Origin of the sequence: Janibacter endophyticus (assembly GCF_016888335.1) — a bacterium.
In the GTDB taxonomy this organism is placed as follows: Bacteria; Actinomycetota; Actinomycetes; order Actinomycetales; family Dermatophilaceae; genus Marihabitans; species Marihabitans endophyticum.
The window spans coordinates 2,480,707-2,535,333 of the sequence record NZ_JAFEJG010000004.1 but is presented as its reverse complement, the minus strand read 5'-3'; the positions used below and the strand labels follow the sequence as shown (position 1 = coordinate 2,535,333).

The 54,627-nt window shown below is 71.6% G+C and carries 60 protein-coding genes, 4 tRNA genes and 1 other RNA gene (2 of these 65 cut by a window edge); 46 read left to right on the top strand and 19 right to left on the bottom strand.

All coding sequences use genetic code 11. From position 1 onward, the window contains the following. From JNO54_RS12205 to smpB, 13 genes are all read left to right on the top strand, one after another. Positions 1-206, top strand: the end of a protein-coding gene (locus JNO54_RS12205) for a type II secretion system F family protein (RefSeq protein WP_204144136.1). It extends 655 nt beyond the left edge of the window; the window shows 206 of its 861 coding nt (coding positions 656-861); its start codon lies off the left edge, out of view; its stop codon occupies positions 204-206. After that, positions 203-1,156: a type II secretion system F family protein gene (locus tag JNO54_RS12200; protein ID WP_204144135.1), complete on the top strand. Its 954-nt coding sequence runs from the start codon at positions 203-205 to the stop codon at positions 1,154-1,156. Before JNO54_RS12205 ends, JNO54_RS12200 begins: the two co-directional genes overlap by 4 nt. A gap of 85 nt (positions 1,157-1,241) precedes the next feature. Then, positions 1,242-1,424: a hypothetical protein gene (locus JNO54_RS12195; protein ID WP_204144712.1), complete on the top strand. Its 183-nt coding sequence runs from the start codon at positions 1,242-1,244 to the stop codon at positions 1,422-1,424. Further along, positions 1,421-1,807 (top strand): TadE/TadG family type IV pilus assembly protein, encoded by a 387-nt coding sequence (locus JNO54_RS12190; protein WP_204144134.1) that lies wholly within the window; start codon positions 1,421-1,423, stop codon positions 1,805-1,807. The genes JNO54_RS12195 and JNO54_RS12190 overlap by 4 nt, the downstream gene beginning before the upstream one ends. Continuing rightward, complete coding sequence (locus tag JNO54_RS12185; RefSeq protein WP_307818201.1) at positions 1,804-2,286, top strand: TadE/TadG family type IV pilus assembly protein; 483 nt, start codon at positions 1,804-1,806, stop codon at positions 2,284-2,286. The genes JNO54_RS12190 and JNO54_RS12185 overlap by 4 nt, the downstream gene beginning before the upstream one ends. Beyond that, entirely contained in the window at positions 2,283-2,753 is a 471-nt protein-coding gene (locus JNO54_RS12180) for a pilus assembly protein TadG-related protein (RefSeq protein WP_204144133.1), read from the top strand. Before JNO54_RS12185 ends, JNO54_RS12180 begins: the two co-directional genes overlap by 4 nt. A 93-nt stretch (positions 2,754-2,846) precedes the next feature. Next, entirely contained in the window at positions 2,847-4,064 is a 1,218-nt protein-coding gene (locus JNO54_RS12175; RefSeq protein WP_204144132.1) for an AI-2E family transporter, read from the top strand. A 116-nt stretch (positions 4,065-4,180) separates the two neighbouring features. After that, positions 4,181-4,600, top strand: a complete 420-nt coding sequence (locus tag JNO54_RS12170; RefSeq protein WP_204144131.1) for a hypothetical protein — start codon at positions 4,181-4,183, stop codon at positions 4,598-4,600. A 53-nt stretch (positions 4,601-4,653) separates the two neighbouring features. Then, positions 4,654-5,781 (top strand): peptide chain release factor 2, encoded by a 1,128-nt coding sequence (prfB, locus tag JNO54_RS12165; RefSeq protein ID WP_204144130.1) that lies wholly within the window; start codon positions 4,654-4,656, stop codon positions 5,779-5,781. 112 nt (positions 5,782-5,893) lie between these two features. Next, positions 5,894-6,808 carry a cell division ATP-binding protein FtsE gene (gene ftsE, locus JNO54_RS12160; protein WP_204144129.1) on the top strand — a complete coding sequence of 305 codons (915 nt, stop codon included), beginning with the start codon at positions 5,894-5,896 and terminating at the stop codon, positions 6,806-6,808. Next, positions 6,805-7,713, top strand: coding sequence for a permease-like cell division protein FtsX (gene ftsX, locus JNO54_RS12155; RefSeq protein ID WP_204144128.1), 909 nt, complete (start codon positions 6,805-6,807; stop codon positions 7,711-7,713). Before ftsE ends, ftsX begins: the two co-directional genes overlap by 4 nt. A gap of 135 nt (positions 7,714-7,848) precedes the next feature. Further along, positions 7,849-9,135, top strand: coding sequence for a M23 family metallopeptidase (locus JNO54_RS12150; protein ID WP_204144127.1), 1,287 nt, complete (start codon positions 7,849-7,851; stop codon positions 9,133-9,135). An 88-nt stretch (positions 9,136-9,223) separates the two neighbouring features. After that, positions 9,224-9,703, top strand: a complete 480-nt coding sequence (smpB, locus tag JNO54_RS12145; protein WP_204144710.1) for an SsrA-binding protein SmpB — start codon at positions 9,224-9,226, stop codon at positions 9,701-9,703. A 100-nt stretch (positions 9,704-9,803) separates the two neighbouring features. On the opposite strand, the gene JNO54_RS12140 is transcribed toward smpB, so the two are convergent. Beyond that, positions 9,804-9,974: a CsbD family protein gene (locus JNO54_RS12140; protein WP_204144126.1), complete on the bottom strand. Its 171-nt coding sequence runs from the start codon at positions 9,972-9,974 to the stop codon at positions 9,804-9,806. A 172-nt stretch (positions 9,975-10,146) separates the two neighbouring features. On the opposite strand from JNO54_RS12140, the gene ssrA reads away from it, so the two are divergent. Continuing rightward, positions 10,147-10,512, top strand: a transfer-messenger RNA (tmRNA) gene (gene ssrA, locus JNO54_RS12135). A gap of 86 nt (positions 10,513-10,598) precedes the next feature. Here ssrA and trxA read toward each other — a convergent pair. Further along, a complete protein-coding gene (trxA, locus tag JNO54_RS12130) occupies positions 10,599-10,985 on the bottom strand; it encodes a thioredoxin (RefSeq protein WP_204144125.1) in 387 nt (128 codons plus the stop codon). A 43-nt stretch (positions 10,986-11,028) separates the two neighbouring features. Here trxA and JNO54_RS12125 point away from each other — a divergent pair, with 43 nt between their 5' ends. From JNO54_RS12125 to JNO54_RS12105, 5 genes are all read left to right on the top strand, one after another. Beyond that, positions 11,029-11,409, top strand: coding sequence for a VanZ family protein (locus JNO54_RS12125; protein WP_204144124.1), 381 nt, complete (start codon positions 11,029-11,031; stop codon positions 11,407-11,409). A 212-nt stretch (positions 11,410-11,621) separates the two neighbouring features. Beyond that, positions 11,622-13,781, top strand: a complete 2,160-nt coding sequence (locus tag JNO54_RS12120; RefSeq protein WP_204144123.1) for a DEAD/DEAH box helicase — start codon at positions 11,622-11,624, stop codon at positions 13,779-13,781. A gap of 14 nt (positions 13,782-13,795) precedes the next feature. Continuing rightward, complete coding sequence (locus tag JNO54_RS12115; RefSeq protein ID WP_204144122.1) at positions 13,796-14,350, top strand: YqgE/AlgH family protein; 555 nt, start codon at positions 13,796-13,798, stop codon at positions 14,348-14,350. A gap of 23 nt (positions 14,351-14,373) precedes the next feature. Beyond that, complete coding sequence (locus tag JNO54_RS12110; RefSeq protein WP_372430721.1) at positions 14,374-14,703, top strand: DUF3039 domain-containing protein; 330 nt, start codon at positions 14,374-14,376, stop codon at positions 14,701-14,703. A gap of 56 nt (positions 14,704-14,759) precedes the next feature. Continuing rightward, positions 14,760-16,526: a DEAD/DEAH box helicase gene (locus JNO54_RS12105; RefSeq protein ID WP_204144121.1), complete on the top strand. Its 1,767-nt coding sequence runs from the start codon at positions 14,760-14,762 to the stop codon at positions 16,524-16,526. Between the two features lie 662 nt (positions 16,527-17,188). On the opposite strand, the gene JNO54_RS12100 is transcribed toward JNO54_RS12105, so the two are convergent. Beyond that, on the bottom strand, positions 17,189-17,680 hold the full coding sequence (locus JNO54_RS12100; protein ID WP_204144120.1) for an Lrp/AsnC family transcriptional regulator: 492 nt from the start codon (positions 17,678-17,680) through the stop codon (positions 17,189-17,191). A 109-nt stretch (positions 17,681-17,789) separates the two neighbouring features. On the opposite strand from JNO54_RS12100, the gene hppD reads away from it, so the two are divergent. From hppD to mnhG, 7 genes are all read left to right on the top strand, one after another. Further along, positions 17,790-19,025, top strand: coding sequence for a 4-hydroxyphenylpyruvate dioxygenase (hppD, locus tag JNO54_RS12095; protein WP_204144119.1), 1,236 nt, complete (start codon positions 17,790-17,792; stop codon positions 19,023-19,025). Positions 19,026-19,133: 108 nt separating this feature from the next. Next, positions 19,134-22,037 (top strand): Na+/H+ antiporter subunit A, encoded by a 2,904-nt coding sequence (locus JNO54_RS12090; protein WP_307818242.1) that lies wholly within the window; start codon positions 19,134-19,136, stop codon positions 22,035-22,037. Continuing rightward, complete coding sequence (locus JNO54_RS12085) at positions 22,034-22,624, top strand: Na(+)/H(+) antiporter subunit C (RefSeq protein ID WP_204144118.1); 591 nt, start codon at positions 22,034-22,036, stop codon at positions 22,622-22,624. The genes JNO54_RS12090 and JNO54_RS12085 overlap by 4 nt, the downstream gene beginning before the upstream one ends. Beyond that, complete coding sequence (locus JNO54_RS12080) at positions 22,621-24,387, top strand: Na+/H+ antiporter subunit D (RefSeq protein ID WP_204144117.1); 1,767 nt, start codon at positions 22,621-22,623, stop codon at positions 24,385-24,387. The genes JNO54_RS12085 and JNO54_RS12080 overlap by 4 nt, the downstream gene beginning before the upstream one ends. Further along, positions 24,384-24,947: a Na+/H+ antiporter subunit E gene (locus JNO54_RS12075; RefSeq protein WP_204144116.1), complete on the top strand. Its 564-nt coding sequence runs from the start codon at positions 24,384-24,386 to the stop codon at positions 24,945-24,947. The genes JNO54_RS12080 and JNO54_RS12075 overlap by 4 nt, the downstream gene beginning before the upstream one ends. Further along, the gene (locus JNO54_RS12070) at positions 24,944-25,303 is read left to right on the top strand and encodes an MrpF/PhaF family protein (RefSeq protein WP_204144115.1); all 360 of its coding nucleotides are present in this window, start codon (positions 24,944-24,946) and stop codon (positions 25,301-25,303) included. The genes JNO54_RS12075 and JNO54_RS12070 overlap by 4 nt, the downstream gene beginning before the upstream one ends. Beyond that, complete coding sequence (gene mnhG, locus JNO54_RS12065) at positions 25,300-25,662, top strand: monovalent cation/H(+) antiporter subunit G (RefSeq protein ID WP_204144114.1); 363 nt, start codon at positions 25,300-25,302, stop codon at positions 25,660-25,662. Before JNO54_RS12070 ends, mnhG begins: the two co-directional genes overlap by 4 nt. Positions 25,663-25,682: 20 nt before the next feature. On the opposite strand, the gene JNO54_RS12060 is transcribed toward mnhG, so the two are convergent. After that, entirely contained in the window at positions 25,683-26,720 is a 1,038-nt protein-coding gene (locus JNO54_RS12060; RefSeq protein WP_204144113.1) for a saccharopine dehydrogenase, read from the bottom strand. 25 nt (positions 26,721-26,745) lie between these two features. After that, on the bottom strand, positions 26,746-27,990 hold the full coding sequence (locus JNO54_RS12055) for a M24 family metallopeptidase (protein ID WP_307818199.1): 1,245 nt from the start codon (positions 27,988-27,990) through the stop codon (positions 26,746-26,748). A 19-nt stretch (positions 27,991-28,009) separates the two neighbouring features. Here JNO54_RS12055 and JNO54_RS12050 point away from each other — a divergent pair, with 19 nt between their 5' ends. Beyond that, positions 28,010-28,813 (top strand): RDD family protein, encoded by an 804-nt coding sequence (locus JNO54_RS12050; RefSeq protein WP_204144706.1) that lies wholly within the window; start codon positions 28,010-28,012, stop codon positions 28,811-28,813. A gap of 33 nt (positions 28,814-28,846) precedes the next feature. Here the strand turns inward: JNO54_RS12050 and fahA are convergent, their stop codons facing one another. Next, the gene (gene fahA / locus JNO54_RS12045) at positions 28,847-30,070 is read right to left on the bottom strand and encodes a fumarylacetoacetase (RefSeq protein WP_204144112.1); all 1,224 of its coding nucleotides are present in this window, start codon (positions 30,068-30,070) and stop codon (positions 28,847-28,849) included. Then, positions 30,067-30,903, bottom strand: coding sequence for a hypothetical protein (locus JNO54_RS12040; RefSeq protein ID WP_204144111.1), 837 nt, complete (start codon positions 30,901-30,903; stop codon positions 30,067-30,069). The genes fahA and JNO54_RS12040 overlap by 4 nt, the downstream gene beginning before the upstream one ends. A gap of 87 nt (positions 30,904-30,990) precedes the next feature. Here JNO54_RS12040 and JNO54_RS12035 point away from each other — a divergent pair, with 87 nt between their 5' ends. Continuing rightward, positions 30,991-32,229 (top strand): homogentisate 1,2-dioxygenase, encoded by a 1,239-nt coding sequence (locus tag JNO54_RS12035; protein ID WP_204144110.1) that lies wholly within the window; start codon positions 30,991-30,993, stop codon positions 32,227-32,229. 109 nt (positions 32,230-32,338) lie between these two features. On the opposite strand, the gene JNO54_RS12030 is transcribed toward JNO54_RS12035, so the two are convergent. Together JNO54_RS12030 and JNO54_RS12025 are read right to left on the bottom strand one after the other, a co-directional pair. Continuing rightward, a complete protein-coding gene (locus JNO54_RS12030; protein ID WP_204144109.1) occupies positions 32,339-32,911 on the bottom strand; it encodes an isochorismatase family protein in 573 nt (190 codons plus the stop codon). Positions 32,912-32,930: 19 nt separating this feature from the next. Further along, the gene (locus JNO54_RS12025) at positions 32,931-33,290 is read right to left on the bottom strand and encodes an NAD(P)-dependent oxidoreductase (RefSeq protein WP_204144108.1); all 360 of its coding nucleotides are present in this window, start codon (positions 33,288-33,290) and stop codon (positions 32,931-32,933) included. 160 nt (positions 33,291-33,450) lie between these two features. Between JNO54_RS12025 and JNO54_RS12020 the strand changes: the two genes are divergently transcribed. After that, the gene (locus tag JNO54_RS12020; RefSeq protein ID WP_204144107.1) at positions 33,451-33,990 is read left to right on the top strand and encodes an RBBP9/YdeN family alpha/beta hydrolase; all 540 of its coding nucleotides are present in this window, start codon (positions 33,451-33,453) and stop codon (positions 33,988-33,990) included. An 81-nt stretch (positions 33,991-34,071) separates the two neighbouring features. Here the strand turns inward: JNO54_RS12020 and JNO54_RS12015 are convergent, their stop codons facing one another. Further along, positions 34,072-35,403 carry a nicotinate phosphoribosyltransferase gene (locus tag JNO54_RS12015; RefSeq protein ID WP_204144106.1) on the bottom strand — a complete coding sequence of 444 codons (1,332 nt, stop codon included), beginning with the start codon at positions 35,401-35,403 and terminating at the stop codon, positions 34,072-34,074. A gap of 23 nt (positions 35,404-35,426) precedes the next feature. Here JNO54_RS12015 and clpS point away from each other — a divergent pair, with 23 nt between their 5' ends. The 5 genes from clpS to JNO54_RS11990 are packed head-to-tail and all read left to right on the top strand — an operon-like array spanning position 35,427 to position 39,062. Then, entirely contained in the window at positions 35,427-35,717 is a 291-nt protein-coding gene (gene clpS, locus JNO54_RS12010; RefSeq protein WP_307818197.1) for an ATP-dependent Clp protease adapter ClpS, read from the top strand. Continuing rightward, a complete protein-coding gene (locus JNO54_RS12005) occupies positions 35,717-36,358 on the top strand; it encodes a DUF2017 family protein (RefSeq protein ID WP_204144104.1) in 642 nt (213 codons plus the stop codon). Before clpS ends, JNO54_RS12005 begins: the two co-directional genes overlap by 1 nt. 10 nt (positions 36,359-36,368) lie before the next feature. Continuing rightward, positions 36,369-37,172, top strand: coding sequence for a glutamate racemase (gene murI / locus JNO54_RS12000; protein ID WP_204144103.1), 804 nt, complete (start codon positions 36,369-36,371; stop codon positions 37,170-37,172). Continuing rightward, the gene (locus JNO54_RS11995) at positions 37,169-37,945 is read left to right on the top strand and encodes an MBL fold metallo-hydrolase (protein ID WP_204144102.1); all 777 of its coding nucleotides are present in this window, start codon (positions 37,169-37,171) and stop codon (positions 37,943-37,945) included. The genes murI and JNO54_RS11995 overlap by 4 nt, the downstream gene beginning before the upstream one ends. A 28-nt stretch (positions 37,946-37,973) precedes the next feature. Further along, positions 37,974-39,062, top strand: coding sequence for a S66 family peptidase (locus JNO54_RS11990; RefSeq protein WP_204144101.1), 1,089 nt, complete (start codon positions 37,974-37,976; stop codon positions 39,060-39,062). Here JNO54_RS11990 and JNO54_RS11985 read toward each other — a convergent pair. Then, a complete protein-coding gene (locus tag JNO54_RS11985) occupies positions 39,019-39,888 on the bottom strand; it encodes an alpha/beta hydrolase family protein (protein WP_204144100.1) in 870 nt (289 codons plus the stop codon). The two genes, JNO54_RS11990 and JNO54_RS11985, sit on opposite strands and share 44 nt — an antisense overlap. 108 nt (positions 39,889-39,996) lie before the next feature. Between JNO54_RS11985 and rph the strand changes: the two genes are divergently transcribed. Together rph and rdgB are read left to right on the top strand one after the other, a co-directional pair. Then, entirely contained in the window at positions 39,997-40,755 is a 759-nt protein-coding gene (gene rph, locus JNO54_RS11980) for a ribonuclease PH (RefSeq protein WP_204144099.1), read from the top strand. Further along, entirely contained in the window at positions 40,755-41,393 is a 639-nt protein-coding gene (gene rdgB, locus JNO54_RS11975) for an RdgB/HAM1 family non-canonical purine NTP pyrophosphatase (RefSeq protein WP_204144098.1), read from the top strand. The genes rph and rdgB overlap by 1 nt, the downstream gene beginning before the upstream one ends. A 6-nt stretch (positions 41,394-41,399) precedes the next feature. On the opposite strand, the gene JNO54_RS11970 is transcribed toward rdgB, so the two are convergent. Continuing rightward, a tRNA-Leu gene (locus JNO54_RS11970) sits at positions 41,400-41,481 on the bottom strand. A gap of 20 nt (positions 41,482-41,501) precedes the next feature. Between JNO54_RS11970 and JNO54_RS14590 the strand changes: the two genes are divergently transcribed. The 3 genes from JNO54_RS14590 to JNO54_RS11955 are packed head-to-tail and all read left to right on the top strand — an operon-like array spanning position 41,502 to position 42,813. Beyond that, complete coding sequence (locus JNO54_RS14590) at positions 41,502-41,960, top strand: OsmC family protein (protein ID WP_204144097.1); 459 nt, start codon at positions 41,502-41,504, stop codon at positions 41,958-41,960. Between the two features lie 49 nt (positions 41,961-42,009). After that, the gene (gene bcp, locus JNO54_RS11960) at positions 42,010-42,486 is read left to right on the top strand and encodes a thioredoxin-dependent thiol peroxidase (protein ID WP_204144096.1); all 477 of its coding nucleotides are present in this window, start codon (positions 42,010-42,012) and stop codon (positions 42,484-42,486) included. 54 nt (positions 42,487-42,540) lie between these two features. Next, the gene (locus JNO54_RS11955) at positions 42,541-42,813 is read left to right on the top strand and encodes a DUF3618 domain-containing protein (RefSeq protein WP_204144095.1); all 273 of its coding nucleotides are present in this window, start codon (positions 42,541-42,543) and stop codon (positions 42,811-42,813) included. Between the two features lie 94 nt (positions 42,814-42,907). Here the strand turns inward: JNO54_RS11955 and JNO54_RS11950 are convergent. After that, a tRNA-Lys gene (locus JNO54_RS11950) sits at positions 42,908-42,983 on the bottom strand. Positions 42,984-43,050: 67 nt separating this feature from the next. Beyond that, complete coding sequence (locus JNO54_RS11945; RefSeq protein ID WP_204144094.1) at positions 43,051-43,830, bottom strand: copper resistance CopC family protein; 780 nt, start codon at positions 43,828-43,830, stop codon at positions 43,051-43,053. Between the two features lie 127 nt (positions 43,831-43,957). On the opposite strand from JNO54_RS11945, the gene JNO54_RS11940 reads away from it, so the two are divergent. Then, a tRNA-His gene (locus JNO54_RS11940) sits at positions 43,958-44,033 on the top strand. A 58-nt stretch (positions 44,034-44,091) separates the two neighbouring features. Here the strand turns inward: JNO54_RS11940 and orn are convergent. Beyond that, a complete protein-coding gene (gene orn, locus JNO54_RS11935; RefSeq protein ID WP_204144093.1) occupies positions 44,092-44,712 on the bottom strand; it encodes an oligoribonuclease in 621 nt (206 codons plus the stop codon). Positions 44,713-44,782: 70 nt separating this feature from the next. On the opposite strand from orn, the gene JNO54_RS11930 reads away from it, so the two are divergent. After that, the gene (locus JNO54_RS11930; protein ID WP_204144092.1) at positions 44,783-46,048 is read left to right on the top strand and encodes a PrsW family intramembrane metalloprotease; all 1,266 of its coding nucleotides are present in this window, start codon (positions 44,783-44,785) and stop codon (positions 46,046-46,048) included. A gap of 3 nt (positions 46,049-46,051) precedes the next feature. Here JNO54_RS11930 and JNO54_RS11925 read toward each other — a convergent pair whose 3' ends face one another. Then, positions 46,052-46,735 (bottom strand): 4'-phosphopantetheinyl transferase family protein, encoded by a 684-nt coding sequence (locus tag JNO54_RS11925; RefSeq protein ID WP_204144091.1) that lies wholly within the window; start codon positions 46,733-46,735, stop codon positions 46,052-46,054. A 64-nt stretch (positions 46,736-46,799) separates the two neighbouring features. Here JNO54_RS11925 and JNO54_RS11920 point away from each other — a divergent pair. The 5 genes from JNO54_RS11920 to ettA all read left to right on the top strand — a co-directional run bounded on the left by JNO54_RS11920 (position 46,800) and on the right by ettA (position 52,695). After that, positions 46,800-46,873: transfer RNA gene (locus JNO54_RS11920), tRNA-Arg, on the top strand. A 44-nt stretch (positions 46,874-46,917) separates the two neighbouring features. Next, on the top strand, positions 46,918-48,642 hold the full coding sequence (locus JNO54_RS11915; protein WP_204144090.1) for a dynamin family protein: 1,725 nt from the start codon (positions 46,918-46,920) through the stop codon (positions 48,640-48,642). Beyond that, entirely contained in the window at positions 48,639-50,282 is a 1,644-nt protein-coding gene (locus JNO54_RS11910; protein WP_204144089.1) for a GTPase, read from the top strand. The genes JNO54_RS11915 and JNO54_RS11910 overlap by 4 nt, the downstream gene beginning before the upstream one ends. A gap of 137 nt (positions 50,283-50,419) precedes the next feature. Further along, entirely contained in the window at positions 50,420-50,959 is a 540-nt protein-coding gene (locus JNO54_RS11905; protein ID WP_204144088.1) for a single-stranded DNA-binding protein, read from the top strand. Positions 50,960-51,012: 53 nt separating this feature from the next. Next, positions 51,013-52,695, top strand: coding sequence for an energy-dependent translational throttle protein EttA (gene ettA / locus JNO54_RS11900; protein ID WP_204144087.1), 1,683 nt, complete (start codon positions 51,013-51,015; stop codon positions 52,693-52,695). Positions 52,696-52,768: 73 nt separating this feature from the next. On the opposite strand, the gene JNO54_RS11895 is transcribed toward ettA, so the two are convergent. The 3 genes from JNO54_RS11895 to JNO54_RS11885 form a co-directional block, all read right to left on the bottom strand. Then, positions 52,769-53,830, bottom strand: a complete 1,062-nt coding sequence (locus tag JNO54_RS11895) for an SGNH/GDSL hydrolase family protein (RefSeq protein WP_204144086.1) — start codon at positions 53,828-53,830, stop codon at positions 52,769-52,771. A gap of 115 nt (positions 53,831-53,945) precedes the next feature. Further along, positions 53,946-54,440, bottom strand: a complete 495-nt coding sequence (locus JNO54_RS11890) for an SRPBCC domain-containing protein (protein WP_204144085.1) — start codon at positions 54,438-54,440, stop codon at positions 53,946-53,948. Continuing rightward, positions 54,437-54,627: the 3' portion of an ArsR/SmtB family transcription factor gene (locus JNO54_RS11885; RefSeq protein WP_204144084.1), read on the bottom strand. 145 nt of this gene lie beyond the right edge of the window; 191 of the gene's 336 nt are visible here — the last part of the coding sequence; its start codon lies beyond the right edge, outside the window — the gene reads right to left on this strand; the stop codon is at positions 54,437-54,439. The genes JNO54_RS11890 and JNO54_RS11885 overlap by 4 nt, the downstream gene beginning before the upstream one ends.

The window sequence follows — 54,627 nt, the reverse complement described above, 5'->3', positions numbered from 1 at the left end:
CGTGGACGGTCAATGCCGCACGTCTGGCCGTGGCGGCGCCGTGGATCGTGCTGGCCCTGCTCTGCACCCGACCCGAGTCGATCGCTGCCTACGACAGCCGGGCCGGGGCGATGATCCTCGCCTTCGGCGGGGCGATGTCGCTCCTGGCCTATCGGCTGATGATGCGCCTGGGCAGGCTGCCCGAGGAAGCGCGGGTGCTGCGGTGACCGAGCTCGTCCACGGCATCGGCCTGCACCGGGGTGGGGCGCTCCTCGGCGCGGTCCTGGCCCTCGGCCTCCTCCTCGTCTACCAGGGGCTGCCCGCGCGCCGGCGAGCCTCCCTCGACGACCGGCTCGAGCCGTACCTGCGCGACACCCCGCGTCCCTCCCGGCTCCTCTCGGCGACGCGGGTGGATGTCACCGGGGCGCTTCCCGCACTGGTTCGTCCCCTCATCACCGCCGCGGCAGGTCGGGTCGAGCGGGTCCTGGGCGGCAACAGCTCGGTGCGCCGGCGGCTGGTGAGATCCGGTGCCGAGCCGGACACGGACCAGTTCCGGGCCGAGCAGGTGCTGCTTGGGGTGGTCGGTGCGTTCCTCGGTGGCCTCGTCGGTGCGCTGAGCATGGCGACCCGGGGTGCGTCGTGGGTGGTCCTGCTGGCGCTCATCGGCCTGGGCTTCGCCTTCGGCGTCCTGGCGCGCGACACGCTGCTGAGCCGGGCAGCCGAGCGCCGCGAGCAGCTGATGCTCACCGAGTTCCCCACCGTCGCCGAGCTGCTGGCCCTGGCCGTCGGTGCGGGGGAGGGTGCTGTCGGCGCCCTGGAGCGCGTGGTGCGGATGTCCCAGGGTGAGCTCGCCGCCGAGCTGCGTCAGTGCCTCGCTGACGCGCGGGCGGGCGCGAACCTCCCGACCGCCCTCCAGGGTCTCGCCGACCGTACCGGCCTGCCGAGCCTGGCCCGGTTCGTCGACGGGATCATCATCGCGGTCGAGCGAGGCACCCCGTTGGCGGACGTCCTCCGGGCGCAGGCGCAGGACGTCCGGGAGGACGGGCGCCGGCAGATCATGGAGGAAGGCGGCAAGAAGGAGATCGCCATGATGGTCCCGGTCGTCTTCCTCGTCCTGCCGATCACCATCGTCTTCGCCATCTTCCCCGGGATCGAGTTCTTCCAGTTCCAGATGTGATGCCCGCCAGACCAGCAGCCGACGCCGAGGGGGCGTCTGCACAGATGAGGAGAGAGACATGACCACCGCACTGATCAAGGCCCACATGACGCTCCAGCGGATCGTCAGCGGTTCGCGCAGCGAGCGCGGTGACGTCCCGGGCTGGGTGCTCATCACGCTCATGACGGCTGCTCTCGTCGTCGGCCTCTGGGCGATCGCCGGCGAGCGGCTGCAGACGATGTTCGAGGAGGCACTGAGCGGCGTGACGGGTCCTGACGACCCGCGATGAGCCGCCTGCGTGAGGAGAAGGGTGCCGCGGTCGTCGACTTCGCGTTGACGTCCGGGCTGCTCGCGCTCCTCTTCGCCGCCGTGCTCCAGCTCGGCGCTGCCCTGCACATCCGCAACACGTTGGTCTCGTGCGCCTCTGAGGGAGCACGGCACGCGGCACGCGTCGGGTCCTCACCCGAGCAGGGGGTGGCGCGGACCGAAGACCTGATCCGCCGGGCGGTCTCGGACGGGTACGCCGACGACGTCTCGGCCTCGGTCGAGCAGACACCCGATGGCGTCGAGGTGGTCGTGGTCCGGGTCCGAGCCCCCCTGCCGGTGCTGGGTCCGCTGGGACCCGACGGAGCTCTCGACGTGACCGGCCGGGCTTTCCTGGAGGAGCAGTGAGCGTGCTTCCGAGCCGGGTCCGGGCGGTGCGGGCCATGCTGGCCCGCAGGGCCGTGGCGGACGAGGGGTCGGCCGTCGTCGAGTTCGTCATCCTCGCGGTCGTCCTGCTCGTCCCGCTGATCTACCTCGTCCTCATGCTGGCGAGGCTTCAGGCAGGCACCTTCGCCGTGACCCAGGCAGCCCGCGAGTCGGGTCGTGCATTCGTCACCGCGCAGTCCGAGGAGACCGCGCCCGCCCGGGCCGAGACGGCAGCCGGCATCGCGTTCGAGGACCAGGGGTTCGGTGCGCAGGGGCGCCTCGAGGTGAAGTGCACGCAGACCCCCTGCCTCACGCCCGAAGGAGAGATCCGGTCGGTGGCGACGGTCGTGGTGCCGCTGCCTCTCGTCCCCGCCTTCGCCCGCGACGTGGTGCCGCTCGAGGTCCCGGTGAGCGCATCCCAGGTCTCCGTCGTCCCGCGCTACGAGGCGAGGACCCCGTGACCGGCCTGCGCCGCCGGGCCGGGGACGACACCGGCCAGCTCTCCCTGCTCATCCTCGGCTTCACGGTCATCGCACTCACCCTGATCATCGGAGCGACCGCGGTGACCTCCGTGCACATCAGCCGGATGCGGCTCCTCGACGCCGCGGACACCGCAGCGCTCGACGCCGTCGACGAGGACGAGACCGGCCTCTACACCTCCGGGGTGGACCGCACGGTGCCGGTGAGCGACGAGGCCGTCCGCGCCGCCGCCGCCGACGCGCTGGACTCCAGGGCGCTCCCCGCCGGCCTGCTCTCCTGGCAGGTCGCTCCCGGCACGGGAGCTGTCGACGGGGACACCGCCGTCGTCCGGCTCACCGGTGAGGCCGACCTCCCGCTCGTCGGCGGGCTGCTCCAGGGGCTCGGCGGATCCGTCACCGTGACCGTCGAGTCCCGCGCCCAGGCACAGGTCGCCGAGCCCGCCCCCTGAGACCTGCCGCGGGTCCTCCCGCACCCTGTCCGCCCGCTCCGACACAATGACCCCGGCGGACCCCCTTCGCCCCCGACCGACCGTGAGGCACCCGTGAGCAACCCCGACCAGCCCGGCCCCGACGCACAGCCCGAGGTGGCCCACCACGCCGACGGCACCGTCGACCCCGCGCCCGCCCCGGTGACCCCCACCGTCCCCGCCCGCGAGGTGCGCACCGTCGAGCGAGAGCACGAGCACCCCGAGCCGGCCATCCCCGAGATGCGCGCCGTGCTGCCGCCCACCCTCGTCCTGCTCCTCGGCATCGCCGGCGCCGTCATCGCCATCGGCGGGCTGAAGTCCGTCGCCTCGATCATCGCGCCGACCTTCCTCGCGATCACCCTGATCATCGCCGTCTTCCCCATCTACCGGGCGCTCTCCAAGGTGCTGCCCCGGGCCCTCGGCGCGATCGTCATGCTCCTGCTCCTCTACGGCATCCTCGCCCTGCTCGTCGGCTCCCTCGGCCTGGCCGCCGGCAAGCTCGCCACCGAGCTGCCCAAGTACACGGAGACCTTCGACGACCTCGTCGCGAACGGTCAGGACACCCTCGTCGGCTGGGGCATCACCCAGGAGCAGATCGACAACGCCATGCAGGGCTTCGAGATCAAGGACCTCACCGGTGTCGCCCGCAGCCTGGCCAACACCCTCGGCAGCCTGACGACCTCGATGCTCTTCCTGCTCACCGTCATGCTCTTCCTCACCATGGACGCCGGCGGCTTCCCCAAGCGTCTGCGCGGCGTCCACCGCGCCAAGCCCGACATCGCCGACGCCCTCGCCGACTTCGGCGAGCGGGTCCGCAAGTACTGGGTCGTCTCCACCCTCTTCGGCATCATCGTCGCCGTCATCGACTCGATCGCGCTGATGATCCTCGACGTGCCGCTGCCGCTGACCTTCGGGCTGCTCGCCTTCGTCACGAACTACATCCCCAACATCGGCTTCGTCATCGGCCTCGTCCCGCCGGCGCTGCTCGCCCTGCTCGACGGGGGAGTGGAGAAGCTCATCTGGGTCGTCGTCGTCTACTCCGTCGCCAACTTCGTCATCCAGACCGTGCTCCAGCCCAAGTTCACCGGCGACGCCGTCGGCATCAACGCCACGACCGCCTTCCTCTCCCTGATCTTCTGGAGCTACGTCTTCGGGGCGCTCGGCGCGCTGCTGGCCATCCCCTTCACCCTGCTCGTGAAGTCGGTGCTCATCGACCGCGACCCCAAGGCCCGCTGGCTCAACCAGTTCATCGCCTCCGCGCCCGACGAGCGGCGCTCTGCTCAACCGGTCTGAACCGGCTGCGCCGGCCGGTGGGCGAAGGGGGAGGCGCCAGGCCCCCTTCGCCTCACCTCCGCGCGCACACTGGCGGGAGTGCCGACGACCGTCGGCCGACCAGGCCAGGAGGCAGCATGACCGAGTCCACCGCACCCCAGCTCACTGACGAGGAGCAGGGCGTCCTGCGCTCCGCCGCGATGCGCGCCGGGGTCCTCGTCGCCGGCGCCGAGCCCGGCTTCCTCGACACCTTCAAGGAGTCCTTCGCCGCGAGCAAGGCCGTCAAGGCCGCCCCGCCGCAGATCCAGCAGCTCATCGCCCAGGGCGGCTTCCCCGAGATGCCGAAGGGGGACAAGGCCGAGGTCGAGGGCCGCACCCTCGAGCTGCTCCGTCAGGCCGTCGGCATCCTGCAGGCCAAGGCGCCCCAGCTGCTCGACGGCTACCGCACGACGGTCCTCGCGAGCGCCCGCGACGTGGCGGCCGCCGCCGACGACGTCGCCCAGAGCGAGGCGGACGCCATCCGCAAGATCGAGGAGGCGCTCGGCGCCACCGCCTGAGCCACCCTCCTGCGGCAGGGCCGGTCACCGGCCCTGCCGTAGTCTTGCTCTTCGTGGCTGTCGACTTCGATCAAGAGATCCAGAACCTCCGCACGACCATGGACTCGGTGCGGCAGGTCACCGACCTCGCCGCGCTCGAGGCGCGGATCACTGATCTCGAGCAGCAGGCCGCCGCCCCCGACCTCTGGGACGACCAGGACAAGGCCCAGGTCGTCACCTCGGAGCTGAGCCGCGCCAAGGCCGAGCACGACCGCGTCGTCGGCATGGACTCGCGCATCGACGACCTCGAGGTCCTCGTGGAGATGGGCCTCGAGGACGGCGGCAGCGACGGTGCGGGCGCCATCGTCGAGGCCGAGGCCGAGCTCACCAAGGTCAAGAAGGCCGTCGGCGAGCTCGAGGTCCGCACCCTCCTCTCCGGCGAGTACGACGAGCGCTCCGCCGTCGTGACGATCCGCGCCGGCGCCGGCGGTGTCGACGCCGCCGACTTCGCCGAGATGCTCATGCGGATGTACCTGCGCTGGGCCGAGCGGCACGGCTACCCGACGAAGGTCATGGACACCTCCTACGCCGAGGAGGCGGGGCTGAAGTCGGTGACCTTCGAGGTCAACGTCCCCTACGCCTACGGCAACCTCTCGGTCGAAGGGGGGACCCACCGCCTGGTCCGGATCTCCCCCTTCGACAACCAGGGGCGTCGCCAGACCTCCTTCGCCGCCGTCGAGGTCATCCCGCTCATCGAGGGCACCGACTCCATCGACATCCCGGAGAACGAGCTGAAGATCGACGTCTTCCGCTCCTCCGGCCCCGGCGGGCAGAGCGTCAACACGACCGACTCGGCGGTGCGGATGACGCACATCCCGACCGGCACCGTCGTCTCGATGCAGAACGAGAAGTCGCAGATCCAGAACAGGGCCGCCGCCCTGCGCGTCATGCAGTCGCGACTCCTGCTCATCAAGCGCGCCGAGGAGGCCGCCGAGCGCAAGGAGCTCGCCGGTGACATCAAGGCGAGCTGGGGCGACCAGATGCGCTCCTACGTCCTCAACCCGTACCAGATGGTCAAGGACCTGCGGACCAACCACGAGACGGGCAACCCGACCGCCGTCTTCGACGGCGAGATCGACGACTTCATCGAGGCCGGCATCCGCTGGCGCATCGCAGAGGCCAAGGCCGCCGCGGCGGAGTGACGCGCCGACACCGCGGGCGAACGCGCCGATCCTCCGCGGTGTCTCAGATCGGTCACGACGCCGACATATCCTGACGACGGCCAGCACCCGACCCTGAGGCTCCCACCCCGCGATGATCCGCTTCGAGAACGTCACCAAGCTCTACCCGCGCCAGCAGCACCCTGCGCTGCAGGGCGTGGACCTGGAGATCTCGCGGGGCGAGTTCGTCTTCCTCGTCGGGGCCTCCGGCTCCGGCAAGTCGACGATGCTGCGGCTGGCCATCCGGGAGGAGCAGGTGACCGACGGGCGCCTCCTCGTCGGCGGCCACGACCTCTCCCGGCTCCCGCACCGCAAGGTGCCCCAGCTGCGCCGCCAGATCGGCTCGGTCTTCCAGGACTTCCGCCTCCTGCCCAACAAGACCGTCGAGCAGAACGTCGCCTTCGCCCTCCAGGTCATCGGCCGCCCGCGGCGCGCGATCCGCTCGCTCGTGCCCGAGACCCTCGAGCTCGTCGGGCTCGAGGACATGGGCAGGCGCTACCCGCACGAGCTCTCCGGCGGCGAGCAGCAGCGGGTCGCCATCGCCCGTGCGGTCGTCAACCGGCCCCCGGTCCTGCTCTGCGATGAGCCGACCGGCAACCTCGACCCGGCGACCTCGCTCGACATCGTCCAGCTCCTCGGACGCATCCACGACTCGGGGACGACGATCCTCATGGCCACCCACGACAACACCATCGTCGACCGCATGCAGCAGCGCGTCGTCGAGATCGAGGACGGCGTCGTCATCCGCGACGAGGCCACCGGCTCCTACGTCCCCAAGGCCGTCGACTCGGTCCAGCGGGAGCAGCGCTCCGCCGTACGCGGCGCCCACCCGCCCGTCGACGACGGGGGACCGGTCCCCCCTTCGCCCGACCACCGGCCCGAGGAGGACCTCCCGCGCGACCCGGAGGCCGAGCGCGCCGAGGCCGAGCGGATCGCCGAGGAGGACGCCGAGCCCGGGATGGTCGTCGGCCCCGACTGGGACGACTGGGACGAGGAGGACCCGCGATGAGGCCCACCAACATCCTTGTCGACGCGTGGCAGGGGCTGCGCCGCAACAAGTCGATCGCCGTCTCCGTCGTCCTCGTGACGATGATCTCGATGTACCTGCTCGGCGTCGGCGTGCTCGCTCAGCGGCAGGTCCAGACGATGAAGGGGCACTGGTACGACCGCGTCCAGGTCTCCATCTACCTGTGCACCGAGACCTCGAGCCAGCCCAACTGCTCCCAGGGGGCTGCCACGGAGGAGCAGCGGGCGACCATCGAGGCGCAGCTCGAGGAGTCCAAGCCGCTCGTCAAGGAGGTCTACTTCGAGACCGAGCAGGAGGCCTTCGACCGTTTCCGGGAGGACTACGAGAACTCCCCGCTGAGCAAGAACATCCGGGTGGGTGACATCCCGCCGAGCTATCGGGTGCAGCTCAGCGACCCCGAGCAGTACGAGACGATCGCGTCCGCGTTCGAGAACGCGCCCGGGGTGGCGAGCGTGCCTGACCTGCGCAAGGTCTTCTCCAGCCTCTTCCAGGCGATCAACATCGCCACCGCGGTGATGGTGGCGCTCGCGCTGCTCACGCTCGTCAGCGCCGTCCTGCTCATGGCGACGACGATCCGTCAGGCCGCCTACACCCGGCGTCGCGAGATCGCGATCATGAAGCTCGTCGGGGCCAGCAACAGCACGATCCGCACCCCCTTCATCCTCGAGACGCTCATCGCCGGCATCGTCGGCACGCTGCTCGCCATCGGGCTGCTGTGGTTCTCGGCGTGGAGCCTCTTCGACGAGTACCTCATCCAGGAGTCGTCAGGCACGGCCTTCATCTCCAGCGCGGAGGTGCTCGTCATCGCGCCCTTCCTCCTCGTCCTCGTCGCGGTCCTCGCCATCGCGACCTCGACGGTGACGCTGTGGCGATACCTGCGGGTCTGAGCCCGACGTGACACGCGTCGGCGCGGACATCCGAGACGCCGGGGCGTCCCGCGGCTACGGTGGCAGGCGATGAGGCGACCAGGTTCTCCCCGACGAGTGCTCCGGAGCCGCGCTGGGGTCAGCGCGGCTCTTGCGGTGTGCCTCGGCCTCGGCCTGGCGAGCGCGTCCACCGCCGCCGACGACCCCGAGGACACGAAGCGCAAGGTCGACCAGCAGATCACCTCGACGCAGGCCGACCTCGATCACACCTCGGCCCAGCTGCGCAAGGCCTACGACGCGCTCGAGGTGACCCGGACCAAGCTCCCGGCCGCCCGGGCCAAGGCAGAGCAGGCGGCCGCCGCCGAGATCGCCGCGCAGTCGCGCTACGACGACGCGGCAGCGGCCCTGCGCGTCGCCGAGGCCGACGAGGCCAAGGCACGCAAGGACATCGCGACGACGACCGCCCGGATCGCGCAGGCCAGGGAGCATGTCGCCGGGTTCGCCGGCGAGGTCTACCAGCAGCAGGGCCTTGGCGACCTCGCCGTCGCCCTCGGCGCCGAGTCGCCCGCCGAGGTCGTCGACCGGATGGTCATGGCGGACACCGTCGGCGGGGTGCAGGCCAGCTCGCTCAACACGCTCAACACCTCTCGCGCCGACCTCGTGACCCAGCAGGACCGGCTCGAGGCGCTCCGCGACAAGACCAGGGCGGCCCGCGACGAGGCCAGCGCCCGGCTCGGCGAGGCCCAGACCGCCAAGGCCGGGGCCGACCGCGCCCAGGCCGACCTCGAGGGGCTCGAGTCCAGCCAGGCCCGTCAGGCACAGACCCTCCAGCAGGAGCGGACCAAGGAGCGCAGGCGTCTGGAGGACCTCCAGGGCGAGTCGGTCCGGCTCGGCCGGGTCCTCGAGGAGCGCGCGCGCAAGGCCCGGATCAAGGCCGCTCAGATCAAGGCAGCCCGCGAGGCGCAGGAGCGACGCATCCGCGAGGCCCGCGCCCGTGCCAGCCGCTCGAGCAGCACGACGAAGGACCCCAACCCGGCGCCACCACGCAGCCAGGGCGTCCTCGCGGCGCCGGTCAACGCACCCGTCACCTCAGAGTTCGGGCTGCGCTTCCACCCGATCCTCCACTACTGGCGCCTGCACGCCGGGCGCGACTACGGGGGCGCCTGCGGGGCCCCGGTCTACGCGGCGGCCGACGGGCAGATCATCTCGGCGGGGACCGCGGGCGGCTACGGACTCCAGGTTGCCATCGACCACGGCGTCAAGCGGGGCGTCCTGCTCTCGACGACGTACAACCACCTCCAGTCCTTCGCCCGGACCGGCGGCAGCGTCTCGCGCGGGCAGGTCATCGGCTACGTCGGCACCACCGGGACCTCCACCGGCTGCCACCTCCACTTCGAGACCTACGAGAACGGCACCGCCGTCGACCCACGCGGCTGGCTCTGACCCCTTCGCCGGCTATCGGCTCGGCCGCAGGGCGCCGCGACAGGTACCGTGGCCCGGCACGCCGCTGCGAGATCTGGAGGTGACCACCGTGGCGAAGGACAAGAACGAGGGCCGCAAGGTCATCGCGAGCAACCGCAAGGCACGGCACGACTACCTCATCGAGGACACCTACGAGGCCGGCATCGCGCTCATGGGCACCGAGGTCAAGGCGCTGCGCATGGGCCGCGCGGCGCTCACCGACGGCTTCGCGATCTTCTACGGCGACGAGCTCTACCTCGAGGGAGTGCACATCCCCGAGTACGTCAACGGCAACTGGACCAACCACACGCCGCGCCGCCGCCGCAAGCTCCTGCTCCACCGGCACGAGCTCGACAAGATCCACGCGAAGATCCACGCGAGCGGGCGCACCATCGTGCCGCTCTCGCTGTACTTCGTCGACGGGCGGGCCAAGGTCGAGATCGCCGTCGCCACCGGCAAGAAGCACTACGACAAGCGGCACACGCTGCGCGAGCAGCAGGACCGCCGCGAGGCCGAGCGGGCGGTCTTCGGCCGGGGCCGGGAGGACTGACCCTTCGCGGCTCCTCCGTCGCACCTCAGGGAGCGGGACGACGAAGGGGGACGGGCCCGCCTCGGCGGATCCGTCCCCCTTCGTCATGCGATCGGTCAGATCACTTGAAAGCGTCCTTGACCTTCTCGCCGGCGGCCTTGAGGTCGCCCTTGGTCTCCTGCGCCTGACCCTCGGCCTGCATGTTCGGGTCGTCCTTGGCGTCGCCGACGGCCTGCTTGCCCTTGCCGATGGCCTGGTCCTTGGCGTTGTCGATCTTGTCACCGATACCCATGATGTGCCTCCTGGTTGGTGGGGTCTCTTCACCATAGGGGCAGGTCAACGACCTGTGCGGGGGAGAGGGAGGGGCAATCTGGGCCGGCCGCGCGGGGGAATGCGCTTGGCGTTGTCGGCGTTGGCAGGGATACTTGCCAGACAACTCAACAGCGTGACGTGGACACTCTCACGGGGGTGATCGGTTTCGACACTGGTCGGTCCTGCAGGAGAAGCGGGTCGAGGATGCACGGTCATCTCGTCAACGCCCCGTGCAAACACATAGGTGCCGACTCCAAGCGCACCGACTTCGCCCTCGCCGCCTGAGCGAGCCCGAAGTCCGTTGGCCTAAGCATGATCTCGGCTTAGCTCCCAGCGTCATCTAGAGATCTTGCTGCAGCGTCATGTCGGGGGACGCTGCGGGACTCTTGCTCGACTGGGCCTGTCAGGGAAGGTGTGCGTGCCAGCCCTGGGGCCGAGAAAATCCATAGCGCACTGCACCCGGAGAAGTCCTGCTCGTCTGCCAGTGGACGCGGGTTCGATTCCCGCCACCTCCACCACCGTGACCACGTCAGCACCGCGCGAGGCCCGCCCCGACATCCGTCGGTGGCGGGCCTCGTCGTGCCTCGGGGCGAAGGGGGAGGAGTCAGACCTCCATCGTCCCCTCGCCCTCCTGGCGCGAGGCGATCTCGGCCTTGACGGCGTCCATGTCGACGCCCTGGACCGCGACGATGAGCTCCTCGAGCTGGGCCTTGGGCAGGGCGCCGGCGGACTGGTGGAGGAGGATCCCCTCGCGGAAGGCCATGAGCGTGGGCACGCTCGTGACGTTGGCCATCGAGGCGAGCTCGGGGTTCTCGTCGATGTCCACCTTGGCGAAGGTGATGTCCTCGTGCTTGCCGGCGGCCTCCTCGAAGACGGGGCCGAACTGTCGGCACGGGCCGCACCACGTCGCCCAGAAGTCGACGAGGACGGTGCCGCCCTCGGTCACGGTGCTGCGGAAGCCGTCGAGGTCGAGGTCGATGGGGGAAGTCATACCGCCACTGTAAGCACGACGCCGGTGTGCTTCCATCGTCGACGTGCCCCGGCTCCTCCTCCACCGTCGCGTGCTCACGGGGCTGCTCGTCGTCGCGCTCGCGGTCCACCTCTACGGCCTCTACGACCCGACGCCGACCGGGGGCGGTCTCGAGATCAACGACAAGCTGGTCCATGGGCTGCTCTTCGGCATCCCGGCGCTGCTCGGTGTCCTCCGCGGGGCGGGGGGCTGGTGGCCGCTGCTGCTCGCGCTCCACGCGCCGGTGAGCGAGCTCGTCCAGGCGCGACTCCTCGCGAGGCGGACCGGCGACCCGTGGGACGTCGTCGCCGACCTCGTCGGGGTGGCCCTCGGCTGGTGGCTCGCCCGGGCGATGCGCCGCCGGGCCGTCGCCCGCCGGTCCGAGCAGACCCCTTCGCGCTGGTAGACTGGTACCTCCCCATCACGGACGCGCACCGCTGCGCCCCCTGCGGCCGGACGGTCGCCCCCCGTTTCCCCTAGCCCCGTGATGATGCCGGGCCGCAACAGATGCCGCCCGGTCCGCTGGCGCCGCAGGCGCCTGAAGACTCGTCTGGTGCGGTCACCCCTTCGTCGGTGGCTCGAGGCGTGTCTGCCCGAGCCGAGAAGGTGTTTTTCCGTATGCCCACGAACAAGAAGCCCCGCTGGTCCGCTGCCCAGAAGGCCGCCGCCGTCAAGAAGTCCCCGAAGGGTCCCAAGAAGCCGTTTCATCGCGGCCAGGGGCCGAGCGAGGGGGCGAAGGGGGAGACCCGTCGCCCCGCCAAGCGTCCGGTCCGTAGCGAGGGTGGTCGCTTCGACGACCGTCCCCGGCGCGACGACCGTCCGTACGGTGACCGACCGGCACGTCGTGACGACCGCTCCTACGGGGACCGCCCGCGTCGGGACGACGGCCCGCGCCGCTACGACGACCGCCCGGCCCGCCGGGACGACCGCTCCTTCGACGACCGGCCGCGCCGGGTGAGCAAGGACGGCACCGAGTTCGGCGGCGGCAAGCGCTGGGAGCGTCGGGACGACCGTCGTGACGACCGCCGGCCCGCCCGTGACGACCGTCCGCGCCGCTTCGAGCGCGACGAGCGCCGGCCCGCCCGGGACGACCGTCCGCGCCGCTTCGAGCGCGACGAGCGGCGTCCGGCCCGCGACGACCGTGGCTGGGAGCGTCGTGACGACCGCGGAGGCGACCGTCGCGACAGCCGCGGTGACAACCGTCGCTTCGAGGGTCGCGGCCCACGCGACGAGCGCCGCGGCTACCGCCCTCGCTTCGACCGGGAGCAGACCGGTATCGAGCCGCAGCACGACCCCGAGGCCGAGCGCATGGAGGCCGACACCTGGGTCTCGGCGGCCCGCACGAGCCGCACCGGCCAGGTCGAGGTCGCCGAGGACAACGGCTTCGCCGCGCTCGGCCTGCCCGAGCGCATCGTCGAGCGGCTCGCCCGGGAGGGCATCACCGAGCCCTTCCCGATCCAGGAGGCGACGATCCCCGACGCCCTCGCGGGCAAGGACGTCCTCGGTCGTGGCCAGACCGGCTCGGGCAAGACCCTCGCCTTCGGCCTGCCGACGATCACCCGCCTTGCCGGTGAGCGCTCGCAGCCGCGACGCCCGCGCGCGCTGATCCTCGTCCCGACCCGCGAGCTCGCGATGCAGGTGAGCGACTCGCTCGAGCCTCTCGTCCACGTCATGGGCCTACGCCACAAGCTCGTCGCCGGGGGACTGTCCTACACCGGGCAGATCGCCGCGCTCGACAAGGGCGTCGACATCCTCATCGCGACCCCCGGCCGTCTCGTCGACCTGCTCGACCGTGAGGCCGTCATCCTCGACTCCATCGAGGTGACCATCCTCGACGAGGCCGACCACATGGCCGACATGGGCTTCGTCCCGGCCGTGACCCGGGTCCTCGACGAGGTGCCGGCGGGCGGCCAGCGGCTGCTCTTCTCCGCGACCCTCGACAAGGGCGTCGACGGCCTCGTCCAGCGCTACCTCGTCGACCCGGTGACCCACTCGACGAACGACGTCACCGCCTCGGTCGACACGATGGAGCACCACATCCTGCTCATCGACCCGCAGCACAAGAAGGTCATCACCGCCGAGCTCGCCAACCGCGAGGGCCGCACGGTCGTCTTCTGCCGCACCAAGCTCGGCGCCGACCGCGTCGCCCGCCAGCTCCGCGAGTCCGGTGTCCGTGCCGCGGCGCTGCACGGCGGCCTGACCCAGGGCGCGCGCAACAAGGTCCTCGGGGCCTTCCGCACCGGCTCGATCCCGGTGCTCGTCGCGACGGACGTCGCCGCCCGCGGCATCCACGTCGACGACGTCTCCGTCGTCCTGCAGGCCGACCCGCCCGCCGACCACAAGGACTACCTCCACCGCGCCGGCCGCACCGCTCGTGCGGGGGAGAAGGGCACCGTCGTCACGCTGGCGCTCCCGCACCAGCGCAAGACGATGGAGCGGATGGCCGCCGACGCCGGGCTCGACGCCCGACCGGTCAAGACGGCTCCCGGCGACGAGGTCCTCGAGGCCGCGGGTGCGACACCGGTCAGCGGCGCGCCGATCGACGAGGCGGACTTCCGCAAGCTGCTCGACCCGCGCCCGGCCCGCAAGCACAGCGGCACCGGCGGCCCGCGTGGCCAGCGCAGCGGCGGCTACCGCGGCGAGGGTGGCCCGCGCCGCGAGGGTGGTCCGCGCCGCGACGGTGGCGGCTACCGCGGCGGCAGCGACCGCCCGCGCCGTGAGGGTGGCTACCGGGACGACCGGTCCTCCTACCGGCCGGCTCGCCGCGACCGCGACTGAGGGACACTAGGGGCATGGACAGCCTCGCGGGACGACTGCTCGTCAGCACCCCGGAGATCACCGACGGTGTCTTCGAGCGCAGCGTCGTCCTGCTGCTCGCGCACGACGAGCAGACCGCCGAGGGTGTCGTCCTCAACAAGCCCGTCCAGGCTCCGATCGACGCCGTCCTGCCAGGCTGGCAGGACGGCGCGAGCGAGCCGCAGATGGTCTTCCAGGGTGGACCCGTGCAGACCGACTCCGCGGTCGGCCTCGTCGCCGTGCCGGGTGATGGCCTTCCGCCCGAAGGGGTGAAGCGGCTCTTCGGGGCGATCGGCCTCGTCGACCTCGACACGGAGCAGTCCCAGGTGTGGCCGAGCATCAGCGCACTGCGGATCTTCGCCGGCTACGCCGGGTGGGGTGCTGACCAACTCGCCGACGAGATCGAGCGGGGTGGCTGGTTCGTCGTCGATGCCGAGATCGGCGACGTCTTCGACGGGGAGCCCGCGACGCTGTGGCGCCGGGTCCTGCGCCGCCAGCGCGGTCTCATGGCGTGGGTCTCGACCTACCCGGACGATCCGTCGCACAACTGAGGCTCCGCCCTAGACTCGGGGCCATGAGCGCGCTGCAGCGACCCGTCATGAGCACCGACCCGGGCAACCCGGGGAGCCTCGAGGAGCCCGGCGGCACCGGGACCTCGACGAGCGTCCTCGAGCGCACGGAGACCGAGGCGACCACGCAGGTGCAGGAGCCGGGTGACCACGAGCGCTTCTCGCACTACGTGCGCAAGGAGAAGATCCTTGAGTCGGCGCTGACCGGCGAGCCGGTCACGGCGCTCTGCGGCAAGAAGTGGATCCCGGGCCGCGACCCGGAGAAGTTCCCCGTGTGCCCGGAGTGCCGGGAGATCTGGCAGGGTCTGCGCGACCCGCAGGACGGCGAGGACTGACCCTCACGTCCTCGTGGTCTGAGCTGTCGCCGCCGTGACCTAACCTGGACGGCGACATGAGTCAGCACGCCGCCTCCCACCTCTCACCCGCCTTCCCGGAGCGGGCGGCGTGGGGTACCGCCGGAGCCCTGCGGGCCTGGCAGGCCGACGCGCTGGAGCGCTACCTCACGAGCGCGGCCCGTGACTTCCTCGCCGTCGCGACCCCCGGCGCGGGCAAGACGACCTTCGCCCTCCGGGTGGCTGCCGAGCTGCTGGCGAAGGGGGAGGTCGACGCGGTCACCGTCGTCGCCCCGACCGAGCACCTCAAGACGCAGTGGGCCGACGCGGCCGGTCGCGTCGGGATCCACCTCGACCCGAAGTTCTCCAACACCGTCGGCGTGACGAGTCGTGACTACGACGGCGTCGCCGTCACCTACGCCCAGGTCGCGGCCAACCCCGCGGTCCACGAGGGACGCACCCGGGCGAGCCGGACCTTCGTCATCCTCGACGAGATCCACCACGGCGGCGACAACAAGTCGTGGGGCAGCGCGATCCGCCAGGCCTTCGAGCACGGCACCCGCCGGCTGGCCCTCACCGGGACGCCCTTCCGCTCCGACACCAACCCCATCCCCTTCGTCACCTACGAGTACGGCGACGACGGGATCCTGCGCTCGTCGGCCGACTACACCTACGGCTACGCCCAGGCGCTCGCCGACCACGTCGTGCGGCCGGTCCTCTTCATGGCGTACGGCGGTGGGATGCGCTGGCGCACCCGGGCCGGCGACGAGGTCGCCGCCCGCCTCGGGGAGCCGATGACCAAGGACGTCGCCGCGCAGGCCTGGCGCACCGCGCTGGACCCGAAGGGGGAGTGGGTCCCCTCGGTCCTCCAGGCCGCCGACAAGCGGCTCACCGAGGTGCGCCGCCACGTCGACGACGCCGGTGGGCTCGTCATCGCGAGCAACCAGACCCAGGCGCGCGCCTACGCGCGGATCCTCGAGCAGGTGACCGGCGAGAAGCCGACGCTCGTCCTCTCCGACGACCCGGGCAGCTCCGCGCGCATCGAGACCTTTGCCGAGGGGACGCAGCGCTGGATGGTCGCGGTCCGCATGGTCTCCGAAGGGGTGGACGTGCCCCGCCTGTGCGTCGGCGTGTACGCGACGTCGACGTCGACGCCGCTCTTCTTCGCCCAGGCCGTCGGCCGCTTCGTCCGGGCGCGCAAGCGGGGCGAGACCGCCTCGGTCTTCTTGCCGAGCGTCCCGGTGATCCTCGCCCACGCGGGCAGCATGGAGGTCGAGCGCGACCACGCCCTCGACCGCCGCAAGGACGCCGACGACGAGGCGCCGATCTGGTCCGAGGAGGAGGGTCTGCTCGCCGCGGCGAACGCGTCCGAGGCCGCGAGCGACGACCTCCAGGGTCAGTTCGAGGCGCTGGAGTCAGACGCGCACTTCGACCATGTGCTCTTCGACAGCAAGCAGTTCGGCCTGCACGCCGAGGTGGGCTCGGAGGACGAGCAGGACTACCTCGGACTCCCCGGCCTGCTCGAGGCCGACCAGGTGCACGCGCTCCTCAGCGAGCGGCAGACCAAGCAGTCGGCCAAGACCGGCCGGACACGCAAGCAGTCCGAGGCCGCCCAGCCGGTGTCGGCGCACCGCGCGCTCGCCGCGCAGCGCAAGGAGCTCAACAAGCTCGTCTCCGCCTACGCGCAGAAGAGGGGCGTCCCGCACGCCAACGTGCACATGGACCTGCGCCGCTCGTGCGGCGGCCCTGAGCTCGCGTCGGCCACGAGCGAGCAGGTCACCGAGCGGATCGAGACGATCCGGCGCTGGTTCGTCGGACGCCGCTGACCGTCAGGGGCCGCTGACCGTTGGCGGCCGATGACCGTCAGGCGCTCGAGGTGGCGAGGCGCTCCTCGCGCTCGGCGATGCCCGAGTACCACGCCCAGGTGAGGGCCAGGCCTTCCTCCAGCGAGGTGGCCGGCTCGTACCCCACGAGGCCGCCGCAGCCGGGTGATGTCGGGCGAGCGCACCTGCACCGAGCCGGGTGGAGCGGGGGCGGGCTGCACCTGCTTGGGCACCCCGACCGCGGCGCTGACCATCGCCGCGAGGTCGTGGATGAGGGTCATCTCCGTGTCGTCGCCGATGTGGACGACCTGACCCGCGCACGCATCGGCACGCACGACGGGATCATCGCGGTCACCGCGTCGTCGACGGAGCAGAACGCGCGCGACTGGTCGGATTCGTCGAGAGGGCGACGACACGCGGAATCGGATCTGCAGTGGCCCTGCCGCTGCGGCGGCGGGACCGCACGATCGGCGCGCTCAACCTCTTCCGCGGGGTGTCGGCCGGCTCGGGCCCGACGAGCGTCAGATGGCCAGGGTGCTGGTGAGCCTGGCGACGATCGGGATCATCAACCACCGGAACCTGGTCTCCTCGTGCCCGGCCCCGGCGCCGGCGGCACCACCGGCGCCGCCGGCGGTCACCCCGCGCGAGGGGGTGCCGCCGCGGCGCTAGTCCTCGGAGCGCTCCGCGGCCTTGCGCACGAGCGGTCCGGTGCGCAGGTGCATGTGCGTCACGAGGGCGATCGAGGTGCTCGCGCGGTTGACGTGGACGTCGTCGATGATCTCGTCGATGACCCGGCCGAGGTCGGCGTTGTCGCGGGCGACGACCCGCACGATGAGGTCCCCGCGACCGGTCGTCGAGTGGATCTCGAGCACCTCGGGGATGGCCTCGAGGTGCGCGACGACCGGCTCGTGCCCCTGCCGCTGGTTGATCTCGAGGGTGCAGAAGGCGGTGACGGGGTACCCGAGCGCCCCCGGGTCGACCTCGGGGGCCAGCGACGCGATCACCCTCGTGCTCTGCAGCCGGTCGAGCCGTGCCTGGACGGTCCCGCGCGCGACCCCGAGCGCCCTCGAGGCCCCGAGCACGCCGATCTGCGGCTGCTCGGAGAGGAGGGTGATGAGGCGTGCGTCGAGGTCGTCGATGCCGGTCTGCCGAGCCATGTGGCACATTGTGCTCACAGGCCGGTCTTGGGGGCAACGGTGTGGTCATCCTGCCCAGTCCAGCGGAAGTTGATTGCGCACAGTGCCTGGCACCGCCACCCTGCTCGTCATGACTGACACGACAACGACGTCCGCCAGCATCGACCTCACCCAGGCCGAGCGCGAGGCCGACCTCGACCTCGACCAGCTCAAGCAGCTCGTCGGTCTCGTCGACTACGACGAGAGCACCGACCCCTTCCCGGTCACCGGCTGGGACGCCATCGTCTTCGTCGTCGGCAACGCGACCCAGACCGCGCACTACTACCAGAGCGTGTGGGGCATGGAGCTCGTCGCCTACAGCGGCCCCGAGCACGGCAACCGCGACCACAAGGCCTTCGTCCTGAGGTCGGGCTCGATCCGGTTCGTCGTCAAGGGCGCTGTCGACCCGGCGAGCCCGCTCGTCGCGCACCACGCGACCCACGGCGACGGTGTCGTCGACATCGCGCTCGAGGTGCCCGACGTGGACCGGTGCATCGCCCAGGCCAAGGCCGCCGGGGCCACCGTCCTCGAGGAGCCGCACGACGTCTCCGACGAGCACGGCACGGTCCGCCTCGCCGCGATCGCCACCTACGGCGAGACCCGGCACACCCTCGTCCAGCGCGAGGTTGACGGTGCCCGCTACGCGGGTCCGTACCTGCCCGGCTACGTCGGGCGCAGCTCTGGCTTCGTCAAGCGCGACGGCGCGCCGAGGCGGCTCTTCCAGGCGCTCGACCACATCGTCGGCAACGTCGAGCTCGGCAAGATGGACGAGTGGGTGGCCTTCTACAACCGCGTCATGGGCTTCGTGAACATGGCCGAGTTCATCGGCGACGACATCGCCACCGACTACTCGGCCCTGATGTCCAAGGTCGTCGCCAACGGCAACCACCGTGTGAAGTTCCCGCTCAACGAGCCGGCGATCGCCAAGAAGCGCAGCCAGATCGACGAGTACCTCGACTTCTACAAGGGCCCGGGGGCGCAGCACCTCGCGCTCGCGACGAACGACATCCTGCGTACCGTCGACGAGCTGACCAAGGAGGGTGTTGAGTTCCTCGACACCCCGGACGCCTACTACGACGACCCCGAGATGCGCGCGCGCATCGGGGAGGTGCGGGTCCCGATCGAGGAGCTCAAGAAGCGCAAGATCCTCGTCGACCGCGACGAGGACGGCTACCTGCTGCAGATCTTCACCAAGCCGCTCGGCGACCGGCCGACCGTCTTCTTCGAGATCATCGAGCGGCACGGCTCGCTCGGTTTCGGCAAGGGCAACTTCAAGGCGCTCTTCGAGTCGATCGAGCGCGAGCAGGACCGGCGCGGCAACCTCTGACCGGCAGCGCCCCCGCGGCACGAGCGCGGCTCGACCACCTCCCCGTGGTCGGGCCGCGCTCGTCTCTCCGGTAACCTTCCCCGTGACCCACCGACCGCCGATGCTTGCATCGCTCGACAGCCGGAGGCCCCTCTGCTAGCGCTCCTGGCCCTGCACATGGTGCTCGGAGCCGCTGCACCCGCTCTGGTCCGCCACATCGGCAGCCGGACCTTCTACGTCATGGCGATCGCCCCTGCCGTGACGACCGCCTGGGCGCTCGCCCAGGCCGGAGCGGTGCGGGAGGGGCGGGTCACCCAGACCCTGTCCTGGGTCCCGGCGCTCGACCTCGACGTCACGCTGACGATGAGCACCCTCCAGTGGGTCATGACCCTCGTCGTCGCCGGCGTCGGAGCACTCGTCCTCGCGTACTGCGCCGCCTACTTCCGCGACGACGAGCCCGGTCGCGGCCTGCTCGCGGGGACGCTCACGGCCTTCGCCGGCGCCATGCTCGGGCTGGTGTGGGCGGACAACCTGCTCATCACGTACGTCTTCTGGGAGCTGACGACGATCTTCAGCTTCCTGCTCATCGGCTACGACCCGGCGAAGCGATCCGCGCGTGCTGCGGCGCAGCAGGCCCTCATCGTCACGACCTTCGGCGGGCTCGCCATGCTCGTGGGCATCCTCATGATCGGGTCGATGGCCGGCACCTACTCGGTGAGCGAGCTCCTGGCCTCACCGCCGGAGGCTTCGGGGATGCTCTCGGTGGCGGTCGTCCTCCTGCTGCTCGGCGCCATCAGCAAGTCCGCGCTCTTCCCCTTCCACTTCTGGCTGCCGGGCGCGATGGCCGCGCCCACGCCGGTCAGCGCGTACCTGCACGCGGCGGCGATGGTCAAGGCCGGGGTCTTCCTCGTCGCGCTCCTCGCGCCCGCCTTCGCCGATGTCCCCGGGTGGCGCGAGATCCTCCTCCCGCTCGGCGCCCTGACGATGGTGCTCGGCGGCTGGCGCTCGTTGCGTCAGTACGACATCAAGCTGCTCCTCGCCTACGGCACCGTCTCGCAGCTCGGCTTCCTCCTGGTCGTCCTGGGGATCGGCACGCAGATGGCCGCGCTCGCGGGCCTGGCCATGGTCCTCGCGCACGCGCTCTTCAAGGCGGCGCTCTTCCTCGTCGTCGGCATCGTCGACAAGCACGCCGGGACGCGTGACATCCGCAAGCTTCACGACGTCCGGCTGCAGATGCCGCTCGTCTTCGTCGTCGCGGTCCTCGCGGCGATGTCCATGGCCGGGCTGCCGCCGATGCTCGGTTTCGTGGCGAAGGAGAGCGTGTGGACCTCCGTGGCCGCGGTGGCGCGCGAGGGGGAGGGGACCGGGCTGCAGGGCGTCCCCGGCTGGGCGCTGCTCGTCGTCCTCACCCTCGGCTCCGTCCTCACCGTCGCCTACACCGCACGCTTCCTCCACGGCGCGTTCTGGGGTCGCAGCACCGACGGCACCCCGACCGAGTGCCGTCCGGTCGCCCTGGGCTACTGGGGCGTCCCGGCCGTCCTGGCGGGCGGAGGGCTCGCCCTGGGCCTGGCCGGACCGTGGCTCTCGAAGCAGCTCTGGCCGTACGCCGAGCAGCTGGCCCCCTCCACCCACGTCGAGAAGCTCGCCCTGTGGCACGGCCTCGGGCTCCCGCTCCTGCTCTCCGTGCTCGCGGTGCTCGGCGGAGCCGGGCTCTTCGTCGTCCGCCACGGCTTCGGCCAGCTGCAGGGAGCACTCTCCTTCGGGGCGAGCGCCGAGCGGGCGTACGGCGCCGGGATCCGGGCGATGGAGCGCGTCGCGGTCGAGACGACCGGCTTCACCCAGCGGGGCTCTCTCGCGATCTATCTCGGTGTCGCCCTGCTCGTCGTCGTCCTCGTCCCCGGCGCCGTCGTGTGGCGCACCTCCTTCGACGGTGAGGTCGTGCTCTTCGAGCACGTGGGCCAGCTCGTCGTGACCCTCGTGATCGCCGGCGCCGCCTTCGTCACCACCCGGTCGCGGCGGCGGCTGCGTGCGGTCCTGCTCATGGGCGTCACCGGCTACGGCACGGCCGTCCTCTTCCTGCTCCACGGCGCGATCGACCTCGCCCTGACCCAGGTGCTCATCGAGACGATCAGCCTCGTCGTCTTCGTCCTCGTGCTGCGCCGTCTGCCCCAGCACTTCACCGACCGCCCGTTGGCCCGGACACGCTACTGGCGGATGCTCATCGCGCTCTCGGTGGCGGTCGTCGTCGGGGCCATCCTCACCGTCGCTGCCATGCACCGGGCGGAGGCGCCGCTCACCCCTGAGCTCGTCCGAGGCGCCGTGGACTTCGGGGCGGGCTACAACGTCGTCAACGTGACCCTCGTCGACGTCCGCGCCTGGGACACCTTCGGCGAGATCGCCGTCCTGCTCGTGGCCGCCACCGGGGTCGCGTCGCTCCTCTTCATCGACAGCCGCAGCGCCGGCATCCGCCGGGTCCACGAGATCCCCTACCCCAAGGACGTCACGAAGATCGCGACCGGCCCGGGCCGCCGGGTCTGGCTCCCGGGGCCGCGGACCCTCGCGCCGGAGAGCCGCTCGATCCTCTTCGAGGTGGTCACCCGCCTGATCTTCCACGCGATGCTCGTCGTCGGCGTCTACCTGCTCTTCGCCGGGCACAACAACCCCGGCGGCGGCTTCGCCGGGGGCATCGTCGTCGGGCTCGCCCTCGTCGTGCGCTACCTCGCCGGAGGTCGCTACGAGCTCGACGAGGCGGCGCCGGTCGACGCCGGCGTGGTGCTCGGTCTCGGCCTCTTCCTCGCGGCGCTCTCGGCACTCGCGCCGCTCGCGCTCGGCGGCCAGGTGCTCCAGTCCTTCGTCGTCGAGGGTGACCTGCCGGTCCTCGGTCACGTCAAGCTCGTCAGCTCGCTCTTCTTCGACATCGGCGTCTTCCTCGTCGTCATCGGGCTGGCGCTCGACCTGCTGCGCTCGCTGGGCTCGGGGATCGACCGTCACATCCGAAGAGAGAAGCGCGCGGGGGAGGTGGGCCAGACGTGACCGTCAACCTCACCCTCGTCCTCGCGACGATGGTCCTCGTCGGCTGCGGCGTCTACCTCATGCTCGAGCGCTCGCTGACCCGCGTGCTCGTCGGCCTCGTGCTCCTCAGCAACGGGGTCAACCTCGGCTTCATGGTCGTCAGCGGACCGTCGGGCCGGGCTCCGCTCGTCAACCGCTATGACGTCAGCGAGATCTCCGACCCTCTGCCGCAGGCCTTCGTCCTCACGGCCATCGTCATCACCCTCGGCACGACCGCCTTCCTCCTCGCGATGGCCTACCGCAGCTGGCAGCTCAGCGGCAACGACGACGTCCAGGACGACGTCGAGGACGCAGCGATCCGGCGGCTCGCCCGCACCGATGCGGCCTCCGACGGCTTCGACCTTGCCGAGGCGGCGACGAAGGACGACAAGGAAGAGGTCTACGGGGAGGAGGGTGCCGAGCCCGAGACCGAGCCGGTCGCGGGCGAGCAGGTCGACGAGGTCGGCGACGAAGCAGCCCCGCCGGGTGACGAGCTCGACGCGTCGGCGAGCGACGGCGACGAGGGGTACGAGCAACGACCGGACGACGAGCAGGGGGAGGCCCGATGAACGCCCTGATCCCCGTCCCCGTCCTGCTGCCGCTCCTCGGTGCGGGGCTCGCACTCGTCCTCGTCCGTCGTCCGAGGGCCCAGCTCGTCGTCTCTGTGAGCATCCTGAGCGTCGTCGTGGCCCTGGCCGCCTTCCTCGTGTGGCACGTCGACCAGCACGGCACGATGTCGGTCTGGGTCGGGGGCTGGGACCCGCCGCTGGGCATCGCGCTCGTCGCCGACCGGCTCTCCACGCTCATGCTGCTCGTGAGCACGTCCGTCGCGCTGGGCGTCCTCGTGTACTCCATCGGCCAGGGGATGATCGACGACTCGAGCGACACCCCGGTCGCGATCTACCACCCGACCTTCCTCATCCTCGTCGCCGGCGTCTCCAACGCCTTCCTCTCGGGCGACCTCTTCAACATCTTCGTCAGCTTCGAGATGCTCCTCTTCGCCTCGTACGTGCTCCTGACCCTCGGTGGCACGGAGAGCCGGATCCGCGCGGGGACGATCTACGTCGTCGTCAACATGCTCAGCTCGATGCTCTTCCTCATCTCGATCGCGGCGGTCTACGGCGCCACCGGGTCGGTCAACCTCGCCCGGCTGCACGAGGCCCTCCAGGCGCTCCCGGAGCCGATGTCGCTGACCATCCAGCTGCTCCTCCTCACGACCTTCGGGGTCAAGGCGGCGATCTTCCCGCTGTGCTTCTGGCTGCCCGACAGCTACCCGACGGCACCGGCGCCGGTCACCGCGGTCTTCGCGGGCCTCCTGACCAAGGTCGGCGTCTACGCGATCCTGCGGACGCAGACCCTGCTCTTCCCAGGCCAACCGCTGACCGACCTGCTGCTCGTCGTCGCCTTCCTCACGATGATCATCGGCATCCTCGGCGCGGTCGCGCAGAGCGACCTCAAACGTCTGCTGTCCTTCACGCTCGTGAGCCACATCGGCTACATGATCCTCGGCATCGCGCTGGCGACGAAGGGCGGCGTCGCCGGATCGGTCTTCTACGTCGTCCACCACATCACCATCCAGACCGCGCTCTTCCTCGTGCTCGGTCTCCTCGAGCGGCGCGCGGGCAGCACCTCGCTCGTCCGCCTCGGTGGCCTGGCGCGGATCGCGCCCCTCATCGCCATCCTCTTCTTCATCCCCGCGATGAACCTCTCGGGCATCCCGCCGTTGTCCGGCTTCATCGGCAAGATCGGCCTCATGTCCGCCGGCGTCGAGGTCGGCACCCCGCTCGCATACACGCTCGTGGGTGCCAGCGCGGTGACCTCGCTGCTCACCCTCTACGCGATCGCCAAGGCCTGGAGCCTGGCCTTCTGGCGCACCCCGGCGCAGGCGCACGAGCTCGCGGTGGCGATCGTGGAGGAGGAGCAGGCGAGCGACGACCTCGTCGAGACGACGTCTGTCCGGGTCGGCGCCAGCGGGCGGTGGCAGCCGGACGCGCTCCGGGAGGCCGCGACCTTCGCGAAGCAGCGTGAGCGGGCCGGCGCGAAGCAACGCGAGCTCGCCGAGGCCAGGCAGCGGGAGCGGGCCGAGTCCGAGGCCGGGCCCGAGGCCTTCGACACCGACGACGAGGAGACCCTCTACGAGCGCGAGCTCCGTGGCGTCGACAAGCGCATCCCGCGCTCCATGGTCGGCGCGGCCGCGGCGATGGTCGGCGGGAGCCTCCTCCTCACGGTCCTCGGTGGCCCGCTCTACGGCCTGGCCGAGCGGGCCTCCGCGGACCTGCTCGACCCCGACATCTACGTGCACTCCGTGCTGCCGGGAGACGAGCACCGATGAGCCCCGAGATGCGCAAGGCACGCGACGGCACGCTCCGACCTCGTCGCAAGGGGGCGGTGAACCCGGTGCTCGTCGTCATGCTCACTGTGCTGTGGGTCGCGCTCTGGTACGAGATCAATGCCTTCAACGTCATCAGCGGGCTCGTGCTCGCCGTACTGCTGCAGATCCTCTTCCCGCTGCCGCCGCTGCGCATCGACGGTCGGCTGCGGCCGCTGCTGCTCATCGGCTTCGGCTTCTTCTTCACCTGGCAGTGCTTCCTCGGAAGCCTGTCGGTCGCCCATCACGTGCTGCGGATCAGGTCGGTGCCGCGCAACGCGGTGATCGAGGTCGACCTGCGCAGCCAGTCCGACTTCATCCTCACGCTCGTCGCGATCGTCACCTCGCTCATCCCGGGCTCGGTGGTCGTCGAGGCCCGTCGCTCGACGCACACGCTCTTCATCCACTCCCTGGGGACGCGTGACGAGGCGGCGGTCGAGCGCGAGCGCGCCCGGGTGCTCCGCTCCGAACGCCAGCTGATTCGGGCCTTCGGTGACCCGGCGGGGACGGAGGGATCGCGATGAGCCCGATCGTCATCGGCATCTGCCTGGCCATGCTCGGCCCAGGCCTGGTCATGCTCATCGTCCGGATGACGATCGGCCCGACGGTCCTCGACCGCACCGTGGCCTTCGACGTCATCGTCGCCTACATCGCCATCGCGGTCTGCCTCTACTCGGCCGTCACGCGCTCCACCGACGCGCTGCCCCTGCTCGTGGTGATCGCCCTCGTCGGCTTCATCGGCTCGGTCTCGGTCGCCCGCTTCATCGACCCGGCGAGCACCGACGACGACGATGACGATGACGACGACGGGCGGGACCGGCACGACGAGGACCTCGATGCCACGTCGGTCCAGGGCATCGCCCGAGGGGAGATGCGATGAACGCCGTGCTCGAGGTCCTCGTCGCCGTCTGCTTCATCGTCGCGAGCTTCTTCGCGCTCGTCGCGGGGATCGGCATGGTGCGCTTCCCCGACCTGCTGAGCCGGATGCACGCCGGCACCAAGCCGCAGGTCGTCGGTCTCGGCGTCGCCCTCATCGGGCTGGCGATCGAGCTGCGGAGCATCCCGGTGGCGGTCCTGCTGCTCATCGTCGCGACCTTCCAGGGTGTGACCGCCCCGATCGCCTCGCACATGGTGGGCCGGGCCTCCTTCCGCGCCGGGCAGGTCCAGCGGGAGCTGCTCATCACCGACGAGCTCACCGAGACGCTCGGGTCGGCGGAGGAGCCCCGCGGCGCCCCCTGACCGGTCCGGGCGAGCCGGCGTCAGCCGGTCGTCGCCGCGTCGAACCGGGCTCGCGTCGCGCGCCACGGCTCGGACTCCCGCGGGAGCTCGAGCAGGACGGGCAGCAGGTCGGCCGAGAAGGTCGTGCTCGCCTCGCGCGGCAGCAACGAGGGCAGGTTGTCGATCGCGACGATGTCGACGGCCGGAGCGCCCCCGCTCGCCTCGACGAGCCGGCGGACCGGCTGCTCCCACGTCGTCTCGGCCCGGTTGACCGGCAGCAGGTTGAGGTCGCTCGTGAAGTCCGCCGTGACGTCGGAGAGCGTCCGCAGCCGTCGTCCCGGGGTCGCGAGGTCCTCGTCGGTGACGAAGGGGGGAGCGGGCTCGCTGACCATGACGCAGTTGACGAGGAGGTCGTGGGCGAGCAGCGACTCCTTGTCGAGCGCGACCGTCTCGGCCATGTCCCACGCGGTGGCCTCGCACCCGGCGACGGCGATGGCGTCCCGGGCGCCGGTGCCACTGCGCCCGAGGGCCCCGATGACGAGGCAGCGCTCGTCGCCGGTCGAGGACCGCAGCAGGTCGTCGAGGGTGCTGCGCTCCATCGGCTCCAGCGGGGCGGTCAGGGCGCCGCGGTCGTGCAGCACCGCCAGCGCGGCCCCCACGTACCCCGCCCAGTAGCCGAAGGCGACGACCCGACGTCCCCCCTTCGTCAGGTACTCGATGTCGAGGAGGGTGCCGCCACCACGGCGGAAGCGGGCGAGGAGCTCGGCGGCGCCGGTCTGGCCCTTGTAGGCGTGGCCGAAGAAGATGTGCGTGTGCTCCAGCGCGGCGGGCTCGTCGGGCAGCTCCTTGAGCCCGAGGACGATCGCGTCCGCGGGCGCGTCGACCCACGACACGGGCTCGGCCAGCTCCGCCCCGGCCGCCGCGTACTCGTCGTCGGCGAAGACCCGCTGCGGCGAGCGCTCCACCGTCAGCCGGTGGCCGGACTCGACCACCGCGCGGGCGTCGGAGGGCGTCAGCGGCGCCCGTCGCTCGGTCGTGCGGGACTCGTGTCGCATCCAGAGGTGCATCGGCTCGCTCATGCCCTCATCGTCGCAGGGCCCGAGGTCAGTGGACGTAGATGCCCTGGGGGACGTCGGTGAGCCGCTCCGGCCCGTCGTCCTGGACGAGGAGCGACTCGGAGGTCTCGTACCCCCAGTCGTCCTGCCACATCCCGAGGATGAGGTGGAAGGCCATGCCGGTCTCGAGCACGCTCGGGTCCTCCGAGCGCAGCGAGATCGTCCGCTCGCCCCAGTCCGGCGGGTAGCCGATCCCGATGGAGTAGCCGATGCGGGACTCCTTCGACAGGCCGTGCCGGGCCAGGGCCGTGCTGAAGGCCCGGTGCACCTCGGCGACCGGCGTGCCCGGCACCATGAGCGCCAGCGCCGCGTGCAGGCCGTCGTCCACGGCCCCGGCGCAGTGGAGCAGCCGGGGCGGTGGCGGGCCCAGCGAGACGGTGCGCGCCAGCGGGGCGTGGTAGCGGCGGTGCACCCCGGCGAGCTCGATCGTCGTCGCCTCGCCGGTCACCAGGCGCCGGTCCGTCCAGGTGAGGTGCGGGGTGCCGGCCGTCGGCCCGGTCGGGAGCATGGGGACGATCGCCGGGTAGTCGCCTCCGGCCTCGGGGCTGCCCTCGGTCTGGACCCGCTGGATCGTCGCGACGACGTCGCACTGCCGCACGCCCGGGGCAGCGGTCTCGAGCGCGGCGGTCATGGCGCGCGTGCTGATCGCGCCGGCGGCCCGCATGAGCTCCTGCTCGGCGGGAGACTTCACGACCCGGACCCACGGGACGAGCTGGTGGCTGTCGACGACGCGGGCCGGGCCCACCCCGCCCTGCAGCGCGTCGAAGGCGCGGACCGAGAAGTAGTGGGCGTCCAGGTCGACGCCGATCTCGGCCCCGGCGGCGCGGGGGAGGAGCCCGATCTCGACGGCCCGCTCCGCGATCCAGGCGAAGGGGTGGATGTCGGGTCGGTGGACGAGGGTCTCGGGATACCCGTGGACCCGGTCGTCGGGCAGGGCCGCGGTGATCTGTCCGCCGCTGGCGTCCATCGCCCGGGTGAAGAGGTGCAGGTCGCCCGAGGCGGGCACCGCGACGCACTGGGGCATGTAGAAGGACCACGCGTCATAGCCGCAGAGGTAGTACATGCTCGCGGGGTCGACGACGACGAGCGCCCCCATCGAGCGGGCCGCCATCTCGTGCTGGACGGCGGCGAGCCGCTGGTCGTACTCCTCGGGCGCGAAGGGCCGTGGGAACTCCATCCCGGCATCGTGCACCACGCAGCCGTCCGGCGGGCCCCGCGCTCGTCGGCGCGCCACGCCTGGCATCCTTGCCGACATGCAGATCCCCGAGCGCGCCGGCTGGTACGACGACCCCGACGACGCCGAGCAGCTGCGGTACTTCGACGGGATCGTGTGGAGCGAGAAGCGGGTGCCGAAGAAGGCTCCCGTCCGTGAGACACCCCCGGAGCAGCCCGTCGGCTACCAGGGGGCGCGCGACGCATGGGCGGGGCACGTCCCGCACTCGCAGTTCGAGGAGCCCGCGCAGCACGCTTGGCAGCACCCGGTCCCGCACGCGGCCGGTGGTGCCGCCGGTCACGCGGCGGACGGACGCCCGTATGCGGGCTTCGGGTCGCGGCTCGGGTCCTGGCTGCTCGACCTCATGATCATCTGGGGGATCGGCGGGCTGCTCTCGAGCTGGGCCTGGTACCTCTGGATGGCCGACTACCTCGGCTTCGCCATGGACAACCTCGGCAACCCGCAGGCCGTCCAGGACCTCGACCCCGACGTGCTCGTGGGGCTCTTCGAGTGGACGTGGTTCGCCGTCGCGATCGCGATCATGGCGTTCACCGCGTGGCTCTACACGGTGCTCATGCTCACCCGGAAGGGCGCGACGGTCGGCAAGCTCGCGACGGGCACCGTCGTCCGGGTCGCGGGCAGCCACGACGTCGGTCCGCTGCCGATGGCTGTCGCGGCCCGGCGCACGAGCGTCGTCGTCATGCTGTGGCTGCTCACGACGGTGCCGGTGATCTCGTGGTTCGCCGTCCCCGTGCTCGTGGTCGCGCACCTTTGGCTGGCCCGCGACCCGCGGAGGCAGGCCGCGCACGACAAGGTGGCCGGCACCGAGGTCGTCCGCCGCTGACCTGCGCTCCAGCGGCCCGCTCCGACCGTGGCGTCAGCCCCGGATCCGCCCGGAGCACTCGCCGAGGCTGATCGGTCCGCCCACCCCTTCGGCGGTGGCGCGAAGGACCACGGTGTCGCCGTCCTCGAGGAAGGTGCGGGTCGACCCGTCGTCCAGGGTGAGCGGCTCGGTGCCGTTCCACGAGAGCTCGAGGAAGGACCCGCGGCCGTCCTTGTCCGGCCCCGAGACCGTGCCGGAGCCGAAGAGGTCGCCGGGGCTGGCCTTCGCGCCGTTGACGGTCATGTGCGCGAGCATCTGCTCCGGGGCCCAGTACATCGTCCGGTAGGGCGGGCGGGAGACGACGGTTCCGTTCCACTCGACCTCGTAGGCGAGGTCGATCCCCTGTGCCTGCTCGCCCTGGAGGTAGGGGAGCGGCTCGGGGTCCTGGGTGGGGAGCTCGACGCGGGCATCGGCGAGCGCGGCCATCGGGGTGACCCACGCCGAGATCGTCGTCGCGAAGGACTTGCCGAGGAAGGGACCGAGCGGGACGTACTCCCACGCCTGGAGGTCGCGGGCCGACCAGTCGTTGAGCAGGACCACCCCGAAGAGGTGCTCCGCCGCCTCCGCGACGCTCAGGCTCTGCCCGAGCTCGGTGCGGCCGCCGACGACGAAGCCGAGCTCGGCCTCGATGTCGAGCTTGATGCTTGGCCCGAAGGACGGGCCGGCGTCGCTCGGGGCCTTGCGCTGGCCCCGGGGGCGATGCACGTCGGTGCCGGTGACGACGACGGTGCTGCTGCGGCCGTGGTAGCCGATCGGCAGGTGCTTCCAGTTCGGCGTGAGGGGCTCCCCGTCGGGGCGGAAGATCCGGCCGACGTTGGTCGCATGGTGCTCGCTCGCGTAGAAGTCGACGTAGTCGGCGACGGCGAAGGGGAGGTGCAGGGTGACCGCGTCGATGTCGTGGACGTGGTCGGCGAGGACGCGCGCGGCGGCCTCGTCCTGGACGAGCTGGGTGAGCCAGGTACGGGTGGGCCCCCACAGCGTGGGGTCGGCGAGGAGGCCGTCGAGGTTGCCGGTCGCGTAGGGCCGGGCGTCCCGGTTGGCGGCCTTCGCGGCGGCACGTACGTCGAGCACCTGGTCGCCGATGCGGACCCCGAGGAGCGGCTTGCCCGCGCCGACGCTGAAGCTCCCGTAGGGGAGGTGATGCGGGCCGAAGGGGTGGTCCGTCCCGACGCTCAGCCAGGGGTAGGTGCTGCGGTCGGTGCTCGGGTCGGTGGTCATGGCGCTCCTGCGACAAGGTTGAGGGCGGACAGCTCGATGATGGGGTCGGTGACGCCGCAGCACCCGTAGGCGGTGAGGGTGGTGCGGACCCGGGCGGCCTCGTCGTCCTCCCAGCCGGCGACCTCCTCCGCGAGGACCGTGGGGTCACGCTCCGCGAGGAGGGCGGCGAGCGCGTCCACGTCAGGGGCCAGGGAGTCGTGCTGGGCGGCGTCGAGGGCGACGAGGACGTTGAGCAGGCCGTGCTGGGGCTGGCCGTCGTGCTCGCCCCGGACGACGTGGTGCAGCCCCCCGGTGAGCTTGACCTGGATGCCGAGCTGGGTCGCGTCGCGCAGGAACCGCGCGAGCTCGTCCTCGTCCGGCCACTCCCACGTCGGGGTGGCACCGGTGCGCAGCTTGGCCAGGACGCGCCGGCCCTCCTGCTGGCCGTCGCGGACGTCGGCGAGGGCGCGATCGCGGTCGTCCCCGCGGGGGATCTCGAGGACGAGCGGCAGATCACCCAGTGGGAGGTCTCGCCACCCCTCCTGCCAGCCCATCTCGACCCCGACGATCTCGACCGAGGTGCCGCGGGCCGCGGCGACCGCCTCGACGACGTCCGGCGCCGGGGTGCCCGGACGGGCCACGACGACGACCCGCAGCGGTCCCCCTTCGCCCGTCAGTGCGACGAGCTCGGCGATCCCGGAGGCCGGGACGAGGAGGGGGCCGACGATGTCGGCGTACCAGGCGGCGCGGTGCTCACGGTGCTCGGCGAGCGCACGGCACAGCGGGGCACTGCCCGGGGGGAAGACGGCGGCGTCGTCGACGAGCCCGGCGAGCAGTTGGGGAGGCACAGGCATGGTGGCGACCCTAGTGGCTGCGTGGTGGCGATCACATCCCGTAGGGTGCAGATTGTCTCGCGAATCCCACGAAGAGGTAGACACGTCATGGCCTATTACCGCGCGATGGGCAGCATCCCGCCCAAGCGACACACGCAGCACCCGGCCGACGACGGCGGGCTCTACTACGAGGAGCTCATGGGCGAGGAGGGCTTCTCCTCCGACTCCTCGCTGCTCTACCACCGCGAGATCCCGAGCGAGATCAGCGCGAGCGAGGTCTGGGAGCTGCCCGACCAGACGCTCACCGCCAACCACCCGCTCAAGCCGCTCCACCTCCAGCCGCACCGGCTCTTCGGCGGCGACGACGCCGCCGTGGCTGACATCGATGCCGTGACCGGGCGTCGGCTGCTCCTCGGCAACGGCGACGTCCGCCTCTCCTACGTCGTCGCGGGGGCCGTCAGCCCCTGGTACCGCAACGCCGTCGGCGACGAGCTGGTCTACGTCGAGCGGGGTGCGGCGCGCGTCGAGTCGGTCTTCGGCTCCTTCGAGGTGGCGCGCGGGGACTACCTCCTCATGCCACGCGCCACGACGCATCGTTGGCTGCCCTCGCCGTCGACCCAGTCCGCCGACGGCTCCGTCCTGCGCCTCATCTGCGTCGAGGCGAGCAGCCACGTCGCACCGCCGAAGCGCTACCTCAGCAAGTACGGCCAGTTCCTCGAGCACGCCCCGTACTGCGAGCGCGACTTCCGCGGGCCGCAGGGACCGCTGCTCGCCGAGGACGTCGGCGAGGCGCGCGACGCCTCGACGGACGTCCTCGTCAAGCACCGCGGCCACGGTCCGGGCGGGGTCGTCGGGACCCGCTTCACCTACCCCTTCCACCCGCTCGACGTCGTGGGCTGGGACGGGTGCCTCTACCCCTTCGTCTTCAACATCGACGACTACGAGCCGATCACCGGGCGGGTCCACCAGCCGCCGCCGGCGCACCAGGTGTGGGAGGGGTGGAACTTCGTCGTGTGCAACTTCGTGCCGCGCAAGGTCGACTACCACCCGCTCTCGATCCCGGTGCCGTACTACCACTCGAACGTCGACAGCGACGAGGTGATGTTCTACGTCGACGGCGACTACGAGGCACGCAAGGGGTCGGGCATCGAGCGCGGCTCGGTCAGCCTGCACCCGGGCGGCCACGCGCACGGCCCGCAGCCCGGTGCGTACGAGAAGTCGATCGGCATCGAGTACTTCGACGAGACCGCGGTCATGGTCGACACCTTCCGCCCGCTCGACATCGGCGAGGGCGGGCTCGCGTGCGACGACGGCAAGTACGCCTGGTCGTGGACCGGCGGCCGCTGACCCAGCGCGCCGGGGTCAGCGGGGGAGGCGTCCCGACGAGCCGGGCCGCCCCCTTCGGCGCCAGCCATCGCGACCAGGCGACGGGGCCGGGCGCGTGCGGCGGCCCTCGTCAGGCACGCCGGGCACCGGCCGCGGCCATCTCCTCGAGCGCGGGCTCGGTGGTCTCCGGGGCGACGCCCGCGACGAGGCCGGTCAGGAGGGTGACATCGAATCCCTCACGGAGGCCGTCGAGCACGGTTGCGCGCACGCAGTGGTCGGTGGCGATGCCGCACACGTCGAGCTCGGCGATCCCGCGGTCGCGCAACCAGTCGGCCAGGGCTGTCCCGTCGTCGGTCGCGCCCTCGAAGCCGCTGTAGGCGGCCTCGTGCCGCCCCTTGCGGAAGACCGCGTCGACCTGGGTGAGCACCGGCTCGAGTGCGGGGTGGAAAGCGGCGCCCTCGGTCCCGGCGGCGCAGTGGACCGGCCAGGACGAGGCGAAGTCCGGGGCGGTCCCCTCCGCCGCCCAGTGCTCGCCCGGGTCCTCGTGCCAGTCCGCGGTTGCGACGACCGCCGCGTAGCGGTCCCGCTCGGCGGCGATCTTCGCCGCTGCTCCCTTCGCCACCTGGGCGCCGCCGGACACCGCCAACGATCCCCCTTCGCAGAAGTCGTTCTGGATGTCGACGAGGACGAGTGCGCGGGTCATGGCCCGACGGTACTGGGCATCACCCCGCGTCCGGCAGGTGAGGCAGCCAGGTGCGGTGCGTGGCGTGGACCCAGGTGCTGACGGCCAGGTCGAGGACCGGGTCGCCCGAGACGATGTGCACCATCCACGCGTCGACGAGGTCGCTCGGGCGAGGGTCCCTGTTCTCCCACGTCAGCCACGGTTCGCACAAGAGGTCGGCGAGGTCGTCGCAGATGCGGCGGCTCACGACGACGACGCGGGTGCCCGGCCGGACCGAGTCGACACGACGGGCCGCGACGATCCCGCCCCCGACGACGAGCACGTGCCGCTCCGGCGACGGCACGTGGAGCAGTCGGACGGTGTCCCGCACGCGTCCTGGGCTTCCTGCTGCTGTGGTCATCGTCGTCTCCCTCACGCTCGTCCTGCGCTGATGGCGACACGCTAGGGCCGCGGTGTTACCCCGCGTGCCGTGGCGTGTTTCGGGTCCGTTACAGGTCGTCGGGCGGCAGGGCGTGCAAGCCTGGCTCCCGTGACGACCACGAGCTCACGACGGAGGGTTGATGGGACAGCGCAGGGCGATCGTCTTCCACGGGACCGGGGCGCACCCCGACGTCGTGTGGCTGCCGTGGCTGCGGCGTCGTCTGGCTGAGCGCGGCTACGACGTCGAGGCGCCGCACTACCCGGACCTCAATGTCGAACCGATCGAGACGTTCCTGCCGAAGGTGCTGGCGAACCACACCTTCGACCGGGACACGGTGCTCGTCGGGCACTCGGGCGGCGCCGCCCTGCTGCTCGCGGTCCTCGAGCACATCGACGTCACCGTGGACCAGGCGTTCCTCGTCGCCGGGTACTCCACGCAGCCGGGCGCGGACGCCGAGCCGGTGCTCCAGGACGTGTATGACTGGGCCGCGATCCGGGGCAGTGTCCGGGACATCGTCTTCATCAACTCGGTCGACGACCCGTACGGCTGCGACGCCGCGCAGGGGCGGGCGATGTTCGACCGGCTCGGTGGCACGCTCGTCGTGCGCGACGAGGGGCACTTCGGGGATGTCGGGCAGCCCTTCGAGACCTTCGAGCTGCTCGACCGGCTGATCGGCTGACGCCGGGCCGGAGCAGCGCGCAGGCGGGGCACCCCGGAGCGCCCCGCGGGTGGCCCTTCGCCTCGCCGGCGTGGGTCTGGGCTACGGGGTCTCGGTGACGAAGACCGTCTCGACCGCCGGGCGACCCTCGCTCAGCTGGTGGGCCGAGCGCGGCAGCTCGGCCATCGACGCCTCGTGCCGCCGCCGCGCTGCCTCGACCGTGCAGTGCTCCCGCCCGACGACCTCGCCACCCCGGACGAGGGGGACGAGGAGCTCCCGGTCGCCCACCCCTTCGCCGTCGTCCTCGGGCAGCTCGTCGATGCCGATGAGCTCGGCCCGGGCGATGCCGTTGGCATCCAGCCGGCGCAGCGCGTACTTGCGCCCCCCGATCGACTGCTTGTCCTTACTCTTCTTGACGACGCCGATCATCCGAGCGTCGTCGTCGGTCCGGGCGACGAGCTTGTAGACCATCGACGCGGTCGGCGCGCCGGACCCCGTGACCACCCGCGTCCCCACCCCGTAGCCGTCGACCGGAGCCGCGGCGAGCGCCGCGATCGCGTACTCGTCGAGGTCGGAGGTGACGATGATCTTCGTGCCCGTCGCGCCGAGGTCGTCGAGCTGCTCGCGGACCTCCTTGGCCTGCACGACAAGGTCGCCGGAGTCGAGGCGGACCCCGCCCAGCTCGGTGCCGGCCACCGCGACGGCCGTCTCCACCCCCTTCGTCACGTCGTAGGTGTCGACGAGCAGGGTCGTGCCCGCACCGAGCGAGTCGACCTGGGCCTGGAAGGCCTCGCGCTCGTCGTCGTGGAGCAGCGTGAAGGCGTGCGCCGAGGTGCCCACCGTGGGGACGTCGTAGCTGCGGCCGGCCTCGAGGTTCGACGTCGAGTCGAAGCCGGCGATGTAGGCCGCCCGCGCCGCGGCCACCGCCGCGCGGTCGTGCGTGCGCCGCGACCCCATCTCGATGCACGGCCGGTCACCCGCGGCCCCCGTCATCCGCGACGCCGCCGACGCGACCGCGCTGTCGTGGTTGAGGATCGAGAGGATCACCGTCTCGAGCAGCACCCCGTGCGCGAAATCAGCCTCGACGACGAGGATCGGGCTGTACGGGAAGTACGCGTCGCCCTCGGCGTACCCCCACACGTCACCGTCGAAGCGGTACCCGGCGAGGAACTCCAACGTCGCCTCGTCGACGACCGCGCGCTCGCGCAGGTCCGCGATCTCCGCCTCCCCGAAGCGGAAGCTCTCGATGGCGTCGAGCACCCGCCCCGTCCCGGCGACGACGCCGTACCGGCGCCCCTCCGGCAGCCTCCGGGCGAACACCTCGAAGACGCAGCGCCGGTGGGCCGCACCGCTCTTGAGGGCCGCCTGGAGCATCGTCAGCTCGTAGTGGTCGGTGAGCAGTGCCGTCGAGAGAGTGCTGGTCGTCGCAGTCACGCGGCCACTCTATGGTGGGGATCGTGTCAGTTGCCCCCGTCGAGCAGCAGGAGAGCGACGCCGCCGTCGTCACCGACCCGGACGTCCCCTGGATCACCCTCGTGTGGAACGACCCGGTCAACCTCATGTCCTACGTCACCTGGGTCTTCCAGACCCACTTCGGCTACCCGAAGGAGAAGGCGACCAAGCTCATGATGGACGTCCACGAGAAGGGTCGCGCCGTCGTCTCCACGGGCCCCAAGGAGCAGATGGAGCTCGACACCGAGGCGATGCAGGGCTACGGCCTGTGGGCGACGTACCAGAAGGACGACTGATGGCCCGCGCCTTCCAGCGCCGCAGCGACGGTCTCGTCGCGTGGCTCGACCTCGACGAGCGGGCCGTCATCGGCCAGCTCGCCGAGCAGGTCCGGGAGATCATCGCGCCGGGTGCCGCCGACCCCCAGCACGACGAGGGGAGCGTCGACCCCTTCGACGCCATCGTGGCGGGCCTGGAGGGTCTGAGCACCGACGTCGGGTCGCCCGACCCTGAGCGCTCGGCCGGGCTGGACGAGGAGCGTGACCCGGCGCTGGACCGGCTCTTCCCGGCCGGTCACCGGGGTGACCCGCTCGAGGCCCGCGAGTTCCGTCGGCTGACCGAGGACGGTCTGCGACGGCGCAAGGCCGAGAATCTCGCCACCCTCATCCGGGTCGTCGACCGCCCCTCCGCCGACCCGGCGGATCCGGAGGAGATGGTCCTCGACGAGGCCGAGGCGGTCGCCGTCGTCGTGGCGCTCACCGACATCCGGCTCGTCATGGGCGAGCGGCTCGGCCTGCGCACCGACGACGACGCGCAGCGCCTCGAGCAGGCGGCCGACGAGCTGCCCGACGACGACCCGGCGGCCTTCGCCGTCATGCTCTACGACTTCCTCACCTGGCTCCAGGAGTCGCTGAGTCGGGTGCTCACCGGTGACGCATAGGGTGTCCGCCGTGGACGCGCCGATCGGGATCTTCGACTCCGGCTACGGCGGCCTCACGGTCCTCCGGGCGATCCTCGACCAGCTCCCGCACGAGGCCACCGCCTACTTCGGTGACACGGCCCGGGCTCCCTACGGGCCACGGCCCATCGCGCAGACCCGCGAGTACGCGCTCGAGTGCCTCGACCGGCTCGTCGACCACGGCGTCAAGGCGCTCGTCATCGCGTGCAACACCGCGTCGGCCGCAGTCCTCCACGACGCCAGGGAGCGCTACGACGTGCCCGTCGTCGAGGTCATCCGCCCGGCCGTCCGCCGGGCGGTCCTCGCCACCCGCAACGACCGCGTCGGTGTGATCTCGACCGCAGGCACCCACCAGTCGGGCGCCTATGTCGATGCGTTCACGGCAGCCCCCCACCTGGACGTCCTCTCCCAGCCGTGCCCGCGGTTCGTCGAGTTCGTGGAGTCCGGGATCACCGGCGGCACAGAGCTTCTCGACGTCGCCGGCGAGTACCTCGCCCCCCTTCGCGCCGCAGAGGTCGACACCCTCGTCCTCGGGTGCACCCACTACCCGCTGCTCACCGGTGCGATCTCCTACGTCATGGGGGACGGTGTCACCCTCGTCTCATCCGCGGAGGAGACGGCCAAGGACGTCTACCGTGTGCTTGCCGACCGAGCACTCCTGCGCCCCGACGACGCCCCGCCGCCGGAGCACAGCTTCACCACCACCGGTGACGCCGAGGAGTTCCGCCGGTTGGCACGCCGCTTCCTCGGCCCTGAGGTGGGCAGCGTCTTCGGCAACGTGGGAGGTCCGCAGTGAGGCTGACGATCGCCGGGTGCTCGGGGTCCTTCGCCGGACCGGCCTCACCGGCGTCGTGCTACCTCGTCACGGCAGAGGACGGGCAGCGCACGTGGCGGCTCGTGCTCGACCTCGGCAACGGCGCGCTCGGTGCGCTCCAGCGCCACGTCGACCTCGCGACGATCGACGCGCTCCTGCTCACCCACCTCCACCCGGACCACTGCATGGACGTCACCGGGCTCTACGTCACCCGCAAGTACCGGCCCGGCGGCGGCGTCCCGGGGCGACTCCCGGTCTACGGCCCGCCCGGCACAGCCGACCGCCTCGCGGCGGCGTACGAAGGGATCGACGAGGCGGGCATGAGCCGTGAGCTCGACTTCCGTCGGGTGAGCGACGGCGTCCCGGTCCACCTCGGTCCCTTCGTCGTCACGCCCCGACGGGTCAACCACCCGGTCGAGGCGTACGGCTTCCGGGTCGAGGCGAACGGCCGGGTGCTCGCCTACACCGGTGACACCGACAGCTGCGACACGCTGACGCCCCTCATGCGGGATGCAGACCTCGTGCTCGCCGACTCCGCCTTCGTCGACGGCCGGGACACCACCCCCGACATCCACCTCTCGGGGTCCCGTGCTGCCCAGGCCGCGCTGGACGCCGGCGGGGTGCGACGGCTGATGCTGACGCACATCCCCGCGTGGAACGACCCCGAGGTCTGCCGCGAGCAGGCTGCTTCGGTGTGGCGGGGTGACGGTCGTGCCGTCGAGCTCGCCGAGCCCAACGCGACCTACGAGGTCTGAGCCTCGGGCGCTGCGGCAGGCTGGCCTCATGCAGCTGCGCTACCCGGTCCCCCTTCGCCCCGGTGACGTCGTCGCCGTCACGGCGCCCAGCTCGGGTGTCCCGCCCGCGCTGCACCGCCGGCTCGACGCGGCGATCACCAGCCTGCGGGAGCGCGGCTTCGAGGTGCTCGAAGGAGTGTGCCTGCGCGACGGGGGCACCTCCGAGCACGTCAGCGCCAGCGCGTCCGCACGGGCCGATGAGCTCATGGCGCTGCTCGTCGACCCCGACGTCGCCGCGGTGGTCCCGCCCTGGGGAGGGGAGACCGGCATCGACCTGCTGCCCTACCTCGACCTCGAGCTGCTCTCGGCGAGCGAACCATGCTGGTATGTCGGCTTCTCGGACGTCACGACGACGATGCTCCCGCTGACGACGGTCGCCGGGTGGGCGACCCTCGAGGGCTGGAACCTCATGGACACGCCCTACCGGCCGGCGCGCGGGCTCCTTCACTGGCTCGACGTCGCCACCCACGGGTCGGAGGCCGACGGGCCTGGCCAGGGCTCCCCCTTCGTCCAGACCCAGGCCAGCCACCGGCGCGCCCAGGGCTGGGACGACTACGAGAGCGATCCCACGGTGAGCGAGATGACGCTGACCGAGCCGACCCGGTGGCGGGTCCTCGGCGGTGGCGACGCCCGCTTCGCGGGACGCCTGATCGGCGGCTGCCTCGAGGTGGTGTCACCGCTGGCCGGCACACCCTACGGGGACGTGCCCGCATGGGCGCGACGTGTCCGCGAGCTGACCGGTGAAGGGGTGATCGTCCACCTTGAGGTCGCGGAGGCCAATCCCTACGAGGCGGCACGGACGCTGCACGGTCTGCGGCTGAGCGGGTGGTTCGACGACGCTGTCGGTGTGCTGGTCGGGCGCACGCCCGCGCTCGGGGTGGTTGGCTGGAGCCAGCACGACGCCGCGGCTGACGCGCTGGGCTCCATGGGCCTCCCGGTGGTGCTGGACGTCGACTTCGGTCACCAGCAGCCGATGATGAGCCTGGTCAACGGGGCTCGGGGGGAGGTCGTCGTCGACGGCGAGGAGGCCCGGCTCACGCAGTCGATGACTCCTCTGGGCGGGCCAGGGTCCGGCTGATCCATCCTGCGACCAGCTCGTCGATGAGCTCGGGGCTCCGGGCGAAGGAGAAGTGGTCGACCGGCCGGCCGGGTGCATCCGGTCCCTTGTCGAAGTGCAGCCGCTGCACCGACGCCCCGCTCAGCTTGCCGGCGAAGTGATCGACGGCCGAGGGGGGAGCGAGGCTGTCGTTCGCGAGGTCGATGACGAGGGCGGGCACGCTGATCGAGCCCATCGCCGCCTCGTACGCGCCGGACCCCTGCGGCTCGAGCCGTCCGTGCCACGCGAAGCGCGCCCATTCACTCATGAGCTCGCGCGGCTGACGACCGCCGAAGCCCATCCGGTGACCGGGCCATACCCCGAGGACGCGGCTGACGACGTTGACCGTCTGGGTCTGGGCGAGCAGGAGGAGCGGCGTGGTGTAGGTGCGCCAGTACGGGCTGGCGGTGCCGAGCGTCACGAGCCCCCGGATCGCAGGGTGGGCGTGCTGGGCGAGGTGGGCCAGGGCGACGTGCCCGCCGAGGGAGTGAGCGACGAGGACGACCTCCGGCTCCGGGTGGTCCGCGACGACGGCGTCGATGACGGCGGTGAGCCACTCGTCGGCGAGGTCGCGGTACCCGTAGCTGGTGCGACGGCTGACCCCCGGGGTGCTCTCGCCGTGCCCGGGGTAGTCGGGGACGGCGACCGAGATGCCCCGGGCGACGAGCGCCTCGGCGAAGGGGGCGTAGTAGCCGGCGGCCACGCCCATCGCGGGGAGGACGACGGCGACAGGTGCCTCGGGCCCGGCCTCGCGCAGGGTGATGACGGTGCGACCGTGCGTCAGGTCGATGGTCAGCCGGGGGTTCACGCGCGCCATGATGCCACCGGCCGGGCATCTGGTTACCGGCGGGTCACCACATTCGTCGGCGAAGGGTCGGGACGGTGGGTCGGGCGGTCGCTCGTTAGCCTGACGCCCATGACCGACAGCACCCCCCGCCACGACGGCCGCGCTCCCGAGGACCTCCGCGAGGTGCGCATCACGCGCAACTGGCTCGACCACGCCGAGGGCAGCGTGCTCGTCGAGTTCGGCAAGACCCGTGTGCTCGTCGCCGCCTCCTTCACCGAAGGGGTGCCGCGCTGGCTCAAGGGCCGCGGCACCGGATGGGTCACTGCCGAGTACGAGATGCTGCCGCGCTCGACGAACACGCGCAGCGACCGGGAGTCCCGCAAGGGCAAGGTCGGTGGCCGGACGCACGAGATCAGCCGGCTCATCGGGCGCTCGCTGCGGGCGATCATCGACACCAAGGCGCTTGGCGAGAACACGATCGTCCTCGACTGCGACGTCCTCCAGGCCGACGGGGGCACGCGCACGGCGGCCATCACCGGCGCCTACGTCGCGCTCGCCGACGCGATCGCCGACGCCAGGCAGCGCGGGCTCATCGCCGCCGGCGCCGAGCCGCTCACCGGCTCCATCGCCGCGGTCTCGGTCGGCGTCGTCGGCGGACGTCCGGTCTGCGACCTCGACTACCCCGAGGACTCGACCGCCGAGACCGACATGAACGTCGTGATGACCGGCGACGGCGCCTTCGTCGAGGTGCAGGGGACGGCCGAGGGCACCCCCTTCGACCGGGCCGAGCTCGACGCCCTCCTCGACCTCGCGACGACGGGCTGCGCCGCCCTCACGGCCAAGCAGCAGGAGGCGCTCGCCACCACCCCACGCGAGCGCGCGCTCTGATGGGCGGTCACCGCCTTGTGCTCGCGACGCACAACGCGCACAAGGTTCACGAGCTGCAGCAGCTGCTCGCCGACGCCGATCTTGACGTCGAGGTGCTCTCGATGGAGGCCTTCCCGGAGATCGGTGAGGTGCCCGAGACCGAAGTGACCTTCGTCGGCAACGCGACGCTCAAGGCGGAGGCGGTCGCGGCGGCGACCGGGCTCCCGGCGCTCGCCGACGACTCGGGGCTGACCGTTGACGTCCTCGGCGGGATGCCCGGGATCTTCTCGGCCCGCTGGTCGGGTCAGCACGCTGGGGAGTCGCTGCCCCGTGCGGAGAAGGACCGCCGCAACCTCCAGCTGCTCCTCGACCAGCTGAGCGACGTGAGCGACGAGCACCGCTCGGCGGCCTTCCGCTGCGCGGCCGTTCTCGCCGTCCCGGGCGGGCAGGCCCGCGCCGTCGAGGGCAGCGTCACCGGTGTGATCGTGCGAGAGCCGAAGGGGCACAACGGGTTCGGCTACGACCCGGTCTTCCGCCCCGACGGTGACGAGCGCACCCTGGCGCAGTACTCAGACGCGGAGAAGAACGCGATCAGCCACCGGGGCAACGCGATGCGGGCCATGATCCCGGTCCTGCGCGAGGCGCTGGCACAGGCCTGACGAGCGTGCCGAAGGCGGGACTCGAACCCGCACACCCGAAGGCACCAGGACCTAAACCTGGCGCGTCTGCCAATTCCGCCACTTCGGCTCGGGTGGGAGTCTAGGCGCGTGACGACGCACCGCTATGCCACCGCTCTCGACTGGTCCGGCTCGACCGGCGCGGGCTACGAGGCCTACGACCGCACGCATGCACTCGAGGTGAGCGGCGTGGAGCTCTGTGCCAGCGCGGACGTCGCTTTTCGCGGTGACGCCTCGCTGCCCAACCCGGAGGAGCTCCTCCTCGCAGCAGCAAGCTCGTGCCAGCTGCTGTCCTTCCTCGCCGTCGCCGCCACGGCCCGGATCGACGTCGTCGACTACCGCGACGACGCCCGGGCCGTCATGGACGAGGCGGACCCGCCCCTTCGCGTCGGCCGGATCGTGCTGCGGCCCACGGTCACGGTGCGGGGAGAGGTGAGCGAGGAGCGGGTCCGCCACCTCCTCGAGGTGGCGCACCGGGAGTGCTTCATCGCCCGCTCGCTGACGAGCGAGGTCACGATCGAGCCGACCGTCGTGCGTTCGGTACGTTGACCGCAGGACACGCAGACCGAGGCACCCCGTGGTGCAGGAGCGAGGAATCATGACGGATCGGCTCGAGCCGGGCGACGCAGCGCCGGACTTCACCCTAGACGACGACCTGGGTGGCCAGGTCACGCTCTCCGACCTGCGCGGCCGCAAGGTCATCGTGTACTTCTACCCGGCGGCCATGACACCTGGCTGCACCACGCAGGCGTGCGACTTCTCCGAGCGGCTCGACGTCCTCGAGCACCAGGGCTACACCGTGCTCGGGATCTCCCCGGACAAGCCGGAGAAGCTCGCGACGTTCCGCGAGCGGGACGGGCTGACGATCACCCTTCTCTCCGACCCGGACAAGGAGGTCATGACGCGCTACGGCGCCTTCGGCGAGAAGAAGCTCTACGGCAAGGTCGTCCAGGGCGTCATCCGCTCGACCTTCGTCGTCGACGAGGGAGGCACGGTCGAGCACGCCATGTACAACGTCAAGGCCACCGGCCACGTGGCGAAGATCCAGCGGGACCTCGGGCTCCAGACGGACTGATCGACCCGCATACTGGACCCTGGACACCGAACCGAGAAGGACGGACTGACCTCGATGAGCAACGGCACCCCCAGCCAGTCGGCGCTGGAGAACGACATCTCGGCACTGCGCGACCGGCTCGCGCAGACGATCGACGAGCTGACGGTCCGCGCGGCCCCGCAGAACGTCGTGAACCGGCAGAAGGAGCAGGCCAAGGCCTCCTTCTACTCGGCGACCCACACCGACACCGGCGAGGTCCGCACGGACCGGGCGGCGATCGCCGCCGCGGTCGTCATCGGCCTCGTCGCCCTCAAGGTGATCTCGAAGCGGCGCTCCCGCCGCTGGTGACCGATGGTCGCTGAGGTGCGATGGCCGACAGGCCGGAGCCTCGAAGCGCAACGACGAAGGGCCCCGGTCAGGTGACCGGGGCCCTTCGTCGGTGTGGTGCGCCATCAGGGACTCGAACCCCGAACCCGCTGATTAAGAGTCAGCTGCTCTGCCAATTGAGCTAATGGCGCGCGAGGAGAGACATTAGCACCGGGTCCGCCGCGTCACGAAATCGGCTGACCGGTGGCCCTCCCCGGCTCAGCGGAGGTCGCCGTCGACGTCCTCGGGACGGTGGTAGGACTCGAGGTCGACGTCCTCGTCGCCCCGGCGCGCGAGGGCCAGGACGAGGCCGCCGACGAGCCCCAGGACGGCGAGGGCGCCGAGCAGCCACACCCACCAGGGAAGGCCCTCGTCGGTGCTGCCCGCGGTGCTGTCGCCGTCGGTGGTCGTCGGGCTCGAGGTCGTCGTCGAGCTCTCGGGGCTCGTCGTCGAGGTGGTGGCCTCCGACGAGGTCTCGGTCGCCGGCTCCGTGGGAGTGGTCTCGGACGGCGTGGTGGAGGTGGGGCTCGGGCTCTCGGTCCCGGTGCCCCCGGAGGTCGTCGGGCTCGGCGCGACGGTGCCCTCGCCGTCACCCTCGCCACCGCCGGGGGCGTCGTAGGTGAAGTCGAAGGTCCCGGAGACCGGGTGGCCGTCGGCGCTCGTCACGCGGTAGGCGACGGTGTACGTGCCGGCCGGCATCTCGGGGTCCAGCGGCTGGTAGATCGTCGCCCCGTCGACCTCGAGGTCGCCCGTGCTCGCCGTCGTGTCCCCGGACTTCACCGTGACCGAGGCGAACTGCGGGTTGATCTCCTCGTTGAAGGTCAGCGCGACCTCCGGCGGCACGGCCGTCAGCGTCGAGCCCGAGGTGGGGCTGGAGCGGACGAGCGACGCGTGCGCGGAGGCGGGCAGGACGCCCGCGATCGCGAGCACCGCCGCCGCGAGGGCGACGAGGAGCGCGCGCAGCGCAGTCGGACGGGGGGCCAGGCTCACGGTGGTCACCCGACCATCGTGCCCGACCACCCTGAGCGTGTCCCGTACGGGTCGATGACGTGTCGCGGGGTGGGTGGTCAGGACCACCGTCCGGGAGCAGGTAGGATCGTCGCCGTTGTGCGCGTAGCACGGCATGGTGGGTGTAGCTCAGCTGGTAGAGCATCGCGTTGTGGTCGCGAGGGTCGCGGGTTCAAGTCCCGTCACTCACCCCAAGAAGGCGAAGGGGGCCCGGTCAGGTGACCGGGCCCCCTTCGTCGTCCGCCGGCGGGGTCAGCCGGCGTGGCGGGCGGCGATCTCGCGCAGCGTCGGGGTGTCGTGGCCGGGCGGGGGGAGGAAGACGGCCTCGCGGTAGTAGCGCAGCTCGGCGATCGACTCGGTGATGTCGGCGAGGGCCCGGTGACCGCCGTGCTTCTCCGGCGCGGCGAAGTAGGCGCGGGGGTACCAGCGCCGCGAGAGCTCCTTGATCGAGGAGACGTCGATCATCCGGTAGTGGAGGTGGGCGTCGAGCTCGGCCATGTCGCGGGCGAGGAAGCCGCGGTCGGTCGCCACGGTGTTGCCGCCGAGCGCGGCCTTGCCGGCCTCGGGCACGTGCTCGCGGACGTAGGCGAGGACCTGGGCCTCAGCGTCCGTGAGGGTCGTGCCGCCGGCGAGCTCCTCGAGCAGTCCGCTCGTCGTGTGCATCTCGCGGACGAAGTCGCCCATCTGCTCGAGCGCCTCGTCGGAGGGCCGGATGATGACGTCGACGCCGTCGCCGAGGACGTTGAGCTCGTAGTCCGTGACGAGGGCGGCCACCTCGATGAGCGCGTCGCGCTCGAGGGAGAGGCCGGTCATCTCGCAGTCGATCCAGACGATGCGGTCGGTCTGGGCGCGGTCGGGAGTCGCAGAGGTCACCGTTGGACTCTAGCCATGGGCGGTCCGCGGAGAAGGAGCGCGGTCGGTCCGCTCGACTAGCCTCGCGCCCATGAGCTGGCCGCAGCCGCCCCCGCAGGGCGGATCCCCGCACCCGCACGAAGGGTGGGACTCACCACTTCGTGAGGCGTACGGCTACCGGCCGGGCGGGTACGACCCGCCCGTCCAGCAGCTCTACGACCCCCGGTACGTGCCGGCCCAGGCGCAGCCCAACCCGACACCGCGGCCGCAGGTGCGCCGCTGGGTCGTCGGGGGTCTCGTGACGACCGCCTTCGCGGTCATCGCGCTGATCTTCGCGGCCTACTTCTCGCTGAGCTTCGGCGTCATGGCGACCCTGCTCGGTCTCGTCTTCGCGATCATCCCCGTCGGCATCGTCATCCCGATCTTCCTCTGGCTCGACCGGTTCGAGGCGGAGCCGTGGAGCTACCTGCTGCTCGCTTTCCTCTGGGGCGCGCTCGCGGCCACGCTCCCGTCGTTGATCTTCAACACGGCGGCCTCGGTCGTCGTCGCCTCCGCCGACCCGGACGCCGCGGCGATCACCCCCGTGCTCGTCGCCCCGGTGGTGGAGGAGACCTTCAAGGGGCTCTTCCTCCTCGTGATGTTCTTCTTCCGGCGCAAGCACTTCAACGGGCTGGCCGACGGCATCACGTACGCCGGCATCTGCGGGGCCGGCTTCGCCTTCACCGAGAACATCCTCTATCTCGCCCAGGCCTTCACCGACATGGGTCGCGAGGGGCTGGCCGCCACCTTCGTGCTGCGGGGGCTCATGTCGCCCTTCTGCCACCCGATGTTCACGGCGATGATCGGCATCGGGGTCGGCGTGGCCGCCTCGACCCGCAGCGCGGCGGTCAAGGTCGTCGCCCCCTTCGCCGGCTGGTGCGCGGCCGTCCTCCTGCACGGTCTGTGGAACCTCTCGGCGGTCAGCGGACCGGTCGGCTTCCTCATCGGCTACGCGATCGGGTTCCTCGTCCTCGTGACCTTCGTCGTCTTCATCGTGTGGACGCGCAGCCGTGAGGGCCGGATCATCGGTCACTTCCTCCAGCCCTATGTCACGACGGGCTGGCTGGCGCCGGGCGAGGTGACGATGCTCGCCTCGATGCGGCAGCGTCGGGAGGCACGCTCCTGGGCCAAGCTCAACGGGGGAGCGGCAAGCCTGGGATCGATGCGCGCCTTCCAGGACACCGCCTCGGAGCTGGCGCTGCTGCGGGCCCGCATGCACAACCACCGGGTGGACGCCGAGGCGATCGCGCGGGAGCGCGTGCTGCTGGACTCGATGACCGCACGCCGGCGAGAGTTCGCCGGGATGTCGATCCGCTGACGGTCAGCCGCTCACCGGGACGATCTCGATCGGCCCGTCGGCGAGGACCGCGACGGCGGCCCGGTGCTCCACCGAGCCCAGCGGTGCGTCGTGCAGCGCGACGACGTCCGGAGCGGCTTCCGAGGCGCGCCAGGCGACGAGGCGGGGCTCCTCCGCGGGCGGGGAGACGACGACCTCGGTCGGGTCGACGACGAGGCCGTGCCCCGTCGCCTTGAGGATGGCCTCCTTGCGCGACCAGACCTGGGCCCGGGCGCGCAGCAGGTCGGGGCCGTGCAGGTCGTCGAAGGCATCGACCTCGTCCGGTGCCAGGGTCACCCGGGCGAACCCCCCGAAGTCGGCCTCCGAGACGTGCTCGACGTCGACCCCGACCTCGACCCCGTCGGTGACCGCGACGACGGCGAGGCTGTCCGTGTACGACAGCGAGAAGGCGACGCCGCCGTGGTCGCTCACCGTCGGCTTGCCGTGCTGCCTCGAGCCGCAGGTCGGGCAGAGCCGGCGGAAGCGCAGGTCCTGCGGGGGGACGCCGAGGCGTGCGCCGAGGACGGTGCGGACGAGTGCGTGCGCGCCGATGAAGGGGGTGGGCACGCGCTTGCGGTCGGCGCGGGCGAGCTCGGTGTCGTCGAGCAGGGCACGGAAGGAGGGGTCGTCGACGATCACCGCCTCGGCGAGCTCGACCCGGACAACCATGGCCCGCATCATGTCAGGTCGGTCACATTCGTACACTGACCTGCGCGGGTTTGGACACCCGCATGCCCCCGTAGCTCAGCTGGACAGAGCAAGAGCCTTCTAATCTCTAGGTCGCAGGTTCGAGTCCTGCCGGGGGCGCTGAGTAGTCCGGAACTCAGCCATGCCTGAGTTAGGTTTGACACATGCCAGCCTCGTCCGTCGCCGCCGATGTCGGCGCCCCGGATCTCCTCGCCCGCGTCAGCGTCTTGCGCGACGAGGTCGAGCGCGCCGAGCTCCCCCTCGACCTGCCCTCCACCGCGGACGCCCGCGCCAACCGCGACGCCCTGCTCCGGCAGCTCGACGACTACGTCATCCCGCGCCTCGCCTCCATCGACGCGCCGCTGCTCGCGGTCGTGGGCGGCTCGACCGGTGCCGGCAAGTCGACCCTCGTCAACTCGGTGCTGCGCCGTGAGGTGAGCACGACCGGTGTCCTGCGTCCCACGACGACGAGCCCGGTCCTCATCCACCACCCCGAGGACTCCCGGTGGTTCCGGGACAGCCGGGTCCTCCCTTCGCTCGCCCGGGTCACCGGCGCGACCGACGCGGAGCCTCAGCCCGGGACCGTGCGCCTCGTCGCCTCCGACGAGCTGCCCTCGGGCATGGCTCTCCTGGACGCCCCCGACATCGACTCGGTCGTCGCTGCGAACCGTGGCCTGGCCAACCAGCTGCTCCAGGCGGCCGACCTGTGGCTCTTCGTGACGACGGCCGCCCGCTACGCGGACGCCGTCCCGTGGGAGCTCCTGCGGCAGGCCTCCGACCGGGGGACCGCCGTGGCGATCGTGCTCGACCGGGTCGACCGAGACGCCGTCCAGGACGTCCGGGGTCACCTCGTCGACATGCTGCGCGAGCAGGGCCTGGAGACCTCGCCGGTCTTCACCGTCCCCGAGACCGACCTCGACGAGCGCGGCCTCATCCCGGAGGCCGACATCGCCCGCCTGCGCTCCTGGCTCGGTGCGCTCGCCGGCGACCAGCGCGCTCGCGGCATCGTCATCCGGCAGACCCTCAGCGGCGCCCTGCGCTCCCTCGACGAGCGCTCCGCCGAGCTCGTGAGCGCGATGGAGACGCAGCAGCATCAGGTCTTCGACCTCAAGGGTGCCGCCTTCGCCGCCTACGACAAGGCCGAGCAGCAGGTCAAGGACGGCATGAGCGACGGCCAGCTGCTGCGCGGCGAGGTGCTGGCCCGCTGGCAGGAGTTCGTCGGGACGGGCGAGTTCTTCCGCAAGGTCGAGTCCGGCGTCTCCAAGGTCCGCGACCGCATCACCTCCGCGGTCAAGGGCGCACCCCCGCCGTCGAAGCCGCTCGACGAGGCGCTGCACGACGGCGTCGCCGCGCTCGTCCAGGCCGAGGCCGACGCCGCCGCCGCGACCGTCGCCCGGCAGTGGCGCGCCGCCGAGGCGGGCCCGGCGCTCCTCGACGCGCACCCGGCGCTCACCCGCTCCTCGAGCGACCTCCAGGCGACCATCGAGCGGACGGTGCGCGACTGGCAGAGCGACGTCCTGGACATCGTCCGCGCCGAGGGGGGCAACCGGCGCACCAACGCCCGGATCGCCGCCTACGGCGTCAACGGCATCGGTCTCTTCCTCATGCTCGTCTCCTTCGCCCACACCGGCGGCGTGCTCGTCGCCCCCGAGGTGGCCATCGCCGGCGGCACGACCGCCCTCGCCCAGAAGGTCCTCGAGGCGATCTTCGGCGACCAGGCCGTCCGGGAGATGTCGGCGCAGGCCCGCACGCTGCTGCTCGAGCGGGTCCGTGACATCTACGCCGACGAGCGTGAGCGCTACGAGGCCGCCCTCGGCGGCAAGAGCATCAGCGACGGTCAGATCCGCCGACTCACCGAGGCGGCCCAGGCCGTGGGGACCGCCCTATGACACCGATCTTCAAGGGTCAGGCCAAGGTCACGGCGCTCCCGGTCGAGGAGCTGCGTGGCCGGTCGGCTGGCCTGCGTGACGCCGTGGACGAAGGGGGATCCCTCCTCGACCCGGCGGCCTCCGCCCGCGCCCGGGAGACCGTCGACAAGGTCGACGAGCGGACCCGGCTCGTGGGTGGCCACACCGTCGTCGCCCTCGCCGGAGCCACCGGCTCGGGCAAGTCCTCGCTCTTCAACGCCCTCGTCGGGGCCGAGGTGGCCCAGGCGGGCATGCGCCGCCCGACGACCTCGACGCCGACAGCGGGCGTCTGGGGCGACGAGCCGGTCGGAGAGCTGCTCGACTGGCTGGGTGTCGGTGCCCGCCACAGCGTCGCGGGATCTGGCGACCTGGACGGGCTCGTGCTGCTCGACCTGCCCGACTTCGACTCGCGCGAGTCGGCGAACCGCATGGAGGCCCGCCGCATCCTCGAGCTCGTCGACGTCTTCGTCTGGGTCACCGACCCGCAGAAGTACGCCGATGCGGTGCTGCACGACGAGTACGTCGCCGTCCTGCGCGAGTACGGGGCGGTCACCGTCGTCGTCCTCAACCAGGCCGACCGGCTCAAGGGCGACGGCGTCGACCGGGTCCGGGCCGACCTGGCCCGCCTCCTCGAGCGCGACGGGATCCCCGAGGCCAAGGTCGTCGCCACCTCGACGAAGACCGGCGAGGGCATCGACACGCTCCGCGAGCGGCTGCACGTCGCCGTCGCCGCGCAGGACGCGAGCCGGCACCGACTCGGCGCAGACCTCGAGGAGGCGGCCAAGGGGTTGTCCGCCTCCGTCGGGTCGGACGAGGTCGACGTCGAGGCGCTGGGCTCGGGCGAGCTCGTCGACGCGCTGGCCCGGGCAGCCGGGGTGCCGACCGTCGTCAGCGCGGTCGAGCGCGACTTCGTCATGGAGTCGGTGGCTCGCACCGGGTGGCCCTTCACCCGATGGGTCCAGGGCTTCCGCGCGGCGCCCCTCAAGCGGCTGCGGCTCGACAAGGCCGGGGCCGACATCACCGAGGCGGACGTCCGGGCGGTGCTCGGCCGGTCCTCGATCCCGCCACCCACGCCGTCCGCGCGTGCCGCGGTCGACCTCGCCGCGCGGCGGCTGGGTGAGCACGCCGGCAAGGGGCTGCCCACCCGCTGGGCCGACGCGGTCGCCGACGCCGCCGCCCCCTACGACGACCGTCTCGCCGACGAGCTCGACCAGGCCGTCATCCACACCTCGCTGCGCGGCCGCAACCCGGTGTGGTGGGGGCTTCTCGGAGCCCTGCAGGTCCTGCTCGCGCTCGCGGCGGTCGTCGGGCTGGTCTGGCTCGTCGTCATCGGGCTCGCCGGCTGGCTGCAGCTGCCCGCGATCCCGACCCTCGACGTCGGGCCCTTCGCGACGCCCTTCCTCCTGCTCGTCGGGGGCCTGCTCGGCGGGCTGCTCGTCGCCGGGCTCGGCCGGCTCATGGCCAGGACCGGGGCGCGGCGTCGCTCGGCTGCTGTCGACAAGCGCCTGCGCCGGAGCATCGCCGAGGTCGCCGACCGCGTCGTCATCCAGCCGGTGCGCGAGGTGCTCGCCCGCCACTCCCGGACCCGCGAGGGCATCGCCCGGGCCCGCGGAGGCCGCTGAACCCCTTCGTCCACACCCTCGACCCGCCACGGGCCGCCGTCCACAGCCGGACGGCGGCCCGTCGCACGCCGTCCCGTGCGTCGACACCGTGGGGGAGCCGGACCAGCTCGGTCCGGGACCACGAGAAGGGACAGGACATGTACGAGACACACGTGACGGTCACAGGCCGGCTCGTCGCCGACCCAGAGACCCGGACGACCGGGCAGGGCGAGGTCTTCACGACCTTCCGCCTCGCGACGAGCGAGCGGCGGCGCAACCGCGACGGCGTCTTCGAGGACGGGCCGACGTCCTTCTACAACGTCGCCTGCTATCGGGCGCTCGGCGTCAACACCCGGGCCTGCCTCAGCAAGGGCGAGCCAGTGGTCGTCGTCGGCCGGCAGCGGGTGCGGCAGTACCAGCGCTCCGACGAGAGCTACGGCACCTCGGTGGAGATCAACGCCCAGCACGTCGGGCACGACCTGCTGCTCGGGCAGAGCGCCTTCGTCCGGCCGGGGCGGGGGTCGGAGGGCGACGCCACCGCCGACGAGGCGGCTCGTCAGGCCTACGAGGACAGCTTCGCGCCGGAGGACGACGCCGGCGTCGGACCGCTCGTCGACAAGGTCACGGGGGAGGTCCAGGACGCCCGGGGCCAGCGGGAGGGCGCATCGGCCGAGCCCGACCTCGCGCCGGCCTTCTGAGGCCGGTGGCGGACGGATTCGGGCCTGGGGACCGGGGTCGATAGCCTGCCCCCATGCCCGAGTTCATCTACACCATGACCCGTGCCCGCAAGGCGCACAACGAGAAGGTCATCCTCGACGACGTCACGATGTCGTTCTACCCCGGCGCGAAGATCGGCATGGTCGGCCCGAACGGCGCCGGCAAGTCGACGATCCTCAAGATCATGGCGGGGCTCGACCAGCCGAGCAACGGCGAGGCGCAGCTCGCGAAGGGCGCCTCTGTGGGCATCCTCCTGCAGGAGCCGCCGCTCAACGAGGAGAAGACCGTCCTCGGCAACGTCGAGGAGGGCCTCGGCGAGATCAAGGCCAAGCTCGACCGGTACAACGCCATCTCCGAGGAGATGACCGAGCCGGACGCCGACTTCGACTCCCTCATGGAGGAGATGGGCAAGCTTCAGGAGGACATCGACCACGCCGACGCCTGGGACCTCGACTCTCAGCTCGAGCAGGCGATGGACGCCCTGCGCTGCCCGCCGCCGGACGCCGACGTCACCGTCCTCTCCGGTGGTGAGCGCCGCCGCGTCGCGCTGTGCAAGCTGCTCCTGCAGAAGCCCGACCTCCTGCTCCTCGACGAGCCCACCAACCACCTCGACGCCGAGTCGGTCCTCTGGCTCGAGCAGCACCTCGCGGCCTACCCGGGCGCCGTCGTCGCCGTGACGCACGACCGGTACTTCATGGACAACGTCGCGCAGTGGATCGCCGAGGTCGACCGCGGTCGGCTCTATCCCTACGAGGGCAACTACTCGACCTACCTTGAGAAGAAGCAGGAGCGACTCCAGGTCCAGGGCAAGAAGGACGCGAAGCTCGCCAAGCGTCTCGCCTCGGAGCTCGAGTGGGTCCGCTCCAACGCCAAGGCCCGCCAGACCAAGAGCAAGGCCCGCCTCCAGCGCTACGAGGAGATGGCGGCCGAGGCGGACCGCACCCGCAAGCTCGACTTCGAGGAGATCCAGATCCCGCCGGGCCCGCGCCTCGGGAGCAAGGTCATCGAGGTCCGCGACCTGAAGAAGGGCTTCGGCGACCGCGTCCTCATCGACGGGCTCTCCTTCACGCTGCCGCGCAACGGCATCGTCGGTGTCATCGGCCCCAACGGTGTCGGCAAGACGACGCTCTTCAAGACGATCGTCGGCCTCGAGGAACCGGACGCGGGCACCGTGGACATCGGCGACACCGTGAAGATCAGCTACGTCGACCAGAGCCGCGGGGGTCTCGACCCCGAGAAGAGCCTGTGGGAGGTCGTCTCCGACGGCCTGGACCACATCCAGGTCGGCCAGGTCGAGATCCCGAGCCGCGCCTACGTCAGCCAGTTCGGCTTCAAGGGCCCGGACCAGCAGAAGAAGGCCGGCGTCCTCTCCGGCGGTGAGCGCAACCGCCTCAACCTTGCGCTCACCCTCAAGCAGGGCGGCAACCTGCTGCTGCTCGACGAGCCGACCAACGATCTCGACGTCGAGACCCTCGGGTCCCTGGAGAACGCGCTGCTCGAGTTCCCCGGCTGCGCCGTGGTCATCTCCCACGACCGGTGGTTCCTCGACCGCGTCGCGACGCACATCCTCGCCTACGAGGGCACCGAGGAGAACCCGGCTGCCTGGTACTGGTTCGAGGGCAACTTCGACGCGTACGAGAAGAACAAGGTCGAGCGTCTCGGCGAGGAGGCGGCCCGCCCGCACCGCGTCACCTACCGCCGTCTCACCCGCGACTGACACGAGCCTCGAGACGACGACCGAAGGGCGACCCACCACCTGGCGGGTCGCCCTTCGTCGTGCCGTGGCGGGGTCAGCCGACCCGCGCCTCGGCCGCCTGACGCTCCGACCACACCCGGTCGGCCGCGTCGATGCTGGCCCGGGAGCTCAGGTCCACACCGGCCCGCTCGGCCGCGCGCCGGACCCGTTCGCTGCCGAGGTCGGGGAGGTGGAAGACCTTGGGCTCGATGGTGCGGTCCTGCGCGGAGTAGCGCCGCTGCAGTGCAGTCTGCCGAGGCTCGGAGGCGTCGGCGGTCTGGAGCGTCGTCGTCGTGACCGTGGTCGTGGCGCCCAGGACCGGGGTCGAGACGATCGGCGTGTAGCCGTCCCGGTGGCCGAGGGTGTTGGGGTGGTAGCTCTCGCTGATGGGGGAGGAGAGACCGTTGATCCACTCGGGGCTGTCGCAGACCGCGTGGCCGGTGAAGCGCGAGGTCGGGTTGACGAAGGTGAACCCGGCATTCGTCGCAGCAGTCCGGAGCCTGCTGTTGAGTAGGTCCGCGGTCGCGTTGAGTCGGGTCTGCTCGGCCGGGGAGAACCAGGTGAAGAGATTGCAGTCCTCGCCCATGAAGATCCTCGGGTAGCCGACGACCGCGACCTTGGCGTTCGGTGCCTTGGCGCGGATCGAGGAGTAGAGGGTGGACAGGCGCCCCGGGAGCATGCCGTTGATGTAGGCGGTCGCCGTGTCGATGTCACCGTTGCAGTCGCTGGCCCAGCCGGGCATGGCGCACTCGGTGAGGACGTCCGCGAAGCCGGCGTCGTTCCCGCCGACGGAGATCGTCACGCGGGCCACGCCGGCGTCGAGCGCGGAGAGCTGGGTGTTCGTGACGTCGGCGACGGTCGCGCCGGAGCAGGCCCGGAGGTTGAGGTCGAGCCCGCCCGCGGCGGCGACGAGGGAGGGGTAGGCGCGCACCGAGCGCTGGCAGGAGGTGCCGTCCGCGAGGTACTCGCGGGTGCCGGTCCCGGAGGAGTAGGAGTCGCCGAGGGCGACGTACCGCGGGGCGGCGGCGGAGGCGGCAGACGCCCCGAACACCACCGAGGCGACGAGCGTGACGACGGGGACGGTGCCGGCTGCGACGAGGTGGCGGGATCGGGGCATCGGGGCTCTCCTTCGAGCGACCAGGGGATGGGTCGCTCGGAATCTAGAGCCGCGGGTAGCCGTCCTGACCGTCCGCTGGACAAGTCCTGACCGAATCCGGACGGACGGTGAAGAGTCAGGCGGCGAGGCGCTGCGCGATCTGCTCGATCCCGTCGTACGACTGCTGGACCCCGTGCTCCATGCCGGAGTCGACGTGCCCGTCGCGGGCCTCCTTCGAGGGGTAGGTGAGCCGCTCGGTGAGGAGGGTGCCGCCGTCGACCTCCTCGAGGGTCAGCTCGCAGCGGTGCTCCGACCCGGGGACGTTCTCGTAGGTCTCGGTGGAGACGAGCCGCTCAGGGGCCTCGACGTCGAGGTACTCCCCGGAGAACGGGTGCTCCATCTGGTCGTCGCGGCCGACGTAGCGGTAGCGGCCGCCCGGTCGGACGTCGGAGGTGACCTCGGTCATCTCCATCATGTCGCAGCCGAACCACTCGCGGACGTGCTCGGCCTCGGTGTACGCGCGCCAGACGAGCTCGCGCGGTGCCGAGAAGTGACGGGTGATGACCATCTCGGTGTCGGTGGGGAAGGTGATCTGCGCCCTCTTCGGTGAGGTGCTCTGCGTCGTGCTCATGTCGTGCTCTCCTTGCGCTGGATGCGGGTGAGGTGGTCGTCGAGCCGGTCGAGACGCTTCTCCAGGAGCTCTCTGGGATCGCCCAGCCAGTCGGCAGCGAGGGTGAGCGCGGCCGGGGAGAGCCGGCAGGGTCGCGTCTGGCCGACGCGGCTGCGGGTCACCAGCCCGGCACGCTCGAGCACCGCGA

Bases quoted from the DNA above. Each gene is read 5' to 3' on its own strand.
- ettA (WP_204144087.1), top strand. From the start codon at position 51,013: ATGCCCGAGTTCATCTACACCATGACCCGTGCCCGCAAGGCGCACAAC.
- JNO54_RS12170 (WP_204144131.1), top strand. From the start codon at position 4,181: ATGACCGAGTCCACCGCACCCCAGCTCACTGACGAGGAGCAGGGCGTC.
- JNO54_RS12070 (WP_204144115.1), top strand. From the start codon at position 24,944: ATGAGCCCGATCGTCATCGGCATCTGCCTGGCCATGCTCGGCCCAGGC.
- ftsX (WP_204144128.1), top strand. From the start codon at position 6,805: ATGAGGCCCACCAACATCCTTGTCGACGCGTGGCAGGGGCTGCGCCGC.
- JNO54_RS11990 (WP_204144101.1), top strand. From the start codon at position 37,974: ATGCAGCTGCGCTACCCGGTCCCCCTTCGCCCCGGTGACGTCGTCGCC.
- JNO54_RS12040 (WP_204144111.1), bottom strand. From the start codon at position 30,903: ATGCCTGTGCCTCCCCAACTGCTCGCCGGGCTCGTCGACGACGCCGCC.
- JNO54_RS11930 (WP_204144092.1), top strand. From the start codon at position 44,783: ATGAGCTGGCCGCAGCCGCCCCCGCAGGGCGGATCCCCGCACCCGCAC.
- bcp (WP_204144096.1), top strand. From the start codon at position 42,010: ATGACGGATCGGCTCGAGCCGGGCGACGCAGCGCCGGACTTCACCCTA.
- JNO54_RS12190 (WP_204144134.1), top strand. From the start codon at position 1,421: ATGAGCCGCCTGCGTGAGGAGAAGGGTGCCGCGGTCGTCGACTTCGCG.
- JNO54_RS12075 (WP_204144116.1), top strand. From the start codon at position 24,384: ATGAGCCCCGAGATGCGCAAGGCACGCGACGGCACGCTCCGACCTCGT.
- JNO54_RS12060 (WP_204144113.1), bottom strand. From the start codon at position 26,720: ATGAGCGAGCCGATGCACCTCTGGATGCGACACGAGTCCCGCACGACC.
- JNO54_RS11915 (WP_204144090.1), top strand. From the start codon at position 46,918: ATGCCAGCCTCGTCCGTCGCCGCCGATGTCGGCGCCCCGGATCTCCTC.
- JNO54_RS11955 (WP_204144095.1), top strand. From the start codon at position 42,541: ATGAGCAACGGCACCCCCAGCCAGTCGGCGCTGGAGAACGACATCTCG.
- JNO54_RS12050 (WP_204144706.1), top strand. From the start codon at position 28,010: ATGCAGATCCCCGAGCGCGCCGGCTGGTACGACGACCCCGACGACGCC.
- JNO54_RS12120 (WP_204144123.1), top strand. From the start codon at position 11,622: ATGCCCACGAACAAGAAGCCCCGCTGGTCCGCTGCCCAGAAGGCCGCC.
- JNO54_RS12195 (WP_204144712.1), top strand. From the start codon at position 1,242: ATGACGCTCCAGCGGATCGTCAGCGGTTCGCGCAGCGAGCGCGGTGAC.
- JNO54_RS11910 (WP_204144089.1), top strand. From the start codon at position 48,639: ATGACACCGATCTTCAAGGGTCAGGCCAAGGTCACGGCGCTCCCGGTC.
- hppD (WP_204144119.1), top strand. From the start codon at position 17,790: ATGACTGACACGACAACGACGTCCGCCAGCATCGACCTCACCCAGGCC.
- JNO54_RS11895 (WP_204144086.1), bottom strand. From the start codon at position 53,830: ATGCCCCGATCCCGCCACCTCGTCGCAGCCGGCACCGTCCCCGTCGTC.
- trxA (WP_204144125.1), bottom strand. From the start codon at position 10,985: ATGACTTCCCCCATCGACCTCGACCTCGACGGCTTCCGCAGCACCGTG.
- JNO54_RS11905 (WP_204144088.1), top strand. From the start codon at position 50,420: ATGTACGAGACACACGTGACGGTCACAGGCCGGCTCGTCGCCGACCCA.
- JNO54_RS11925 (WP_204144091.1), bottom strand. From the start codon at position 46,735: ATGGTTGTCCGGGTCGAGCTCGCCGAGGCGGTGATCGTCGACGACCCC.
- rdgB (WP_204144098.1), top strand. From the start codon at position 40,755: ATGGGCGGTCACCGCCTTGTGCTCGCGACGCACAACGCGCACAAGGTT.
- JNO54_RS11890 (WP_204144085.1), bottom strand. From the start codon at position 54,440: ATGAGCACGACGCAGAGCACCTCACCGAAGAGGGCGCAGATCACCTTC.
- JNO54_RS12025 (WP_204144108.1), bottom strand. From the start codon at position 33,290: ATGACCACAGCAGCAGGAAGCCCAGGACGCGTGCGGGACACCGTCCGA.
- mnhG (WP_204144114.1), top strand. From the start codon at position 25,300: ATGAACGCCGTGCTCGAGGTCCTCGTCGCCGTCTGCTTCATCGTCGCG.
- JNO54_RS12020 (WP_204144107.1), top strand. From the start codon at position 33,451: ATGGGACAGCGCAGGGCGATCGTCTTCCACGGGACCGGGGCGCACCCC.
- JNO54_RS12030 (WP_204144109.1), bottom strand. From the start codon at position 32,911: ATGACCCGCGCACTCGTCCTCGTCGACATCCAGAACGACTTCTGCGAA.
- JNO54_RS12035 (WP_204144110.1), top strand. From the start codon at position 30,991: ATGGCCTATTACCGCGCGATGGGCAGCATCCCGCCCAAGCGACACACG.
- ftsE (WP_204144129.1), top strand. From the start codon at position 5,894: ATGATCCGCTTCGAGAACGTCACCAAGCTCTACCCGCGCCAGCAGCAC.
- rph (WP_204144099.1), top strand. From the start codon at position 39,997: ATGACCGACAGCACCCCCCGCCACGACGGCCGCGCTCCCGAGGACCTC.
- JNO54_RS12110 (WP_372430721.1), top strand. From the start codon at position 14,374: ATGAGCGCGCTGCAGCGACCCGTCATGAGCACCGACCCGGGCAACCCG.
- JNO54_RS12115 (WP_204144122.1), top strand. From the start codon at position 13,796: ATGGACAGCCTCGCGGGACGACTGCTCGTCAGCACCCCGGAGATCACC.
- JNO54_RS12140 (WP_204144126.1), bottom strand. From the start codon at position 9,974: ATGGGTATCGGTGACAAGATCGACAACGCCAAGGACCAGGCCATCGGC.
- fahA (WP_204144112.1), bottom strand. From the start codon at position 30,070: ATGACCACCGACCCGAGCACCGACCGCAGCACCTACCCCTGGCTGAGC.
- JNO54_RS12080 (WP_204144117.1), top strand. From the start codon at position 22,621: ATGAACGCCCTGATCCCCGTCCCCGTCCTGCTGCCGCTCCTCGGTGCG.
- JNO54_RS12105 (WP_204144121.1), top strand. From the start codon at position 14,760: ATGAGTCAGCACGCCGCCTCCCACCTCTCACCCGCCTTCCCGGAGCGG.
- JNO54_RS12100 (WP_204144120.1), bottom strand. From the start codon at position 17,680: ATGGCTCGGCAGACCGGCATCGACGACCTCGACGCACGCCTCATCACC.
- JNO54_RS12005 (WP_204144104.1), top strand. From the start codon at position 35,717: ATGGCCCGCGCCTTCCAGCGCCGCAGCGACGGTCTCGTCGCGTGGCTC.